Below are 54,457 nucleotides of genomic sequence, written 5' to 3'. Positions count from 1 at the left end.
TGCGCGGGGCGACGAATCGAGTGAAATGAAGGAGATCTGTCTGACACGTCTGTGAAGGCGGGTCTTTTTTCCTGTTGGCTATAGGTCTTTCACACTATTCAAATTCATTCATGCGGATGCGAAAATAAGTGTTGAAGTCCTATGGAGAGTTTTCAACGGGGTGGGTATATGACAAAAAAACAAATGAGTGCCGCAGGGGGTTGGAAAGACTCCTTGTGGGTGTTCTGGGCGTTTACGTTTGTGTTGAATTGGGTGGCTTTTTTCTACATAGGAGCACGGGCGAAGCGCGGGGTGTGGGGGTTTTTCGGCGTTTTGTACGCGGTGCCGACGGTGTTGCTGTTCGTGTTGGACAGCGGGTCGTCCGGTGATCTCTGGGGACGTCCGTGGACGTGGGATGTGCTGGCGGTGATGCTGTTGGGGCTGGTCAGCATCGTGCACGCGTTTTTGGTGCGGGCGGAGTATGTGCGTTTGCTCAGCGTGGAGCAGGAGAAGCGGACGCGGAAGTACCAGAGTTTGCAGAATCTCTTGGGGGAGGCAGAGCGGGAGGCGACGGCCGCTATGAAAGCGGAATCTTCCGAAACGAGTCAGGCACAGGAGCTGAACGGTTCGGGTGAAACCGGCGGGATGCAGTCGGCCCCGGCAAGTGCGGGAAGCATGACGGGGAGCGCAGGCGCGTCGAGCACGACAGGCGTGTCGGGCACAGCAAGCACGGCAAACACGTCGAGCATGGCAAGCCCTGCAAGCCCTGCAAGCCCGACAAGCCCGACAAGCCCGACAAGCCCGACAAGCCCGACAAGCCCGACAAGCCCGACAAGCCCGGCAACGCCTGCCGCCGACGCGACTCCGTTGCCGCCGCAGGCTCCCCCGGCGCCTCCTGCGCCGAAGACGACGTCGCAAAAAATCGACGCCTTCGTCCTCGACGATCCGGTCGAGGAAGCACGGCTGCCCTCGCGCGCCGGCAGCGCAAGCGCAATCCTCTTGTCGGAATTGATCAACCTCAACACCGCCGACGCGGACGAAATCTCCAGCGTTCCCGGCCTCACGCAATTGCACGCGATGACCGCCGTCTCGATCCGCGAGACACAGGGCCCCTACTCTACGCTGGAACAATTCGTCGACGCCATCGGCCTCAAAGAACACATGGCCGACCGCATTCGGCCCTACGTCACGCTGTAAACACGAATGCCGAGCACCCTCCCCTGACGGGCGAGGGTGTTTTTTTCCAACGGAGGCTCATGGTACAATAACACCAACAAAACCAAAAGCTTGGAGTGAACGCCCCATGTCGTCTCAACTGGTTTCTCTGCAATGGCTTTCCGATCATCTCCACGATTCGAACGTGCGCATCCTCGACTGCCGATTCGCGCTCGGGCAGTCGCATTCCGGCCGCGATGCGTATCTTCAAGACCACATTCCCGGCGCTTTCTACTGCGATCTCGAACAGGACCTCTCCGGCATCGTGGAAGCGCACGGCGGGCGTCACCCGCTTCCGGACCTTGACGAACTGGCGGCGAAACTCGGCGGCATCGGCATCGACGCCGACACCACCGTCGTCGTCTACGATGACCAAGGCGGCGCGATGGCGTCCCGCGCGTGGTTCCTGCTTCGCTACCTCGGCCATGACAAAACCTTCGTTCTCGACGGCACCTATTCGCACTGGAAAGCGGCGGGCCGTCCGATCACCGATGAAATCCCGACTCCGACGGCGAAATCTTTCACCCCGTCCATCCAAGACGAGCAAGTCTACCACATCGACGACGTGAAGAAACGCATCGGTCAACCCGGCGTCACGCTGATCGACTCCCGCGAAGAACGCCGCTATCTCGGCCTCGAAGAACCGATCGACCCGGTCGCGGGCCACATCCCGACGGCGATCCACTCGTTTTGGAAAGACAGCCTGACCGAATCGGGCACCTGGAAATCGGGAGACGAGCAACGCGAGCGCTTCTCCGACCTGAACCCGGACGACGAGATCATCGTCTACTGCGGCTCCGGCGTGACGGCGACGCCGAACATCTTGGCACTTCGCGAAGCCGGATTCCGCAACGTCAAACTGTACGCAGGAAGCTGGAGCGACTGGTGCTCCTACCCGGACAATCCGATCGCCAAAAACAAAGGCGAGTGACCCTCGATGGCGCACCCGCCGAAAATCCTCATCGTCGAAGGCAAAACCGACCGCACGCGCCTCTTGCAAGTGTTGACGGAGCCGGTGGAGTTCGTGCTGACGTACGGCACGATGAGCGATGACAAACTGGAAGAGTTGATTTGGCCCTTGGTCGACGAGGACGACGTCTACATCCTCGTCGACGCCGACGACTCCGGCAACAAACTGCGCTCTCTCTTAAAAAGGGAACTCCCCAACGCCCGCCACCTCTACACGCGCAAACTTTTCCGCGAAGTCGCCGCGACACCGCTTGAACACCTTGCGGAGATCTTGCACCGCGAACATTTCGAAGTACGCGTTGAGCTTCTGCCGGAAAATCGCCCGCCGGAAGGAAAGCAGACATAAAAGCGTCACGAAGCAACCCCACAACGGTTGCTTTTTTTCTGCTATCATAGAACTCGTATCGATTTTCACAAATCAACGTTCACACACACAAAGTGAGGGAAACCCGCATGGTCAAAAAATTCGTCAGCCTCGGCAGCATCATGATGCTGCTTTCCGTCGCCATCGGCGCGTTCGGCGCGCATGCTCTGAAACCGGTACTTACGGAGAACAACTTGCAATCCACCTACGAAACCGGCGTGCACTACCACATGATTCACGCCCTCGCGATCCTCTTCGTCGCTCTGTTCGCGGATAAATTCCCGAAATCGCCGAAGCTGTTGAACGCGGCGGGCTGGTTGTTTTTTGTCGGCATCTTGCTGTTTTCGTTCTCGCTCTACATCCTCGCCGTCACCAACCTCTCCATCCTCGGCGCGATTACTCCGCTGGGCGGCGTGTGCTTCCTCGTCGGCTGGGCGCTGCTCGCGCTGGCAGCGGCACGCAGCACCCGCTAAACCGAAACCCCTTCTGACAGCAGAAGGGGTTTTTTTATGCACTCCAACACATACTACCTCTACCAAAGCAAGGAGGTGGTTCCATGTATCGACGGTTTCGCAAAACGCGCAAAGCGATTGAGGACGCGGTTCTTGAAACCGAGCGCGACGAGCGACCCGAGCCTGCCGACGACAAGCACGAGCACGAAAGCCCGTTGGACGCACACAACCGTCAGTATGTGGAGCAACTTCACGAAGTTCCGGTCTATCGTGACTTGGAACGCAACCACCGTTTCTTGGAAGTGCTGTTTCAAGACTGCTCGGACATCGTGTTGCGCCCGTTTCAGATCGAAGGCTCGCGGGAGGCGCTCGCCGTTTTTGTGGACGGCTTGATCGACACGGCGGAAGTCAACCGCTCGCTCAAAGGCATGATGATCGACGAGGGCGAATCCGGCCTCGTCACGACGCTGGCGTTCGAATCGGTTCCCGCCTGTCAGATCGCCGATGTTGACAATTACGGCGATTTGCTGCTCTCCGTTCTCGGCGGGGACACGGGCGTTTTTATCGAAGGGAATGCAAAAGCGCTCCTGCTCGGTCTACGCGGCGGCAGCACCCGCTCCATCGCCGAACCGGAAACGGAAGCGGTCGTCCGCGGCCCGCGCGAAGGTTTCATTGAACACTTGCGCACGAACACCGCGATGCTGCGCCGCAAACTGAAAACGCCCAACCTCAAAATGAAATCGATGGTCGTCGGCAGGCACACCAACACCAACGTCGTGGTCGCGTTCCTCGAAGGCATCGTCGACCCCGCCACCGTCGAGGAAGTGATCGGGCGCATCCAAAAAATCCAAATCGACGGGGTGTTGGAGTCCGGCTACATCGAAGAGCTGATCCAGGACAGCACCTACTCCCCGTTTCCGCAAGTGCAATACTCCGAACGCCCGGACACCGTGGCGGCGTCGCTGCTGGAAGGGCGGGTCGCCATCTTCGTCGACGGCACGCCGTTTGTGCTGATCGCGCCGACGACGTTCTGGCAGCTGTTGCAAGCGAACGAAGACTACTACGAACGCTTCCAGATGGCAACGCTGATCCGTTGGCTGCGCTATGTGTTTTTGATTCTGGCGATGCTGATGCCCTCGCTCTACATCGCCATCTCCACGTTTCACCAAAGCATGTTGCCGACGACGCTTCTGCTCTCCGTCGCCGCCGCCCGCGAGACGATTCCGTTTCCGGCGGTCGTCGAAGCGTTCATCATGGAAGTCGCGTTCGAAGCCCTGCGCGAAGCCGGCGTGCGCCTGCCGAAGACGGTCGGCCAAGCCGTCTCGATTCTCGGCGCGCTCGTTGTCGGACAAGCGGCGGTGCAAGCGGGCATCGTGTCGGCGCCGATGGTCATCATCGTCTCGATCACGGGGATCGCGTCGTTCACCATCCCGCGTTACAACGCGGCGATCACGTTTCGGATGCTGCGCTTTCCGCTGATGATCCTCGCCTCGATCTTCGGCATGTACGGCATCCTGATCGGCGTGATGTTCATCCTCGGGCACATGGCGAACCTGCGCTCGTTCGGCATCCCGTACCTCTCGCCGACCGGCCCGCTCTCCGCCAACGATTTGCGCGACGTGATCATCCGCGCGCCGTGGACGGAGATGTCCAAGCGCCCGTCCTTCCTCGACATCCAAGACGCCCGCCGCGCGGGCGAAGCGATGGTCAAGGACGTCGACCGGGGCAAAGGGCAGAAGGGACAGGACATCCCGCATCCCAGCGAAGAGGAGGAACCGGACACATGAGCCGCAAGTTTCTGTCGCTGTTTTGGGTCATGCTGTTGCTCTCCACGCTGTTTGTCTCCGGTTGCTGGGACCGCACGGAAGTCAACGACATCGCCATCGTCCTCTCCACCGCGTACGATTTGGAGGACGACGGCCAATACCGCGTCACGGTTCAGATGGCACTGCCGGGGCAGATGGGCGGTGCCACCGGGGGCGGCGGCGGCACGAGCGGACAGAAAAGTTACTACGTCGATTCCGAGACGGGCAAAACCGTCCGCGAAGCCAACAACAAGCAGCAAGCCCGCCTCTCGCGGCAGCTGTTTTTTGCCCACCGGCGCGTGCTGATCGTCGGAGAGGAACTGGCGAAACAGGGCATCCGCGACCTGTTTGACGTCGTCGCGCGCGTTCCGGAGAACCGGCTGACGTCCAACATCGTGATCGCCAAGGGCAAAGGCTATGATCTGCTCAACGCCCAGCCGCAGTTTGAACGGTTTTCGGCGGAAGCGATGCGCGAAATCCTCCAATCCGACAACATGATTGAAGTCAACATGAAAGATGTCGCGCAAGAGCTCAGCCAAACGGGCACCGACCCGTTGATTCCGATGATGAAGCCGGTCAAAACCACCAAAGGCGAGCAAACATCCACCGAGACGCAGTTTATCGGCTACGCGCAATTTCACGACGACAAACTCACCGGAACGCTCCAAAACGAAGCCTCCAAAAGTATCCACTGGGTGCGCCAAAAGTTCAGACCCTTCTCCGATTCCTACGAATTGCCCGAACTCGGCAAAGTCGCGGTGAACTTCTACAAGGGCAAATCGGAAGTGACGCCCGTGCTCGGGTCCGACCACCTCACGTTCAACGTGAGGATCAACGCCAATTGTTACGTCGTCGAAGCGGAAAAAGGCGTGGATTTCGGCATGTCCGAAAACGTCCGGAAACTCGAAGGCGCCATAGATCAAAAACTGCGCGAGGGCGTGGAAGAGGCGATCCGTGAGACGCAAGCCAACCGCTCCGACGCCGGACAACTCGGGCTGCTCCTGTCCCGGCGGTTTCCGCGCCAATGGCAAGAGAAATACCGGGAGCACTGGTACGAGGAGTTGGACAAAGCCGTGTTTCACGTTTCCGTCAACACGGAAGTGGCACGCGTCGGATTGATTTCGGAGAATCTGGCGAAGAAGGAGAACGAGTAGCCATGCAGATGAGTTACGTTGTCGTGTTTCTGATCGGCTTTTTGGCGACGCTGTGGATGGACCGCAAAGAGCTCAAGCGCGCGAAAAGAGGGGAAAAAGCGATCTACTGGACGATGGTGGTCTGCACGATCAGCGGCTTCCTCTGCTCCTATGCCAACGTCCACGTCCCGATGCCGACGGAGGTCATCGTCTACAAGTTCGCTCCGTGGTTCCACCAATTCACCAAAGCGTGAGGAGGTCTTGGTCCGATGTCGGAACACAAACAGATGCATATCCTCAACCAGCGTCAAATGTCGTGGATGATGGCCACCGTCCTCATCTCCGGCGGTCTGGTCTCGCTTCCGAAGATTTTGCTCGAAATCGGAAAGCAGGACTCGTGGTTTTCCCAAGCGCTCGGGGTCGGCTATGCGATTTTTATGGCCTACTTTTACGCGCTGTGCGCCAAGAAATTTCCGGGAAAACACCTCTTTGACATCGTCTTTCTCCTCTGCGGTCGTTGGTTTGGCGGGTTCCTCAACGCCTTGCACCTGTTTTACCTCTGGATGGTTTTGATCCGGGACACCCGGTCGTTCGCCGACTTCATGAACTCAACCCTGCTCTTAAAAACACCGGAGGAGATCACGTTCTTGCTGTTCATCTTGGTGTTGATGTACTACAGCAAGAGCAGCGTCGAAGTGATCGCCCGCGTCAACGATTTGATGTTTCCGCTGTTTGTGGTCGTCCTGTTCGTGTTGCCGTTGTTGTTGACGAACGAATTTTCGTTTGAGCGGCTGGAACCGGTCTTGGGCAGCGGGTTTGCGCAGGTGATCGAAAGCAACATCCTCCCGCTGGGCTGGTTTGGCGACATGATCGTGGCGGGGGCGTTTTTGCATACGCTCTCCGTGTCTCGACAGATTCGTTCCGCTCTGACGTTTGCCGTCTCCCTGTCCGGCGTAGGCTTGTCGCTGCTGTTGTTCATGTGCATCTGCGTGCTGGGCTCCACGGTCGCAGGGCGGATGATGTACCCGAACTTCACACTGGTGGAGCAAATCCACATCACCGACTACTTGGACCGCTTGGAACTGGTGATGTTCAGCGTGTGGCTGCCGTCCTTTTTGCTGAAAGTCTCGTTTCTCTACACCGCGTTTATCATCGGGCTGAATTCGTTCACGAAGCGCACCAAACAGAACTTGTACAGCCGCCAACTGGGCTGGTTTCTGGTGGTGACGACGGCGATGGCGTTTCACAGCGTGGTGGAAGTATTTGATTTCGGCAATTTCGGCTCGCTGTTCACACTCGGGTTCATCCAATTCCCCTTCACGATGTTCCTCTTCGTCCTGCTCTTGCGCAGCAAGCACGACGAAGGCGAGCGCAAAACCGATGAAGAGATCCGGCAAAAAGAACGCGAGCGCCGGGACGACCCGAACACGAAGTGGATCGACCGCATGACCGGCAGGACCTGGTTTGTCATCACGCTTTCCTGCCTCGGGTGCAGTTTTGTCTTCATCATCGTCGGAGCCGCGCTTGGCCGGGACAACGCCTGGATCGGGGCGACTTGCGGCATTCTCTACAGCGTTTCGATGCTCATGATGATGGTCGCCTCGTATCTGGAGATGCGCCAAGTGCGCCTCACGTCTCTCAAGCCGGAATTGAAGCAAAAACAAGAACAAAAGCTCGCCTAAAAAACAAAAATCCCGCCTCCGGCGGAAACTCCGCGGGGCGGGACGCGTTATCGATGAGAAAAGGCTTGCAACACTTCTCCGCTCTGGGCGTCCACGAGCACATGGACCAAGCGGGGGCTACCCGGCGCGGGCGGATCGGTGCGGGTGAAGAGGACGAGGTAGCACGGTGTCCGCTCCAGATGACGGGCGTTCTTGGCGGAGATGACGGTCGGGCCGCTGATCAGATGGTATTCCACCTGCACGTCCCAATTCCCGGCAAGCATGCCTCCATACGCCGCTTTGGCACGTTCCAGGGCGTCGTTCTGCACAATCTGAGGGTCATGATCGGGTACATCCAAAGTGATTCCGTCTGCGGCAAGCGCTTGTCGATCCAATCGGGTGTGCAGACCGGCTTCGGCGGGAGTCATCGCTGCTCCGCTGAACCAAGCCAAGCCGCCCAAGAGGAGTCCAACAGCTGTCACGGCGATGTATTTCTTTTTCATGAGTGTTCTCCCTGTCGATTGAAGGTTACGAGACCTAGACTAAGTATACGATAAAAAATGTAGTTTGTAACGAATCTCAAAAAAGACCCGCTTCTCAAGGGGAAGCGGGTCTTTGTATCCATCAGGCTTACAGGTTGTCACACTTTGAATTTGGCGATCATCGACTGCAACTCCACAGCCAAATGCGACAGTTGTTCCGTGGAACTCGCCACTTCTTCAATCGAAGCCAACTGCTCTTGGGACGCGGCGACGACCATCTGCGAGTTCTGTGCGGACTGGTTGGCGATGTCGGCCATATAGTCGACCGAAGAGGAGATCTCTTCCGATCCCGCCGACATCTCTTCGACGGACGCGGAGACTTCTTCGATTTGCATCGCGACTTCCTGCGTCATGCTCAAGATGCGTGCGAACGACTCGCCGGCTTGGCTCACCGCTTGCATGCCCTTCTCGACTTCCTCGGTGCCGGCCTGCATCGCGACAACCGCTTGATCGGTGTTGTGCTGCATCTGCTCGATGATGCTGTGAATGGAAGTGGCCGCCTCGCGCGATTGCTCCGCCAATTGACGAACTTCATCGGCGACGACGGAGAAGCCCTTGCCGTGCTCTCCGGCGCGCGCCGCTTCAATCGCGGCGTTGAGCGCCAAGAGGTTGACTTGGTTGGCGATTTCCGTGATCACTTCCACAACTTGTCCGACTTCTTGCGAACGCTCCGTCAATTCCTGCACCAGCACCGCGGACGTGCCGACCGTCTGCTTGATCGACGTCATCTGCTCCACCGCGTTGTGTACGGCGGCCGTGCCCGATTCCGATTCGCGGGTCGCCACGGCGGACGATTCGGTGGCGAGGTTGGCCGATTCGGCGACGCGTTGGAGACCTTCGCTCATCTGGCGCATCGTCAGATTGGTTTCTTCCGCCCCGCGCATCTGCACTTCCGCGCCTTGGGACATGTCTTGAATGGCGTTCGTGATTTCCTGAGTGGAAATCGACGTCTGGTTCGTGGTCGCCGTCAACTGTTCCGCACTCGACGCAAGCGTGACCGACGTTTCTTGGAGCGTGAGCACGACGTGCTTGAAGCCGCTCATCATCTCGTTGAAATCGGTGGTCAGCAGGCCGATCTCGTCCTTGGAACGGTACGTGCCCTGCACGGTGAGGTCGCCCTCGCGCGCCTTCGCCATCAACGCCTGCAAGCTGTGAATCGGTTTGGTCACGCTGCGGGCAATCATGAAGCCGATGACGGCCAGCAACACCAAAGCGGTCACCAGAAGAGCGAGGCTGTAGCGGGACGAGGCCGCTGCGTCGTCGGAGCTTTTCTGATGCAAATCTTCTGCTGATTTCACATTTAATGCTTTAAGAGCTTCCAAAGTGGAGTTCAAAGATTCGCGCTGCGGACGAAGCTGTTCCAGGAAGAACTGATACGCCCCCTTGTCGCCCGCTTGGATTTTTTGCAGATAGAGATTTCGATTGGCACGGAAGGCGGTCACTTGCGAATCGTACGTGGTCAGCAACTTAGCTTCTTCCGGTAGTAACTGGCTTGCTTTGTATTGCTGTAGCAATTGATCGTTTGATTTGGACAAGTTTTGAATGGTTTCTATCAACTTGTCGGCTTGAGCGGAGTCCGTTTGGAAGTTCAACTCCACCAAGTAGGTATCGGAAGCCCGGCTGTTCAACAAAATTTGGTCAGTCATCTGAATCGGTATCAAGCGATCATCATACATCTCTTGTGAATCGGCGGACATCTGATTGGTATAAACAGCGTTGACCACCCCCGTCCCCGCCAAAAACAGCAGTGCGATTCCGATTAACACCCATAGTTTGCTTACCAACTTCAGGTTACGCAAAAACATACGTGCAATCCTCCCGAAAATTCTTAGACATACATCCATTATATACGATACGTGGCGTATTTAATAGACAGATACTGGGCATTCCAACTAGGTAAAAAGTACTGTTAACGAGGTTCGCCGCTTTGAGTTACATCAATTAACTTTACGTTTTCAGAAAAAAGGAGCGCCCTAAGGAGCGCTCCTGTCTTTGTTGCGGGCCAGAGACTTCAAGGAGAGGAGGACAATCGCATACACCGCAGTCGCCGCCACCGTGGCAAACAGCCAATGATCGGTGCCAAGAAACAAATAAAGCAGCAAATGAGCCAAGGCGATCACGGCAATCCAAAGCAACAGGTTCATGCGGTTGACGAACGCAACCAAACCGTCCATAAGCTCTAACACCTCCCTGTCCTCAGTATCGGCAAAAATGGGCGTGCTCATCCGTGGCAAGAAGGAAGCGCCGTCCATAAGATGGTAGGGATTTAAGGGAGCAGAGGAGGGTGAACACCATGCCGAAAAAAGGCAGAAATACGTCCAAGGGCACGCAAAAATCTGCAGGCGCACAAGGCAACCAGCAAACGCCCCCGAGTCTCGCAGACCAACTGAAAGACCGTCTGAAAAACGTCAACAAAGGCGGCCTGCTCGGAATGCTGGGCCAGGTGCAGAAAACGACCCCGGATACGTGGAAAGACCCGGAAGCGGTCAAAGAGATGGCGAAGAAATTCGCTGAACAACTCAAGATTCCGGTCAGCGAAGACCGTCTCAACCAATTTAAGGGTCTATGATGTATACTAAGTCAAATTTTCAGGTGAACATCGAGTTCGAATTGGTGAGGGTCTTTCCATTCGGGTTTTCTAGTGTAGGTGATCTTGTCGATAATCCCTTTTAGCATTTGATTTCTTGATTCTGGATTTGAAATTTCTCCGTACTCTGCAAGTACGTTAGCAATTTCTGGTATTGTGGTTCGCATTTTATCGGCTCGCTCGTCCAACACTGACAATTGGATTTTAACGTTTCCAATGTCTTGCTGTAATTTCTCGATGCGTTTTGCGAGTTCGTCATTCCGCTCTAGGTATTGTTCAATAGAGTAGACATTTTTTTCTAATAAATCATGCACTCTACTTATTTGATTTTTTGTTTCAGAAATATCCTTTTCATAATTCTTAATCGTTTGTAGGAGTAGCGCTCTTTCAACTTCACTTGTATCTTTCGATTCTTCCAGAGATACCTCAATCTCCAATAGGATTAACCTAAGTGAGTTCAGTAATTTTCCCTCGACCAATTGGAATTGTGCCTGCTTATTTTTACAGCCTCTGGTAGTGCAAATCAGAAAGGCTTCGTATTTCGGGTTGGGTTGCCTACGCATTTTAAATCCGCATTCTGAGCAGAAAATAAGACCGGCAAGAGGATTAGTTAGGCGTTTGTCTTTCGGAACTGGCAATGGCCTAGAAGCCCCTACCTCGTTGGCTCTCTCAAAAAGCTCACGAGTTACTAATGGCTCGTGGGCATTCTCTTTTATCGTCCATTTGTCGCGATCAAGAGTAGGTATTTGTTGGTATCCTCCGTATGGACTTTTGACGATTCTGGTTTTCCCCCAAATAACAGTCCCTAAGTACACCTCGTTTTTCAAAATGCGCGCAATAGCAGAACGTGGCCAAATTTTTTTACCAGATGGGGTCTTAACGCCCATGTCTGTTAACCGGCCTGCGATAGCCTTATGGCCCAATCTATCGTCCGCTGTCCAGTTGAAGATCATGCGCACGATTTTAGCGGTATCAGGGTCAGGCCGCAGTTTCAGATCGCTACCTCGCTCATAACCATATGGTGGTTTTTTCGCTATGTGCTTCCCGTCGTTTACACTATCCTTTCGACCGTTTTGTAACCTCCGATTTATTCGCTTAAATTCCTTTCGCGAGAAGAAGGTTTCGTTTTCCATCGCTTCTTCGTCATATTCATCTTGCGAGTCATAGACTTTACGGGGCGTAATGATCAATACGCCGGATTCTTTAAATGTATCTTCGATTATCCCTTGATCGATCTTATTCCCGCGACCAAGTCGGTCGATGTCCATAATCAAAACACCGTCAATATGGTTGCCGTTATAAGTCTTGTCAGCGACCGCATGGAGAACCTTTTGCATTTCTGGGCGATCTACAATCCTATCGCCGCTGAGAAGTTCCTCGAATATGTGGAGTATTTTGATCTTATGATGCTTTGCGAATTCAAGTAACACCCGCCGGTGTTTAGCAAGAGTCTCTCCTTCGCCACGGGCTTCCGCTTCTTGGTCCGCACGTGATTTCCGAAGATAGATGATGACATTCAATCCTGTTAGTAGTTTCATGTCTGCTCGCCTGCTCCTTTTAGTGAACTATGATGTATATTCTACCACAAATTATTGAGGTCGAGAAATTGTTAGGATATTCACATATGATTTCAGTTCGCTGTCGATCTGTTTTAGGAGGTGTCAGAATCTTTCTGATATAAAATTCCGACAAATTTTAAGTGGATACGCAAAGAGGAGGGTGGTACAATATGCACAAGAGTATATTGGAGCTGAGACTAGGGGATGGGGGAAAATCAATGAGGCAAGGACTTAAGAAGTTGATGTTGACCGTATCTATTATTTCTGCCGTAGGAGCGTTCGCTATCACAACAATGGCTTGGGGACCGAATGCAAACATGCATGCAACTAAAAAATTCATCGGGAACATTGTTGACCCAGATCCAAAATCTCTTATTTACGCCGGGGCAATGGTTGATCTTGACCCCCAAAAATACACCGTAGTCGCAGCTATCGTCGATCCTGATCCGAAGTTAGCGGCGGCACATGCGTTCTAAAAAATAACGCCCTTAGCTAATCGGCTAAGGGTGTTATTTTTTATTAAGAATATGGTTAACTTCCATGTACCTATTCATAAATCTTACGGCATATTCACTCTGATTTTCTTGGTAGAGCAGAGAAATAACTTCGGATAGCCCTGAGTTGAAACCGATGAGATCTCCGTTCGCGTATTCAACTTCCGCGAGGTAGTATTTCGCGTAAGCTAAACGTTGTACGTGAACGCCTTCCATTTGGATAATAGTGTTGCAGAAAGCAGAAACTTCAATGTGCCTGCCGAGAGCTAACAGGGTCCTCGATATCAATATTAACGTGTCGGCTTGATCATTTATAGGCGATTTTTTTTCCACTTGCTCATCTAATGTTTCCATTGCTAAAGCCAAGGCTTTTTCGTGATCCCCCATTTTCATATGAACGAGGGCTATGTTGTATGTTGTTCTCAATATGTCAATATTGCTGTTAGCTTCCTTGTACAATGCCTCAGCTTTATAAAATTCTTTGAGTGCGTCAGTATAGGCATGACTACCAATTAACGCCATCCCTGTAACCCTGTGTCGTTCAGCTTGCATTTGCATCCAATCAGCACTCGGAACGAATTCCTTTTGAACGTCTAACATAGCTAGGTATTCTTTGGAAATATGGTGCTTACCAATCGAAGACGCGCATTTTGCGATCTGGACATATATTTTGGCGAGAAAAGCATTTTGATAGGGTACTTCTCGTAAACGATTGATCACGATTTTGAACTGCCCTAGAGCTTCATCGTAATCGTTTTTATCATATTTGATCATCGCACTTTCGTATACTGACTTGCACCAAGACAGTGTGTCCCCGTTCCTTGCGAAGATCTCTTCGGCTATTACAACGCAAGGAACAGCTTTCGAGAATTTCCGGAGTGATCGGTACAATTCCGCTTTGAAAAGATTCAAATCGCCCGCGGTTCGGGGGGAACGGTCGTTTTCATCAAGTTGTATGTTTTCTGCGATATTTAACAGATCCTCCGCACACATTGTTTTTCTTTTCATATCAGCAGCGAGTCGAGCAACTTTTACTTCGTTGCTAGCTTCGTCATTAGTGCTGGCTACCGTGTATCCGAGCGCTATGCACAATTTCTGCATCGTTTTATCAGAAACAGACGAGATCTTTCCGTTCTCATACTGGCTTATGTACCCCTTCGAAACACCGGATTCTTCGACCAGAACATCCAAACTTTTTCCGAGTTCCTTGCGACGTTTTCGTAATTCTTCACCTGTCAAATACACAATTATCACACCCTTACCAAAAGTAGTCAGTAACTGAATTATACGATGGTTTTAAGAAACAGTAAATAGAATCGCGGAATACTACAAACCATCTGATTCACATTATAGACCACAATAATATCGAGGTCAATAATATTGAGAGAAATAATCCATTGTGCTAGAATTATGAAGAGGTGATGTTTGTGCCAAGACCGAAAGTTGTGTGTAAGTTGGATGTCATTATGAGTGAACGAGGTTTGACAAACCGCAAACTCAGCGATGCGACAGGGATCACAGAATCCGCAATCTCCAATATGCGGAACAATAAGAACAAACAAGTGCAATTCTCCACTGTAGAGGCTTTATGTGATTTTTTGGAAGTTGACTTTGGGGACTTATTCACGGTAAGAAAACGAGAAGAGTAAGGCCGTCTCTATATGAGGCGGTCTTTTTTTTTTATGCCTTTTTCTCAAAGTTTCATAACAGTAAACAAAACAAAACGGTGCAAAACGATTTTGCTAGGGAATAAGATTACATCAACGCACCGACAGTTTCACAGTTCGTTAAGTGGAAAGGAGGGTGAGGTGGTGAAGAACAGAAAACTTGTCGCACTTCGAGGGGCGAAGACGTTACTTGAAGTGGCAACTGACTTGGAAATTTCGGTTAGTGCATTATCGCAGTATGAAAACGGGAAACGCTTCCCGATTCCAGAAATCGCGATGAGAATCGCGGATTACTTCGACATAACGGTCGATGAACTTTTTTATGGCGACAGTTTCACACGATGTAAAAAAGAAAGTGAACATGCTCAAACGCATACCATTCGACAGGGGGTTGATGCGGTATGAGCGACAGCGTAACTCTGAATCTTGGTGGAACGAAAGTGACTTTACATTCAAAAACTGGAGTGCTGCGTATGTCACCAGATGAACGTAAGGAGCACTTTCGAAAACTCCAAGAGGACGGCGATCCAGTAATTTGCCAACTAGCAACAACGATGACAAAGATTATCACAAAAAAATTATCTTCGAAAGAGTGACGCTGAATGAAAATCGACGGTAACAAGCTCAAGCACTTCCGGAAACAAGCGGGCCTGACGCAAACCGAGTTGGCCGACGGTCTCTGCTCCCGCACGCTGCTCTCGCAGATCGAGAACTGCAAGAACGACGGCGCGGGCAAGTCGGGTTTGATCGAAGACTTTGCCAAGCGCTTGGGAATTTCGGTGCAAGACCTCGAACAAAAAGAGCTGGCCCGCGCTGATCGGGGCCAGCTCGTAAACGAAAAACGCCCGCCCGACTTTGCAGAGTCGGCGAGCGAGTCCGGGTTGCCTGTCGTTGCAGCGGCAGGACAACACAAAGAATCCGTTGTCAAAACACGTACTGAAAGTGTAACACGAATCTCCTCAATCGGCAAGCCGATGGAAGCGGAGTCTCGCGCTTGGGCGATTGCCGAGTACCAGGCGCAATGCGCCGAATGCGGGAAGTCCGGCACAGCGTTCGGGCGCAAGGTGTGCGCGACGCTCTGCGAAGCCTACCAAGTCTTGCAGGAACTCCTCGTCGCCGACATGCGCAGTAAGTCCGCCGCGCCGGGCGCTTCCATCGTGATCGGCGGAAATCACCGCCTCGCAGGTAAAGTGGTCATGCTGGGCGAGCGGAAGGGCAACTACTACAAGATCGCCGCTGGCGGTGATGCTCAACTGAAAATCTTCCCGAGCCGCGGCCACATCGCCCGAGTGCTCTCCGGAGCGCACGGCCCGACGAGCGTTGACGCCGCTCTGGCGCTTGACGCCGCTCTGGCGCTTGACGCCGCTCGGGCGCTTGGGGGAGGTGGTGGCCCGCCGAAGCTCTCGCGGTGCAAGGCTGGTTAATCAGATGAGAGGAGGGACGGACATTGAAAAAGTGGACGAAGGTTGCGCTGATCGCGGTGCTGTCGATCCTGTTCACCGGTTGCGCGTCGTGCAGTCGAGCGGCGAAGGATTGGAGTTCAGAGATGAGCGGGGGATTGAAACGTAGCGTGGAGGTTTACACCTACGACGGCAAACTGCTCAAGACCTACAAAGGTAACATCGACTTTGACGCCAACACCGATGGCGGCAAGGTGAAGTTTGACCTCGACGGCAAGCGCGTGATCCTTTACAACGCCGTGGTCATCACGGAGGAGGAATAGCCGCATGAAGACCAAGTGCGTCACCTGTCGGTGTGAGTTCGAAGCGGACTACCCCTACGATGAGATTTGCAACTCTTGCATGGACTTCGCAATCACCCAAGGGTTGAGTTTCGGCGAAAAAGGCGGGATGACCTACGATGAATTCACCGTCCGCCTCACATTGGCACTACTCCGCCTGGGGCGAGAGAAACGAACTGGAGGTGATTCCGATGCTGACGCATAAACAGCGCGCCGCATTCTCCGCCGATTGGCGGTCCGTGATCGACGACGCGGAGAGCCTTGGGCATCGTGCGCGATTGATATCCTTTCCGAGCATGCCGTCTTTACACGATGTGCTCCGGTTCGACACCGACGAGAATGCCATCACGGCTGTTTGCTTCCGTGGTAAGTGGAGACTTTGGCTTAACTCCGAGAAGACACTTCGACACCACGAAACCCCTTACGATGCCGAGGCAATCGCCATCATCCGCGGCTGGCTGAACGAGATCGAAGGATATCGGGAGGTTGCCGCATGAGCACCTTTGACGCACTCGCTGGTGGAGCGCTCGTTGCAGTCTTGCTGTTCCTCCAGCACATGATCAAAACCAATCGGATCAAAGACCGTGTGCCGTTGAAGTCGGACAAAGAGTTCAAAACACAAAAAGAGCAGCCGCAATAGACGGCTGCCAAAAGAAGTATCCACCAAACAGTATACCTCGAAAGTTGAAAGGAGTCATTGACCCATGCCCGTAGAGATCAAAATCACCGGCGGAGATGCCGCCGAGGCAGTCCGCGAGCTGGCCGCATTGTCCACCGCTATGAACGGACAAGCCGTTGCCGCCCCGACCGCAACACCGCAAGACGAAAAGCCGCCGCGCACCCGCAATACCGGCAAGCCGAAACCCGATCAGCAACCGCCCGCTGATCCGACGCCGACCGAAACACCGAAGTCTGATCCGCCGCCGAATGAAGATCCGAAATCTTCCGGCAACGAATCTGGCGGCGATCAGGGCGATGAGGAGAAAATTCCGACCGTCGTAGAGTTGAGGGCGTTGGCAGTATCGAAGGACAAAGCCAAAGTGAAAGCACTCCTTGATGAATTCGAGTGCCCGTCCCTTTCCAACATTCCGGAAGGGAAGCGCGCGAACTTCAAAACCCGCTTGGAGGCTCTGTAATGACTACCACTCAACCCGCACACGCTGAACGCGCACATGCTCTGCTGGGGGCCTCATCTGCCCCCCGGTGGATCAACTGCCCGCCGAGTGCCCGCTTGACGGAGCACCACGAAGAGTCGCGTAGCGAGTACGCCGAGGAGGGCACGGCGGCGCACGAGCTGTCGGAGTTGTACTTGCGCCAGCGCATCACCCTTTGCGACTCCGAGGCACGCGCCGATTTGAACGCCAGCATTAAAGCCTTTCAACTTGGCAACCGTTTCTACGGACCCGAAATGGAAAACGCCGTGCAGGAGTACGTCGCGGTCGTCGAGGAGCGGTTCTTGGAAGCGAAGGCGCGTTCTGCTGATGCCATTGTGCAACTCGAAGAGCGGCTTGACTACTCCGAGTGGGTGCCGGAGGGCTTCGGCACCGGCGACGTGGTGATCATCGCCGACGGCGTGCTGGAGATCATCGACCTGAAGTACGGCAAGGGCGTGCCCGTCTCCGCCGTCGGCAATTATCAGATGAAGCTCTACGGCCTTGGAGCTTGGTCAGCGTTCAACTGGCTCTACGACATCCGCGAAATCCGCATGACGATCGTGCAGCCACGCCTCGACAGCGTGAGCACAGACGTGATCGGCATTGACGAGCTCCTAGCGTGGGCCGACACAGTCGTCAAGCCCGCCGCCGAGGAGGCGTGGGCAGGCAAAGGTACTTACAAGGCAGGCGAGCACTGCCGATGGTGTAAAGCCAAAGGCAACTGCCGGGCACGTGCTGATGCGAACATGGAGGCGCTGGCCTACGAGTTCAAAGAACCCGCGTTGCTCGACCTCGAAGAGATCGGTTCCATTCTGTTCGTCGCTGAGCAACTGTCGGCGTGGGCAAAGGACGTCGCGGAGTTTGCGCACGATCAGGCCGTGAAAGGTCAAAAAATTCCGCAATGGAAGCTGGTCGAAGGCCGGAGTAACCGCAAGATCACCAACAAAGAAGTTGCGGTTGCACGCTTTGAATCCGCCGAGATCGAGCCCGAGAAGTATCTGAAAACAGAGTTGTGCGGCATTGGCGACCTCGAAAAGAAAATTGGCAAGAAGGAAGTCGCCGAGCTGCTGGAGTTCTACGAAGGGCAAACGCTCGTCGCAAAGGATGATTGCCTCAACAACTTCACCAAGGGGCAGGAAGTCGAAGTTTGCGAAGTGATGGGCGATCAAATCGTACTCGATGGTGTCGCGAGACTCGACCGCAAAACCGTCCGCGCCAACTTCGAAGGGGTCGGCCTGATCCAGAAGCCGCCGGGCAAGCCAGTTCTCGTACCCGAGACGGACAAGCGACCGGAGCTGAACAGCGTGGAGGGTGATTTTGCCGGAGAGGAGTTTGACGTATGAGTGACCACCAACGTTTGACCGCCGAGGAACTGGCAGCAATGCGCGGCCGTTTGAGCCGAGCAACGCTGGGGCCGTGGGTTTACGACGAATACGGCAACGTGAACGGCCCCGATACGGGGTATGGAGAGTTGCGCGTCGCCACGCTGCAAAAGTGCGCACGGCACGAGAATCTGGCAAACGGCATCTTCATCTCGACCGCTCGCACCGACATGCCGCGTTTGCTCGACGAAGTGGATGCGCTGATCGCGGCATACAACGAGCAGGCGGAGAAGATCGCACGCTACGAGGCACTATTCGAAGAGATCGAAGCCGTAGACAACGATGACTACGAGGACGATTACCACGAAATGAAGGCGATCGCCTCCAGCGCAAGGCAAGGGGGCTAATTCATGGGGGAAATGGCTGATTATTACGTCGACCAAATGACTTCCGGAAGATGGTCCTCCGGCAGTTACAAAAACAGAGCAAAGGGGAACAACCAAATGGCACTCGACAACAACAGCACGAAAGTAATCACCGGCAAGGTACGTCTCTCGTACTGCCACATCTTCGAACCGCAGCTGAACGACGCGGGCGAGTTGAAGTACACCACGGCAATCTTGATCCCGAAGGAAGACAAGGAAACGGTGCGCAAAATTCAAGCCGCCGTCAACGCGGCAGCTGAGGCGGGCAAGGGTCTGTGGGGTGGCAAGATTCCGTCGAACCTGAAAAAGCCGCTCCGCGACGGCGACGAAGAGCGACCGGACGATGAGGCATATGCGGGGCACTACTTCCTGAACGCAACCTCGAAGAACAAGCCCGGTATCGCAAAACCGATGGGGCGCGATGCGCAAGGCAAACCGAAATTCCAAGAGATCACCGACAGCACCGAAGTGTACAGTGGTTGCTTCGCCAAAGTGTCGATCAACTTCTACCCGTTCAACGCGAAGGGGAACCGCGGCGTTGCGGCTGGCCTGAACAACATCGTCAAAGTGCAAGACGGCGATCCGCTGGCTGGTCGTGCAAGCGTAGCGACTGACTTTGCCGACGAGAACTTCGATGACGACGATGACTACGGCGACGACGACGGTTTTCTGGACTAATCAATCTGCAAGGGGATTCGGAGACGGGTCCCCTTTCCTATAGCAATTTCAGCCAAAAAGAGGCTGGTGAAGCGATTTGACACACGAAAAGGAGCAACACGGCATGTTCTGGTTCTTCTTTTTCCAACTGGAAGAGCCGAGCGACCTTGACAGCGGTTCGGTAGGGTGGGACCCAATTCTCGCTCTGAAACTCAAAGCGAGGGTTTTGAGCGCACGACGAGCCCCTAGAGATGAAGTTCCCGTCTGCATAGGGCACAAGGGCAACGCCGAATTTCACGCGTTGCACCAAGACGTTCCGTTTTGGTTGGTCGGTTACTTCCTGCACTTCAAATGGCCAGACCACGACGAATACCTGACGTTGCTTCAATTTGAAGACGGCGTCTACCAAATCGCACTCGTGAACCTGTGCTACGGCGACACCGATTACCTAGATGCCTTTTACAGTGGGTTCTTTACCTCAAACCTCGAAAGCAGGTTCACCTTCATCGACGATGGCGCGTGGTACAGGTATCAGCAACTGCCAAAGCGATAAATGAAAGGAAGTGTGCACGATGAAATTTTACGAGCTGGTGAAGGTTGATCCGCGTGCAACAGGTGTCAACCGCGTGTATCACGCAACGGTTCTGCTCGTTTGGATCGATATCTGGTTCGAAAAGAACACTGGCAAGTTGCCGCCGAGGCCGTTTCCTCCGGCAAAACAGAAACAGGAGGTTGTGACGGCATGAAAATCTATCTGGCTTCCTCTTGGAAGAACGCTGAGAAAGTAAAGAACATCACCGGCATCTTGCGCAATTTCGGGCATGAAGTTGACGCGTTCTGCGATTCCAGCACGGGGCGGTTCGTGTTCAACTTCGGCCAGTTGCCGGACGTGACTTCGCACAACGCCATGACGATCTTGGCGGAGGAGTCGGTGCAACGCGCCTTCGCCGAGGACAAGAAGTGGATCGATTGGGCGGATTGCGTGCTCCTCGTGCGCCCCGCTGGGAAGTCCGCACACCTTGAGGCGGGCTATGCGAAAGGAGCGGGCAAGCTCCTGATCATCTACGAAGAGCAGTTCGAAAACGGGGATTTCGACGTGATGTACGGTTTCGCTGATTTGGTGACAGACAACTTCGCCTGGGTGGTTCGGATGCTTGAGGAGCATGACGCGATGCGCGAAAGGACGGACAACTGATGGCAAAGTCCGACCTTTTCACCGTCCCGAAAGAGGGGCTGGCCGCTGTTCGCCAGCAGATCAAGGGCTACAACGACGTGCTGAAAGAACGCGAAGCGCAGGAGAAGCGTGACCGCAGCGAGCTCGCCCGTTTGACTCGAAAGATTGACCAGCTCGAAGCCATCGAGCGCCGTCTGAACGCGAAGAAGAAACGCACCGCCAAGGACGAGGAGCAACTTGCAAAAGTCAAACTCGAAGTAGCTCCCTTGCAAGACGAATGGAAAGATCTGCACCAGCGCGTATCCAAGCTGACGAGCACGAAGCAGTTGGAAATCATCACTCCGGTGTGGGTCCCCGTCGGGAACGTGAAAGTCCTCATGAAGTGGGAGATCATCGCGCCGCTGAACAAGCTGTTGCGCAACTTCCGCGTGATGCTGGTGACGAACAGCACGCAGTCGCATCTTGAGGTTCGCTACTTCCATAAGAAGACGCGCGGGGGTACGACAAACTACGAACTCAAAGGGACGTACTGGCTGAACGCGCTGACGGGTACGGTTTACGACAGATTCGGCTTTGGCGCTCATGCGCCGACGTGCTCCATCCCCGAGTGGGTGGACACCCGTGTGAACTGAGGAGGGACCGAGGATGACCGACGTACTCCGTATCGACCTTGAAACCTTCTCCTCCGTCGACCTGAAAAAGTCCGGCGTGTACCGCTACGTCGAGTCGCCGGACTTCGAGATCCTGCTGTTCGGCTACGCCTACGGCGACGACCCGGTGCAGGTGATCGACCTGACGGCGTTCGAGGAGTTACCGGAGCGGGTGGCGCACGACCTGACCGATCCGCACGTAATCAAAAAAGCGTGGAACGCTGCGTTCGAGCGGACGGCCATCGCCAAACACTTCGGCATCAAGTGCGACCCACTCCAGTGGCGATGCACGATGGTGCACGCGCAGTACCTTGGACTTCCGGCCAGTCTGGACCAAGCGGGCAAAGTGCTGGGCGTGTCGATCCAGAAGGACGCAAAGGGCAAGAACCTGATCAAGTACTTCTCCGTCCCTTGCAAGCCGACGAAGACGAATGGCGGGCGCACCCGCAACCATCCGCACCACGACCCTGAAAAGTGGTCAGAGTACATCTCCTACAACCGGCAGGACGTGGAAGCGGAGCGGGAGGTAGACCGCAAGTTGAGCCGGTTCCCCGTCCCCGACGGGGAGTGGCGGCTGTGGGCGCTCGACCAGCGGATCAACGACCGCGGCGTCCAGCTCGACCCCGTGCTGGTCGAACAGGCGATTGCCTGCGATGCGCAGTACGAGGCGCGACTGTTGGAAGAAGCCAAGGAGTTGACCGGGCTGGACAACCCAAACAGTTTGCCACAGCTCAAAGCGTGGCTGGCGGAGCGAGGGCTGGAGACACCGGACGGACTCAGCAAAGACTTCATGCCAGCGTTGCTAGACGCCGCGCCGGACGAAGAGACGCGCCGGGCGTTGGAACTCCGCCAGGAAATGGGCAAGACCTCCGTTGACAAGTACAACGCAATGGCGCGCACCATCTGCGCCGACGAACGGGCTCACGGCCTGCTCCAATTCTATGGTGCCAACCGAACGGGCCGATGGGCCGGACGGCTCATCCAAGTTCAGAACCTTCCACAAAACAAGATCGAGGACTTGGCACTCGCGCGGGAGATCCTGCGCAGCGGAGACTTCGAACTGCTGGAAATGCTGTTCGGCGCGCCGCCGTTCGTGCTCTCGCAACTGATCCGCACGGCGTTTATCCCTGCCGAGGGCTCCAAGTTCTTCGTGGCCGACTTCTCCGCCATCGAGGCACGCGTCATCGCTTGGTTGGCGGATGAGAATTGGGTGCTGGACGTCTTCCGGAGCCACGGCAAGATTTACGAAGCGACGGCGGCCAACATGTTCGGCGTTCCGTTCGAGACGATCACCAAGGGTCACGCGAACTACCGGTTCCGCGCTTCGGGGAAGGTGGCGACGCTCGCCTGTGGTTTCCAGGGTGGGCCGAACGCCATCGCTGCGATGGACTCCAAGAAGGAGATCGACCCTGACGAATACCCCGCGCTGGTCAAGCAGTGGCGTGCGGCAAATCCAAACATTGTCCAACTGTGGTACGCCGCCGAGCGGGCGGCAGTGACGGCGGTGAAGGAGAAGCGCACGGTGAAGTTGGCGCACGGCGTTCAGTATCGCCCCGAAGCGGGAATGCTGTTCGCCGATCTCCCTTCGGGGCGAAGCCTCTGTTATGTGAAACCGCGCATCAAGCGTGACGCGCAGTTCGACAAGGACGCCCTAGAGTTTGAAGGGCAAGACCAGCAAACGAAAAAGTGGACGACGCACCGAACCTACGGCGGCCGGTTGGTGGAGAACTTGGTGCAGGCGATCGCGCGAGATTGTCTCGCCGAGAACATGCTGCGGCTGGACGACGAAGGCTACCAGATCGCCATGCACATCCACGACGAAGTTGTTTCAGAGGAGCCGACGTGGACGGCCCGCCACTATGCTCATGTCGTCCAGATCATGAGCCGTCCCATTAAATGGGCGCCGGGTCTGCCGCTGACGGCAGCAGGCTACGATTGCGATTTCTACCAAAAAGACTAAGGAGGCATCACCCATGCAAACAGAAGCGATTGCAAAGCTCCGGGCCGAGATGGAAGCGGCCAGAGATAACGAGTATATCCAGTACATCGGGGAAGTGCTGGTCGGCTTCATCGACCAGAACCCCGACACGGCGGAGAAGTTCATCGCCGAAGACAAGACGATCGCCAATAACTTGGCGGCGATGCGAGACGAGGCGAAGAAAAAGCAAAAGAACGGCATGGCGATGCTCTCCCCCGTCGAGGGGATGCGGATCGTGCTGAAATACTTCGGCGTGGAGTCCGCACCGACGGTGCCCAACCCGTTGGCGGAGTTGTCGGCGGCCACGCCGAAGACCGAGGCGGCACCCGCCACCACACCGGAGACGCCGAAGCCGGTCACGAGCACGCCGCAGAAGACGGCGCGCTTCAGTGCCTCTCTCGACGATTTGCTGTAGGAGGGGGCTAGCGCATGTCAAATCATGAGGAGTTTTTCGCTCATTTCCCTACGAATTTCGGGCATGAGCTTGAAGATTTCGTGACCAATACCGTACTGCTCCACTCCCGCTATCTGGTCGTGCGGCGTGTAAAGAAAGATCAATACGGCTATTGCACCCACTGTCGCAAAGAATACCCGGTGTCCTTTGGGCGGAGCCTGCTCAAGCACAATGAGGATTGGCAGTGTCAGAACTGCAAATCTCTCGTCATCGTGAAGAGTTTGAACCGTGGCCGCAAGTATCTTTTCGACATCGGGTATGTGGTTTGGTACGAGAAATCGAAGGTCAACCCGAACGCGATCGTTGCGCGTGGCATTCGGGTCTCTCGTGACTATCGGAGCAACGTGTACGACGTTAATACAACGTACAAGACAGTCTCCCTGTATTTGTTTGAGCCCTCTGAGAATGGGGTAAAGGGTAGGAGCAAGCAACTTCGTTTGAGTGAGAGGGAGAATAGATGGGATGAAGCAGCAAACATTCAATCGGAACTCAGCACGCGAATGAACGGGTTGCAACACGTTTATTTAGGAATGGAGAGCGTGTACGAAGCCGTCAAAGGTACACCTTTTCAGTACAGCATGTGGAAAGTTTATCTGGATGAATCTTGGGATCTTGTTCGGTTCTTCGATCTTGCTGCGAAGTACCCGTGCGTTGAATACCTGACCAAGCTCGGGTATCGCAGTTTCGTTGATGCGAAGCTGACCGGTGGCTACACCTACAATTCAATCAACTGGAACGAGAAGTCGATTGACAGAGTGCTGCGACTTTCAAAAGCAGAGCTCAAGAGGTTCCGTGCCGAGGGGGTCAGACTGACCCCCCAGTTCCTCCGCAGTTACCAGATGTGCAGGAAACACGGAGTGTCGGCGACGTTCGAGCAGGTAGAGAAAATGCAGGACTTGATTGACCCTCACAACTCTGATGAGCTGAAACTTCTTCTGCGTTACTCACCGTACGCAAAGGTCGGCAAATACCTCATCAAGCAGATGGAGAAGCGTAAACAGTACCGCTACTTTAACTGGGTTATGCGTGACTGGCGAGACTACATCAATGAATGCTTGGAGTTGGGACTTGACCTGAGGGACGAGCAGATCTTGTACCCTCGTGATCTCCACGCTGCGCACCAAAGAACCTCCACGCAAGTGAAGGTGAAACGCGATGAGGCGCAGCAAGCGTTGTTTGCAAAGCGATTTGATGAGCTGAAAAAATTCATTTTCCGGAGAAAGGGCCTCATTTTGAGGCCAGTCCAAAACGTTGACGAGTTGATCAACGAAGGGGAGACACTCCGTCACTGTGTCGGTGGATACAGCGCGCGGTACGCAAAAGGTGAGACTGACCTGTTCGTCGTCCGCAAGGTAAACGCGCCTGACACTCCGTTTTACACGATGGAGGTGTGCGGGGGGAGGTTGTCGCAGTGCCGGGGCCACTCCAACCGCGACATGACAGAGGAAGTAAAGGATTTCGTCGACGCCTTCGTGGCAGAGAAATTGTTCAAGAAATCGAAAAAGCGCGGTCGGAAGACCGATGACAAACTGGGGGTTGCAGTATGAGTGAATTGCAAGTAGTGCGCACGCCGGAAATGATCGCGTTCGAGATCCGCACCATCGACCAACAGACGCGCGAGATCATGTTGCGTAACGCAATCGAGATCGGCATGCGGCTGATTGAAGCCAAGGAGCTCGTCGCGCACGGCGAGTGGGGCGACTGGTTGGGGGCAAACGTGAGCTACAGCCAGTCCTCCGCCAACAACTTCATGCGCGTCGCTAAAGAGTACGGCGATGCGAATTCGCAAGCGTTTGCGAATTTGAACTACACCCAAGCGGTTGCACTGCTGGGCGTGCCCGCCGAGGAGCGAGAAGACTTCATCCGCGACAACGACGCGGAGAACAAATCCGCACGCGAGCTGGCCGAAGCGATCAAAGCAAGAAAGCAGGCTGAGAAGGAAGCGGCTGACGCCGAGAAGCGCGCCAAGGAAGCTGAAGCGAAAGCCGAGAAAGAGCGTCAAGCTCGCATCGAGTTGGAACAGCAACTTGGGCAAAGTCGCGATCTCGCCGAAGAACTCCGGCAGACGAAAGAGGCGCTGGAGAAAGCGAAGGCAACCGGAAGCGACGAGCAGGTACAGCGGCTGACCTTGGCGCTTGAGAGCGTGGAAGGCGACCTGACCGATTCTCAAAACCGCATCAAAGAACTTGAAGAGGAATTGAAGGCGAAGCCGATCGAAGCCGGGGCGGCAGTCGAGGTGATTCCGCCCGCGATCTTGGAAGAGTTGGAGGCGTTGCGCGCGAAAGCCGCCGATCAAAACGGCGCGCCGCCGAGCAACGAGTCCTTGGTGAAGTTCAAGCTGATCATCGGCAATCTGAGCAACGGCTTCAACGACCTGTTGGGCACGCTTGATGAGTTCGAAGAGGGCGAAGAGCGGGAGAAGTACAAGGGGGCAATCGGGCGACTGCTCCAGCGGATGCTGGAGAGTATTCAGTAGGCCGGCATGTGGTTCTTCTTGTTCGAAGACGAAGCCCCGCAACCGCGCACGACGCGCAAGCGGGCGGCGAAGACGGGACTGACCGACGAGTCCCTTTGCGAAGGGTTTGACACGCGCTTGCGTGACCGGCTCGAAGACGCGATCCGTGATCGGCGCGAAACCGTGTTGGACCGCTACAAGCCGATTGACCTTGAGAAAGCCCGGATCGTCGCCTACAAACTGAAATCTTCTACCTACACGTTCGGCGACAAATACGAGGTCATGTTGAGGCTCCGCACGCTTCACGGGAACCCGCGTGAGTGGTGGTCATGGTGCACGTTGTCGCTCCACGCGGCGCGCGGTTCGGATGTTGTAGGGCCGTGGCCGATGACCATCAAGGACGAGCGCTGGATTCCTCAGTTTCATTGGGAGTCGGTCGAGGAGATCGCCGCTTACCGCAATCGCCCGGGCGGCGACATCGATCGGCAAGCAAAATGGGAGCAGAAGCAAAGTTCCGCACGAAAACGAATGGAGGGTTAACGATGGAAAAGATTCAACCGACGTACTGCACGCCGGAGCGGCTGCAGGGGATGGTCGAACAGCACGAGCGGGGGTGGCTCCCGGCTGTACTCGATGTGCGCGCCGCGCAAGATGGCGACATGGCTGACGCCGCTGGCGCTGTACTGGATACGGTACACCAGCAGCGCGGCGAGCTCTTGGGCATGGTCGCGTGGCAGAACGAGAACCGCGAAATCAAGGGTGCTCTCGACATCTACTATTCCGGATCGGTCGACGCCCGCAAAGCGATGTACCTGATCAGCGACATCATGCGTAACGACAAGGTGAAGAAGCCGGAGCCGCTGGTACACATCTGGACGGACTGGGCGATCTACCAACGCCAGAGCGGGCATGAAGAGGCGTTGGGGCGTATTGCCGCGTGCATCGGCTATCCGGTGCCGACGGAGTAGCATGGACTACTTCTCCCTCCAAGCCGCGCGCCGAGAGAAAGTTTTCTTCAAGCGCCTGAGCGCCGGGGCGGTGTACCAGACGGGCACCGGTCGGTTGAACAAGATCGAGTCGCACGACGCCGAGGCGGTGTACATCAGCACCGCCCGCAGCGTTCGGCCGATCCGCATCGCCCGTGAGAAGTTGCGTGCCGCTCTCCGTCATATGTACGCCCGTCGTACTGCGACGCGCAAGGAGATGGAGCGGCACCACGCGTACAGCTCCGCGCTCCTTGGGCTTGTCGGCACCGTGCTCGTCGGGCTGACGAAAATCCAGCGCACGGTTCGGGGATTGCTACGAATCACGATGATTGGCACGCGCTTCTTTTTCTCCGGATGCGAGCACGACCCGAAAGCCTTGCGGCTTGTCCGGCAGAACGGCGGCAAGATGCTCCTCATGTCCTACTTCTGGCTCCGGGACAAAGTAAATTGGCTCTCCTCCATCGAGGCGGCGGGGTTCCAGCCGGAGGACGTCGTGATCGATTCCGGCGCGCCGAGCATCTACAAAGCCGAGCTGAAGAAGAAGCCGGTGCGCTCGATCCGCGTCGAGGAGTATGCCGACTGGTTGGAGCTGTACGGTAGCCGCCTCTTCGGCTGGATGAATCTCGACGTGATCGGCGACGATGCCGCCACGCGCAAGAACTACGAATACCTGTGCGGCCGAGGGCTCCGCCCGATTCCGGTCGTCAACATCCAGTCCTCGCTTGACGAGTTCGAAAGGTACATCGAAGAGGATCACGACATTATCGCGATCGGCGGGGCGGCGTTCCTCCTGCAACGGTCGCAAAAACGGAAAGTCGGCGAGCTCCTTCGCCGGATCATCTCCCGCTGGCCCGATCAGGTTTGGCACCTCTTGGGCTGTGCGCACGTCGGGCTCCTGCGTGAGTCCGGCATCACGTTCGCCGACAGCGCCGCACCCGTTACGATTGGGTGGCGCGGGCGGGTCATCACCAAGACCGGGCAGAAGGATCGGCCTGAGATGGAGAAGGACGACCGCACCGCCGCCAGCGTGCGCGAATTGGCCAAGTTGGAACACTATGGCTTGGGGAATGCGCAGAGAAGGAGGTTGCAATTTGAAAATTGTTGAGTTGGATTGGGCTGTTGAAAATATCGAAAAGCTGACACCGGAAGAGCGCCAGTTGCTTGACGAGCTCGACGTGGTGAGCCAAAAGAAGTCCGGTGAGTTGAAGTTGAGTGCCAACAACATGTTGAAACTGCTCGCGCACTGCGGAAGCCTGTACGAAAAATACCGTTGATCGAGATGTACCCGCAAAACCTCAGTTATGAAAGGGTGGAACTCCAATGCACGACATCGAACTTGATATCTCTTTCGGCAAGCACCGTGCCGACACCGCATGGAAGCCGGAATATTTAACGTGGGACGAGTTCGTTGACCGGCTGCGGAAGGTTCGCCGAACGTCCGAAACCATCGCCGAGTACGACAAAATGCACAACATCGCCCGCCATAAAGCCAAGGACGGCCCGGCCTTCGTCGGCGGGTTAGTCCGGGGCGGCCGCCGCAAGAAGGAGAACGTCGACACGCGTAGTCTCATCACGCTGGACGCCGATCACATCACCGACGACGGGTTCCTGTTCGCCTGCGAACTCGTCCTTGGCGGCACGGCCTACGCCGTCTACTCCACGCACAGCCATCGCCCGCACGCGCCGAAGTACCGCCTCGTCGTTCCCGCCGATCGCACGATGACGCCGGACGAATACGCCGCCGTCGCACGCAAGATCGCCGAGCAGATCGGCATGTTGTACTTCGACAGCACGACGTTCCACGTACACCGCCTGATGTACCTGCCGTCCTGCTCGAAGGACGCGGAGCCGTTCCTTGAAGTCGTTGACGGCGACCCGCTGTTCGTCGACGGCGTGCTGGCGGAGTATGACGACTGGCGCGACGTCATGCAGTGGCCCCGGCATCCGGATGCCAAGATCGAGCGCACGGCGGCGCATCGGATGGAAGATCCGAGAGTCAAACAGGGTGTGATCGGGGCGTTCTGCCGCCTCTTCTCCATCTCCGAGGCGATCGAGACCTTCCTGCCCGACACCTACGAGGCGGTGGACGACACGCTGACGCGGTACACGTTCGTCGGCGCGAGCTCCTATGGCGGTCTGGTCGTGTACGATGACGACACGTTCGCCTACTCGCACCACGAGAGCGATCCCTGCTCCGGCAGAGAGGTCAACGCGTTCGATCTCGTTCGACTCCACAAGTTCGGCGCGCTGGACGACCGCGCCAGCGAGAAGACGAACATCACGAAATTGCCGAGCTACACGGCCATGATGGCGTTTGCCGCGAATAACGGTCGGGTGAAGCGTGAAATGCTGTCTCAGTTGTCGGATGATTTTGCCGAAGCAGAGGCGGAGAGCGACGAAGAGGGTCCACAGACCGATTGGGTCGAGGAGCTGAAGACGTCCGAGAAAACCGGGCTCCCACTGCCGACGGCGAAGAACGCCGAGTTGATCCTGAGCAACGGGGCGTTCTCTGGCGTTCTGGCGTATGACGCGTTTGGCAATACGGAGGTCATCCGCAAGGCGTTGCCGTGGCGGCCTCGTGAGCGTCCGCACGAGGACTATGAGCCGTGGCTCGCGGCGGACGACAAACGGCTGTTGCATTGGTTCGGAAAGAACTACGAGATCAAAGCGGCCAGCACGATTCAGAACGCGTTTACCGAAGTGGCGCACGCGAATCGCTTCCATCCGATTATCGAATTTCTGGAGGCACAGGAATGGGATGGGCGAGAGCGAGTGGAGCGGCTGTTCATTGACTACCTGGGCGCGGAAGACTCCGCCTACGTGCGGGAAGTCACCCGCAAAATGTTTGTGGCTGCCGTCAAGCGGCTGTATGAGCCGGGCTGCAAGTTCGACTACATGCTGGTGTTGGTGGGTCCGCAAGGTGCCAACAAAAGCACGATCATTCAAATGTTGGCGCAGCGGTGGTTCTCCGACTCGCTGAAAACCTTCGACAGCAAAGAGGCGGGCGAACACCTGCAATCAGCATGGATCTTCGAGTTTGGCGAGCTTGCGGGGATGAGCAAGACGGAAGTCGATGAGATCAAGCAGTTCATCACCAAGCGATCGGACAAGTACCGCGTTGCCTACGACCGCGTGATCACAGACTTCCCGAGGAAGTGTGTCTTCTTCGGCACGACGAACAACTGGAATTTCCTGAAGGACCCCACCGGGAACCGCCGCTTCTGGCCGGTGACGGTCGACCCGGCGAAACGCACGAAATCCGTTTTTGAGCACCTGACCACCTATGAGATCGGCCAATTCTGGGCGGAGGTCTTGGAGATGTACCGTGCCGGTGAGGAGTTGATGTTGTCGCCGGAGATCGACCGCGAGGCAAGCCTTGTGCAGGGCCTGCACATGGAAGACGACCCGCGTGTGGGGCTCATTCAGGAGTGGTTGGAAACGCCTGTACAACCCGACGAGTGGGCTGATGAGCCTGAACCTTATCTGCGTGACCGAGTGTGTGCGGCTCAAATTTGGGCTGAGTGCCTACACAACAAAACCGGGGCGATTCGAGCTTGGGAGGCACGTGAAATTCTCGACCTCATGCGACGCATACCGGGGTGGAAGGAGCGACCCGGCAAAGCCCGCATGGGAGAGTATGGCATCCAAAGGGTGTTTGAAAGAGTCAAATGATGTTGCCGCGAGGTATGGCAACGCACGGCAACAGACGGCAACGACGGCAACAAAAGCCGGTATCACCCGTTGCCAATGTTGCCGTGAAGTTGCCGTAAAACGGAAGTGATCGGCAACGTCAAAAAGCCAGTAGTACCAAGGCTTCAAACGCAGTTGTTGCCAATGTTGCCGTAAATCTTCTATTAAGAAGTATTTGTAAAGAGCATAGGAAGAGGAAAAAGGGTGATTATATGCTGTCCTATGCTAAACGCATTTTAGGCGGTACGCGCGTGGCGCGCCTGTGTGCGCGTAACACGGCAACGGGAGGTCTGTCAAGTGGTTTGTTGACGGATTGCAGGGTCGGGCGATTGCCGTTGGTGCGAGCGACGAAACGAAAGCCGCCTGTGCACGCGTAACACATAAACCGAAAACAACTCAAACTCAAGATTTGATTTACAACGGAGGCGATGGAGCTTGAGAGAGTCAGCATTGGAGCGCCGCTTGGTGCGGGAAGTCGAAAAGATCGGCGGCGAGTGTTTGAAATGGACGAGTCCCGGCAACCGAGGTGTGCCTGACCGCATCGTCATCGTGCCGTCCGGCCGCGTTTACTTCGTCGAGATGAAAGCTCCCGGCAAGCCGCTGGAGCCGCTACAGGAGCGGTGGGCGAAGCGCCTGAAAGCATTAGGTCAAAAATGGTACAAGATCGATTCTGAAATTGGAATCAAGCGATTCATCGAGGAGGTGATGGCGGCATGACGGTCTTCGTCCCGCACAAGTATCAGGAGTACGCAATTGAACGGATCATCGACACGGAGTTTATTGCGTTGCTTTTGGAGATGGGCTTGGGCAAAACGGTGTCTACGTTAACCGCGATTGACAAATTGCTAAACGACTATTTCGAGATCGAGAAGGTGTTGGTTGTCGCGCCGCTTCGAGTGGCCGACGACACCTGGGCGCGGGAGGTCGAGAAGTGGGATCACCTCCGGCACCTGCGCATTTCGAAAGTGCTGGGGAGCGCCGATCAGCGTCGTAAGGCGCTGGCAGCGGAAGCCGACATCTACGTCATCAACCGCGAAAACGTCGAGTGGTTGGTTGGCGAGATCGGTCCGACAAATTGGCCGTTTGACACGGTCGTCATTGACGAGTTGTCGTCGTTCAAGAATCATCAGTCCAAGCGGTTCAAAGCCTTGCGGCGCGTCCGTCCGAAGATGAAACGCGTGATCGGCTTGACCGGAACTCCGGCACCAAACGGCCTGATCGATCTATGGTCCCAGATCTACTTGTTGGACCAAGGGGAGCGTTTGGGCAAGACGATCGGAGGATACCGCGATCGGTACTTCGTTCCGGGGCAACGGAGCGGACACACCGTGTACGAGTGGAAGCAGAAGAAGGAATCCGAGGAACGGATTTACGAGGCAATTGGCGACATTGCCGTCAGCATGAAAGCCGAGGATTGGCTTGACCTTCCCGAACGAATTGACCGAACCGTTCCAATCCGTCTTTCGGATAAGGCGTGGGCGTTGTACAAAAAGCTGGAGCGTGACTTGCTTCTCCCTTATGCCGACGCCGACGTTGTCGCCAGCACCGCCGCCGTGCTGTCCAACAAACTCCTGCAGATGGCATCCGGTGCAGTGTACGACGAGGATCGCGGCGTCAAGGAGATCCACGACGCCAAGCTGGACGCTTTGGATGACATCATCGAGGCGGCGCAAGGCAAGCCGGTGATGGTGTTCTATAACTTCCAGCACTCCTTGAATCGGATTCAGCAACGCTTCCCGTACGCGAAGACCCTGCGGAAAGGGAAAGACGGCGTGGAGGACATCCGGGCGTGGAACAACGACGAAACGCCGCTTCTTCTCTTGCATCCTAAAAGCGCCGGCCACGGCCTGAACCTGCAGGAGTCGAGTTGTCAGACCGTCGTGTGGTACGACCAGATTTGGAGCTTAGAGGAAGACCAACAGGCGAATGCCCGCGTCTACCGGCAAGGACAGACGCGCAGCGTCATCATTCTGCGGTTGGTTGCTGAGGGGACGATGGACGAAGAGGTTGTGAAGGCGATCGAGGAGAAAGCCGCAGGCCAAGAGGAAATGAAGCAAGCGTTGAAAGCACGGATCGAGCGCGTGCGCGACGATGCGTGATGCAAAATCCCAATCGTTGTGAATTTGACCGAAAGCGGGTGAGGGGACGTGAGCAAGAGCCAGCATGACTTACTGCTGCAGTACAAGAAGACCCGACGGGATCTCAGGGCGAAACACGACCGCACCGAGAGCAAAGAGGATCAGGCTCTGCTGTCGCAGATGATTGGCGATGTGGAATTCGTGATCGAGTGGTTGAGCACGGGGCGGCAACCGGAGAGCCGCCGGGGCATCGACCGCCGGTCGGTGTACGAGCTGACCAAGGTTTGGGACCCCGAGTGGTTCAAAGAGTTCGTCGCGCCGGTCGCTGCAACATCCGAGTACGAGCTGAGCCTGAGTGATGAGTTCAGTCTGGATGACGCCATGACCGGACTGAGTGAACGCGAGCGTCAGTGCTACGTGCTGCATGTAGGGTTTGACTATTCCATGTTGCAAGTAGCGCAGGAACTTAACATAAAAAAAGCGAGCGTCCAAAATCACCTCAAAGAAGCCGCAAAGAAGATAAAAAATAATAGGACTAGAGACATGTTTTCGATTGTAGTCTAGGTATTTAGTACCTTTTTGTGGCAGGATCAATAGGGTGAAAAACTCAAAATAGTTAACCATAACGTCAAACGCGCATCCAACAACATATGAGAATGCGCGTTTTTTGTTTCGTTTTGTTTACCGTAAAAGGGGGTCATACGGTTGCCCACATATAGTGAGAGGGTCTTTTCGGGAAACGCCAACCAACACTGCCTATCACGATGCCGACCAACGTCAGCGCCGTCCGGCCACGCCGCGTTTCCCATCCGACCCGCTTTAGTTATTTTGAATCTGATTGAATCAGTTGATATTTTGTATCTGTTGTTTACTATCAGGGGTCGTAGGTACTTCCGGCGAGGGTGAACGTATGCGGGTGCGCGCGACCCCAAAAACCGCCTAGATTCAAATTCAAAAACTCACTTCCGTTTCCGTTTTAAGCAGAGCGTGGGAAAGCCGCGAAGTCAGGTGCACCAATACTTTCTGCAACCTGTATGGGGTGCCAGAAACGGAAAATAGCATGTATTTTTACTTCCGGATTGAGAGAGGGGGTGGAATGGGTGGGAAACAGCATTGACGACTTGGTTTCTACGAGCGAATTAGCCCGTGTTTTCGGTAAAAGCACACGTTGGGTCAATGATTTGACCCATGACGAGGTCTTAGAGAAAGTGAAACACGGCACATATCGCCTCCCTGATAGCGTGCAACGCTACATTGAACACCTCAAAAAGCAGTATGAGGAGGGCGGCGGCATTGATTATGCCTTCGAAAAGGCCGCTCATGAACGAGTGAAACGCAAGAAGGCAGAGATCGAGCTGGCAGCGATGGAAGGGCAAATGCACAGTAGCGCGGATGTGGAAACCGTCATGAATGACATGGTTGGTAATTTTAGAGCAAAAATGCTGGCGTTGCCATCCATATTAGCCCCTCAACTCGTAGGAATCACTGAAATTCCGGTTGTTTTTGACATGTTGAGCCGAGAAATTCACGACGCACTCACTGAATTGTCCGAGTACGACCCTCAAACGTTCCTTGCAATCAGTGAGGACTACGTGGAGGTCGACGACGATGAAAGTAGCGGCTAAAACTCTAAAACTCTTCCGTGCGGCCGCGAATTTAGTAGCTCCTCCTCCTCCACTCACCGTTTCGGAATGGGCGGACGAACATAGACGTCTTTCTCCGGAATCCTCGGCGGCACCGGGGCGCTGGAGAACGGATCGCGCTCCGTTTCAACGCGAAATCATGGACTCCGTCAATGATCCGGAGAGTGAAACTGTCATCGTGATGAGCTCGGCGCAGGTCGGCAAGACGGAATTGATTCTGAATACGATCGGATACTTCATGGACCATGACCCTTCGCCGATCATGTTGATCCAGCCGACTTTGGAAATGGCAGAGACGTTCTCGAAGGATCGCCTTGCCCCTATGCTTCGCGATACTCCTAAGCTCAGAAGCAAGGTGAAAGGGGCGAAGGGGAAGGACAGCGGCAACACGTTGCTCCACAAAAACTTTGCTGGCGGCCAAATTACAATGGCCGGGGCAAACTCGCCTGCGTCGCTTGCCAGCCGCCCTATTCGGGTTGTCCTTCTTGACGAAGTGGATAGATACCCTGCGTCAGCTGGTACAGAGGGGGACCCTGTTTCTCTCGTTTCCAAACGAACTACAACGTTCTGGAACAGAAAGAGAATCATGGTGTCAACACCAACGATTGCGGGAGCGTCCCGAATTGAAGACGAGTATTTGAGCAGCACTATGGAGGAATGGTGTTTGCCGTGTCCGTCTTGCGGCGAATATCAACCACTGGAATGGTCACGCGTCCATTTGGAGGACGCGAAGATGGCGTGTGAGTGCTGTGGGTTCCATTTTTCTGAGTTTGAATGGAAAAACGGAGTCCAAAAAGGGAAATGGATCGCGCAGCAAGAGTCAACGAAGCGCGGGTTCCATTTGAACGAACTTGCCAGCCCGTGGAAACGTTGGACTCAGATCATCGCTGAGTACAACGAGGCAAAAGACGATGACGAAATGCTTAAGACGTGGTGGAATACCGCGCTTGGCTTGCCGTGGGATGAAATGGAGCAGCATGCAGACGAAGAAGACCGCATTGAAATTACGGAAAAGGGATTGTGCGATAGACAAGAGGACTACAGGGCGGTTGTACCTGACGACGTTCGTGTTTTAACTGCTGGCGTTGACGTGCAGGGGAACCGGTTGGAAGTTGAAGTTGTGGGGTGGGGACGCGGAAAGGAATCATGGGGGATTGAGTACCGGCAGATTGTCGGTGATCCGGCGAAACCCGAGGTGTGGGCGAAGCTCGATGAGTACCTCGATCGCATTTGGCGTAGAGCTGATGGCATGGGGTTGCGTGTGGCATCCACCACGGTTGACTCAGGTGGCCACCACACGACGGAGGTCTATCGCTACTGCGTCGAACGGGAGTACCGGAACGTCTGGGCGATCAAAGGTAAAGGCGGGTATGGCGTGCCGGTTGTCGGCCGCGTGTCCGAAACACCACGTGAGAAGGCGCATTTGTTTATCATCGGGGTCGACGATCTCAAGGGTAAACTCATGACTCGCTTGAAAGCGCAGGTGCCAGGGCCAGGGTACTGTCATTTCCCATCCGACCCGGAACGCGGGTACGACGAGACGTATTTCAAAGGCCTGCTGTCCGAGAAAAAAGTTATTCGTCGCCATCGGGGTGTGAAGCGGATCAAGTGGGTGAAGAAGTCAAACGTCCGAAACGAGCCGCTTGACTTGCGGAACTATGCGACCGCTGCTCTCGAAATTCTCAACCCAAACTTGGAAGCACCGGCGAGATTGATCGGCGACTACAAAGGGAGCGGAAGCCAAGCAAAACCCGCTAAGAAAAAACGCCGCGGCGGTACGTTGAATCGCGGAATTTCCGTGTAAGGAGGTGAAAAGGAACATGGCATTTACGCTGGAACAGGCACAAAAACACTTGGAAACGTGGATGGCCGCCGAATTGGCGGTTGCAACGGGTCAAAGCTACACGATCGGCACACGTTCCCTGACGAGAGCGAATCTGAAAGACATTCGTGACTCCATCACGTATTGGCGCGGCGAAGTGGACCGCCTCAGCGGCACGACACGCCGCCCGCGTGTGCGTAGAATCGTTCCGCTCGGATGATGAACGTTGTTGACCGCATGATTGCTGCGTTCTCCCCGAAAACAGCCCTGAAACGGTCGGTTGCTCGCAAACAACTGGAAATCTTGAACTCAGGCTATGGAAATCACGGGGCAAGCCGCTTGAAAAAGTCGCTCCAAGGGTGGAATTTCGCCGGTGGGAGTCCGTTGGAGGACATCGTTTTCAACCTCGATGTGCTCCGGCAACGCTCTCGTGATCTTTATATGGGCGGCGCTTCGCTCTCGACGGGCGGGTTGAAGACGATCAGAACGAACGTCGTCGGCACTGGATTACGCCTCAAGCCTGCTTTTGACGCTGAATTTTTGGGCTTGGACGACCAACAAGCCGCCAATTTAAAGCGAACGATCGAGCGCGAATGGGAAATGTGGGCCGAAACTCCGGACTGCGACGCCATGCGGATGGACAACTTCTACCAGCTCCAACAGTTAGCCTTCCTCTCTATGCTCATGTCGGGCGACGTCTTCGCTTTGTTGCCGATGAAACCAAGGAAGAACAGCGCATATGATCTCCGGATACGTCTCATCGAGGCTGACCGCTGTTTGAACCCGAACAGCCTCAGTGATGCTGACGTGATTTTCGGAAGTGTTGACGGCAAAGACATCAAAGGCGGCGTCGAAGTCGACGAAGACGGCGAAGTCGTGGCGTACTGGTTCCTGAATCAGCATCCACTCTCCTATGTCTCGAATTTCAAGCGCGAGTGGAAACGTGTAGAGGTGCGCGGTCAAGAATCCGGACGCGTGAACGTGCTGCACCTAATGGAAAAGGAGCGACCGGAGCAACGACGAGGCATTCCAATCCTCGCGCCGGTCATCGAATCATTCAAACAGCTCGGACGGTATACCGAGGCTGAGTTGATGGCGGCGGTGATCTCCGGCATGTACACCGTTTTCGTGGAGTATGAAGGGGCTGCCTCCGATTCGCGACTGCTTGGATCAGATGGCGGGTTTGACACCGGCGACGATGACGAAGATGAAGCGCCGGAATACGCATTGGGCAACGGCGCGATCGTCGGGTTGGAGCCAGGACAGAAGATCTCGACCGCAAACCCCGGACGACCAAACGCACAGTTTGACCCGTTCGTCACCGCGATTCTGCGCCAGATCGGTTCCGCTCTTGAAGTGCCGTATGAATTGCTGGTGAAAAACTTCAACGCTTCGTACTCAGCAAGCCGAGCGGCCATGCTGGAAGCGTGGAAAATGTTCCGCATGCGTCGCGCTTGGATGACGGCCGACTTCTGCCAACCGATTTACGAAGAGTGGTTTGCGGAAGGCGTGGCAAAAGGCAGGATTCCTGCTCCGGGCTTCTTTAGAGATCCCGTCATACGCAAGGCTTACACCAAAGCGGTTTGGCATGGTCCGTCCCAAGGTCAAATTGACCCCTTGAAGGAAGGGCAGGCTTCAAAACTCTTGGTCGAGGAAGGTTTCTCGACACGCGAGGCGGAGACGGCCAAACTCAACGGCGGCGACTACGAGATGAACGTGCGCCAGTTGTCGCGAGAACAAAAACTGCGCCAAGAAGGAGGTATCGAAATTGGGCAACCAGCACCAGAACAACAGCAACAACCAGAAGCCCCCGCACTTCTGGAAGATGGCGATCTCGCCGAGGAACAGTAGCGCTGCTGAAATTTTGCTTTACGGTCCGATCAGCGAATCTACGTGGTGGGGCGACGAGATCACCCCGCAACAGTTTGCCGATGACTTGGCGGCGCTTGGTCCGGTGAGCGAAATCACCGTGCGGATCAACAGCGGCGGCGGCGATGTTTTTGCGGGCATGTCGATTAACGCGATGCTGAAACGCCATGCTGCAACCGTTACGGTATACATCGACGGTTTGGCGGCTTCCATCGCCTCGATTATCGCGATGGCAGGCGACAAGGTAGTTATGCCACGCGGTTCGATGATGATGGTTCACAATCCGTGGTCGAGCCTTTGGGGAGGTGATGCGAACGATTTTAGAACTGCCGCCGATGTACTGGATAAAATCCGGGACTCGATGATTGAGGTGTACGCTGCACGAACCGGCCTGACGTCCGAAGAACTCAAGTCCATCATGGACGCCGAGACGTGGATGACGGCGACTGAAGCGGTTGAAAAAGGGTTTGCAGATGAGGTAGAAGATGCCATTCCGGTATCCGCGTCAGCGCGGGGGCGGATGGCATTTTTTAATGGGGTCGAACATGATCTCACTCGTTTTATGAACGCCCCGAATCTTCCTGAGCACGTACCGCCGCCAGCGCCGACACCTGCACCAGTACCGAAAAACGAAGGAGTGAAACCCATGAGTCTGACGTTGGAAGAATTGAAAAATAAGTACCCGGACGTGTACTCGGCCGCCGTTTCCGAGGGTGCGACTACTGAACGCGCCCGCATGAAGGCGATCGACGAACTCGCGATGCCCGGTAACGAAGAAATCCTCGCCAAAGCGAAGTATGAAACCGGCATCTCGGCTGCTGAAACGGCTGTCGCGTTGATCAAGGCCGACAAAGAGCGTCAAGCGCAGTATCAAAACGCACTGGTCAACGACGCCCAAGCCTCCGGCGTGAACGATCTCACGCCCGCGGCCGCACCGGTTACGCATGGTGCAGGGGCACAAGCTCAACAAATTCAACAGGTCGGCGCGGATATCGCGAAAATCGCCGCTGGCTTGCGGAGGGGGAGATAATCCATGCCGAAACAACTGATGACCACTCTCGGCTCCTTGGAGTTGGACAACCTGTTTGCCGGAAGTACCGCCGACGTTGTGGTCGGAACGGTCACGCTGAAAGAGGGCAAAGTGTACAAGCACGGAACCGTGCTGGGGTACATCGACGCGGAGCACAAAGCTGATATCGTCGACTCCACCAAATCGGACGGGACTGAACGTCCGTACGGCATCTTGGCTGACACCAAGGACGCTACTTCCGGTGATGTGATTGCTGAGATCTATTTCACTGGCGAGTTCAACAAAGCCGCTCTGACCTTTGGCGGCACCGATACCGCAGAGACTCATCAACGCGTCTTGCGTGAAATCGGTATTTTTCTGAGCACGAACCAAAAAGCGTAAGGGGGAGCAAACGATGCCCGAAATTGATATCTACGATCCGCGGATCATGCACGCGGCAATTCTCCAGATTCCGCCGGCAAACACCTTCCTGAAGAACCTGTTTTTCTCCACGACAGAAACGTTCTTCACCGAGCACGTTGACATCGACTACTACAAGGGCGGGCGGAAGATGGCTCCGTTTGTCTCGGATCGTAAACCCGGCAAAGTCATGGACCGCCGCGGCTTCACCACCAAGACGTTCACGCCGCCGCAAATCAAGCCGAACCGCATCTTGACTCCGAAAGACCTGCAAAAACGTTCGATGGGAGAAAATATTTACTCCCCGAAGAGCCCCGAAGAGCGGGCAAAGGAATTTTTGGCCAAGGACTTGATCGAGATGGACGATGCAATCACGCGCCGCGAAGAGTGGTTGATTTCTCAAATCATGTTCAATGGCCAAGTCCATATGATTGGTGAAGACGTTGATCAGATTCTTGATTTTAACTTCACCAACAGTGTTGAACTTTCTGGAACTGATCTCTGGACATCTCCGGACAGTGACCCGTTGGAAGACCTGAAAAACTGGCGGCTTTCGTTGGTCCAGAAGTCCGGATTCAACCCCACCCACGTCATCATGGCGTCCGATGTGGTGAGTACCTTCGTCCGACACCCCGTCGTTAAAGATTTGTTGCACAACCGCCGTATGGAACTCGGGCAAATCAAAACCGAACTCCTCCCGAACGGGGTAACATTCGTGGGGACGCTCAACGAAATCGGTTGCGACATTTACAGCTATGACGAGTGGTATGTTGATGACGACACCGATCCGGATCACCCGACTGAAAAGTCGATGGTTCCGCCTGGTCATGTGCTGATGGCATCCACTCGCGCAAGATCCACGCTCTTGTACGGTGCTGCCACCCTCATGAATGAGGCGACGAAACAGTTTTACACCGTCGAAGGCACCCGCATCCCCGATACGTGGGTAGAAAAGAACCCGGCTTCCCGCACGCTGGCATTGTACAGTCGCCCGCTGCCGGTGCCGCATGACATCGACTCTTGGTATGTCGCCAAGGTCATCTAATGTCGTTCAAGGATTTCCTTCAAAGTGACCTCCAAAACGTATTCCTCAACCCTGACGAGTTCGGAGAAACGCACAAAATCGACGGTGCGGAGGTCATCTGCATCGTCGACAGCGATTCTCTCAGCTCACAACCGGTGCATGAGGGCGTGTACCTCGCTGTGGTCAGGCTGTTTGTTGAAAAACGGCTGCTCAAAGAAAAGGTGCCCAAAAAGTACGCCATAGGCTCACGGCTCAACCTTGACGGCCAAATGTACTACGTCTCGAATCTCGCAAACAACGTCGGTATGCTGGAGTTCACCTTGGAGGCGAACGAGTCATGATCGATCTCGATGCAAAAGAGACGTTGAAGGAAGCTGAGAGAAGCGTCAAGCAGATCCAGAAAGCTGTTCCGCGTGCCTTGTCGGCCGCGATCAACCGAACGACAACCGGCTTGAGGACGGAGGCCGTCAAGAAGGTTCGCGAAACCTACGACATCAAGGCGAGCGACGTCCGCCCAACCTTCCGTCTCGGGCGGGCGACACCCTCCAACCTCGAAGCGGACATCCAATCGAAAGGCCGAGCGATACCGTTGATCCGGTTCAATACCAAACCCAAGGCGCCACCTGCCAACGGCAAGAGGCGCCTTGTTACTTCATCTGTTAAGAAGAGCGGCGGGAAGAAGTTGCTACATGCGTTCGTCGCGCGCGTCGGCGGTCACATTGGCGTGTTGGAGCGCGTCGGCAAGTCGCGTCTTCCGCTAAAAGAGTTGTTTGGTCCGTCCGTGCCGGTCATGCTAAACGAACCCGGCATCACGGATCACCTGAACAAAGAAGCGGATCGGCGCATGACGGAGCGTTTTGATCACGAGCTGAACCGACTTTTGGGAGGTGGAACGCGTTGACGGCGTTTATGTTGATGACGGCTATTCGGAGCTTTTTGAATAATGTCGTCAAAGATACTAGCTTTGAAACGACCGAGGGGACGAACAAACCCCCACAAGTTCTTGACGGGTGGCTGCCACCGAAAGGTGAGGGGGACGGTCCAGACTATCCGTTCATTCTCGTGCGTCCGATCGAAGGAGAGGACATCTGTGGTGTTTCGGCATCCGCGCAGGTGAAGTTGTTATTCGGCACCTATTCGAATGACGCCAACGGGTTCCTTGACGTCATCAACCTGATGGAGCGCGTGAGAATCGCACTCCTGACTGCTGGAATCATCGACGGAAGTTTCCGTTTGGATTCGTACAAGTGGAAACTTTTTGAAGAGCAGCCCGCACCCGAATTCGTCGGCGAGGCTGTTTCTTTTTGGACCCTACCCACCATTGTGCAGGAGGTAAATTTGGATGACTAAACACGGTGTTTTTGCGAGCGAGTCGGCGACCTCGTCGATCCCGACGGCAGTCGCTGCCGCTGGCGTGCCGGTTGTATTCGGCACCTCGGCCATTCACCTCTCCCAAAGTCTCAATATCCCAGTGGGCGTGCCGTTGCTCTGTCAAAGCTACGAGGAGGCAGTTGCATCCTTCGGGTACAGCGACGATTGGCGTTCTTACACACTGGGCGAGTTCATGCACGCGTATTTCAAACTCTACGAAAAAGGCCCGGCTGTCTTCGTGAACGTGCTTGATCCGGCCAAGCACAAAACCCACGTCCCGAACACGGCACTCATGGTGCAGGCGGGCAAGGCTACGGTTCAAGACGCGGGGATCATGGCCGACTCCGTCGAGATTGACGACGGTGCGGACGTGCTCACCTCCGGCACCGACTACACGCTTTCGTTTGACGCCAGCGGCAACCTGCTCGTCGCCTTCGGTCAGGGTGTTGCGACCGACTCCTTGACGATCACCTATGACAAGCTCAACCCGGCGGGCGTAACGGGCGCGGATATCGTCGCTGCGCTTGAGTTGGTGGAAGAGGTTTACCCGCGCTTCCGTCTCCTGCCGAGCCTGCTCCTTGCGCCCGGCTGGTCGGAACTTCCGGAAGTGGGTACGAAGATGGCTGAAAAAGCATCGAACATCAACGGCCACTTTAAGGCTCTTGCTGTAACGGACGTGCCCACGAGCACTGTGAAGAACTTCGTCGACGTGCAGAGCTGGAAAGAAACGTACCTCCAAACTTCGCCGCACCAGTACCCCATGTGGCCGCTCGTTACGAAAACAGGAAAGACCTATCATCTGTCCACCCACGCCGCCGCCGCGATCGCGATGACGGATGAAACGTCCCAAGGCGTCCCTTACGTCTCCCCGTCGAACAAGGTCTTGAAGGTCGACGGCGCGGTGCTCAAGGACGGCACGACCGTGTTCCTTGGTCCCAACCAAGCGCAAACCATCAACTCCGTTGGCGTCGCCACGGCACTCAACTTCGTTGGCGGTTGGAAGTTGTGGGGGAACCGCACCGCCGCATACCCGACGCCCGGCGGCGAGCCCAAAGACGTGTTTGTTTCGGTTCGTCGTATGTTCGACTGGATCAGCAACACGATCACACTCAAGTATTGGGAGAAGCTCGACGGCCCGATCACAAAACGCTTGGTTGAATCCATCACCGACGATAATCAACTTTGGTTGAACGGACTGACGGCAATCGGAGCGTTGCTCGGCGGCCGGATCGAGTTCAACGCATCGGAGAATCCGCCGGAAAATCTCTTGGACGGCAAGATGGTGTTCCGCGTGCGCGCAACTCCGCCGTCGCCGGCCGAGGAAATTAACTTCGTCATCGAGTACGACGCACAGTATCTCAGCGCGATCTCAGGAGGTGCGACCGCGTGAAGCAAATCGACGAAAAACTGATCAACTATTCGGTGTACCGCGACGGGACCGAATGGCTCGGTACGGCTGACGTGCAACTTCCTGCCATCGAGGCGCTGACTGAAACCGTGAAGGGCGCGGGGATTGCCGGTGAAGTGGATACCCCTACGCTCGGGCACTTCGGGGCTATGTCCGTAACGTTGAACTGGCGGACCATGAACGCCTCTAACCTTCGACTTTCACAACAAAAAACTCATGCCTTGGACTTTCGTGGAGCCGTGCAAAATTATAACTCCGCAACCGGTCAATTCACGTCTGTCGGCGTGAAAGTGAGTGTTCGCGCCATGCCGAAGAAGACTGATCCCGGAAAGTTGGAAGCGGCGGCGGCTATGGGGTCGTCCAACGAATTGGAAGTCACCTACCTCAAAATCATGGTCGACGGCAAAAAGCTGGTCGAAATCGACAAATTCAATTTCATCGCGGAGTTCGACGGCGTGGACGCGCTGGCGGCCGTTCGCGAACAACTCGGAATGTAATGCAGGGAAGGGGCCAAACAAACATGACAGAAAACAAAAACATTTTCAAACTCTCCAAGTCGGTGAATTTTGATGGTAAAGAGTACACCGAACTCACTCTCGCATTCGGCGAGTTGACAGGCAGCGACATCCTTGCTGCAGAGGCGCAGTATCTTGGCACCGGTGGTCAACCGACTGTTCTGGAAACGTCCAAGCGGTTTCAGGCGATCACCGCAGCAAAAGTGGCGAAGGTGCCGGTTGAACTCATCTATCAACTCTCGGCAAAAGACTTCTCCAAAATCACGATGCAGGTGCAGAATTTTTTGCTCGCGTAGGGCTCGACCGCAACGGGGGGCAGTTGCTTAGACAAGCGGCTGCTTCCTTGGCGATCGGGGTAAAAACTCCAGTTCCGTACTGGTTGAGCATGACGTTGCTGGAGTTGATGCGATGGATCAGCGACATCAACGCGATGGAGCGGAGGTGAGCGTTTGGCGAAAGTGTATGAAATAGCGTTTAAACTCGGTGCACAGCTCGAATCGACGTTCTCCTCCTCGCTCACGCAGGCTATGGGGTCTTTTCAGCAAATCCAGCAGCAGTTAAAACACCTGCAGAACACCAAAGGGAACCCCAACTCATTGAAACCGCTCCGGGATCAATTAAAAGACCTGCTTTCCCAGCTTGGTTCTGCGTCTAATATGACAAAAACCCTCGGAGGAGCATTGAAGGAATTGGGTCCAGTGCTCGCGGGGGCAGGGGCGGTAATTGGCATCACCGTCGGTTTGCACGAGGCCGTTGGAGCAGCCAATGACTTTCAGAAAACGTTGAATCACATAGTAGCGGCGACTGGTGCCTCCAGTGAGGAAATGAAGTCCTTGCAGGAGATCACGACTGACCTTTACAACACCAACGTCGGTGACAGTTGGGAAACTCTGTCGGATGCTCTGATTAAAACCCGCAATATCACAAAATTGACGGGGTCTGACCTCGAAAACGCCACAAATAACGCTCTTGCTCTCAAAGATGTTTTTGAGTTTGATGTCACCGAATCGGTCAAAACGACCGACACGATGATGAAAAACTTCGGCATGACGAGCGAAGAGGCGTTCAACCTCGTTGCGCAAGGTGCACAAAACGGGTTGGATAAATCCGGAGAACTCCTTGACTCGGCGAACGAATACAGTCCATATTTTAAGGCGCTCGGCTTCACGGCGAACGAGATGTTTGATACCTTCTCGGCTGGCCTCGAAGCGGGCGCTTTTAATTTGGACAAAGTAGGCGACGCAGTCAAAGAATTCAACATACGGGCGAAAGACGGATCGACAGGCACAGCGCAAGCCTTCCAAGCGCTCGGGATGGACGTCAACGAAATGTCGCACACGCTCGCGCAAGGCGGGCCGACGGCAAAAGCGGCGTTTAACCAAGTTGTGCAGGCTATCTCCTCGATCGAAGACCCCGTCCAACGGAATCAAATCGGCGTTCAACTCATGGGCACGCAGTTCGAGGATTTGGAGGCAACCGTTGTTTCTGCAATGGGCGAGGCCCGCTCTCAATTCGACATGACGAAAGACACGATGGGGAGCATTCGAGAAGTGCGTTTCGGAACCATCGGGGATGCCTTCACAGGAATTGGGCGGCAGATCGAAACCGGAGTCATAATCCCGATCGTTCAAAAGTTGCTCCCTAGCTTCGATTGGATATCGGAAAAATTGGGTGCGGCGATCCCGTACATTCAGCAGTTCGGAAGCGGCTTCTTGGATGCGTTGGAACCTGTTATCGGCATGTTCCAGACTGTTGGGCATTGGATCGGGGATATCTTCCAAAGTGATATTGTTCAATCCTATTTCGCATTTCTCGGGCAAAATTTCCAATCGCTTGGGGATTTCGCGGGGATTGTCTTTGGCGGATTGATGGCTGGATTCGAGAATTTGAAGCCCGCGATTGAAGGAGTGGGAAGTTTTCTGTCCGCCTACATCCTCCCGGTGCTCGGCTCTATCGTTTCTTTCGTGCGTGACGAACTTTCACCGCATGTGCAGGCTGCGTTCAACGCAATCGCTCCCGTTGTGGCGTCAGTGTTTGGGAAAATCGGAGAGGCAATGGCCGCGATTTGGCCGATCATTCAGCCCATTTTAGCGGCTCTAATGACCGCTTTCCAAACCATTTTTCCGGTCATCAAGGAAATTGTCGTGACGGCATTCGACGCGATCGGCGGCGTCATCAAGGGCGTTCTTGAAATTTTCGGTGGCGTCATCGACTTCATCACCGGCATTTTCACAGGCGATTGGGAGAAGGCTTGGACGGGGGTAAAAGAAATTTTTGGCGGGGTTTTTGACACCTTAGGTTCCGTTCTGTCGTTCCCGATCAATCTTGGCATCGATCTGATAAACCTTGCAATCAGAGGTCTAAACAAAATTCAAATCGACGTGCCGGATTGGGTCCCGGTTGTGGGTGGCAAGCACTTCGGGTTCAGCATTCCGGAGATCCCGAAGATCGGCGGGTATGCCGAAGGCGGAGTTGTCACGAGTCCCGAAATAGCTTGGGTTGGTGAGGGTGGCGACACCGAGGTTATCGTACCTATTAACAATTCGCAGCGTTCCCGCGACCTCTGGCAGACTGCCGGCAACATGTTGGGGATGGATACCAGCAGCGGGCAAGGCGGGGGCTTTGGCGGCATCACGGTCCAGAGCTCCCCGACGATTGTCGTACAGGGCGGCGGGCCCGACACCCAAGCGCAGGTTCAACGTGCACTCAGCAACAACAACGACGACCTGATCTCGAAATTGAAACAAATCCGGCTACAGGAGGCGAGGTTGAGTTTTGGCTAAGGCGTACACTAGCATCCAAGGCGACACTTGGGACTCGATCTCGTACAAGCTGTACGGGACCGAAAAACACATGACGGTGCTCATGGAGGCGAACCCCTCGATCATGAGCACCGTTATTTTTGGCGCGGGAGTCGCGATCACCGCCCCTGACGTGGGCCAGCAGACGACAACCAACTTGCCGCCGTGGAAGAGAGGGTGAGGCGATGGAGGCGCGGCACGTCGAACTCGATCTAACCTATGAGGGCGTCAATATCTCTCAGGAACTCGCAGGATACCTTCTCGATTTTTCGTACCAAGACAACGCAGACAAAGCCGACGACCTGCAAATCAGTTTGCAGGATGCTTCCGGCGTATGGCACGGGAACTGGCTCCCGCGTAAGGGCGACAAAATCGAGGCGGCGGTCAAAGTTATCAATTGGGGAGATGACGAATCTACCGAAACGCTTCCGTGCGGCACGTTCGAAGTTGACACCGTGGGATTCAGCGGACCGCCTGACGTCGTGCAACTCAAGGCGGTTTCCATCCCAATCGGCGGGGCGCGCTGGGAATCTCGTTCACAGGGATGGGAGAACATTCGGTTGTCTGCCATCGCCAAGGACATTGCTGACCGCGCAGGTCTGAGCCTATGGCTTGACATCGTTGACGATCCTCTCTACGACCGACAGGACCAGACGGAACAATCGGACCTTGCTTTTCTCCAGTCACTCGCGACAAAGGAGGGGATTACGACCGTCGTAACGATGACTCAATTGTGTTTGATCGACGAGGAAAGGTACGAAATGGAGTTCCCAATTGCGACTATCGAAAAGGGGAAAAATAACGTCCTTTCATACTCGTTCGACAGCTCAACGGTAGACTGCGGATACAGCGCATGTGAAGTCACGTACCTTGATCCTCAGAAAAAAGTCACGTATCACGGGTATTTCAAACCTTCTTGGGCACCGGAAAACGGTCCAGTGTTGAAAATCAACGACCGCGTGGGCTCCGATGAGGAGGCGCAGCGGCGCGCGAAAACGGCCTTGCGCGAGAAAAACAAATCCGGCACACAGGGAAAGTTTACGCTCATGGGGGACATCAACCTGTTGCAGAGCTTCACAGTTGATGTGGTGGGTTGGGGAGACTTTGACGGGAGGTACATCATAGACAGCGCCACGCACAAGATCGGAAGCGGCGGTTACACGGTCGATCTCTCCATAAGAAAGGTGTTGTACACATGGTAATCACAAATCTGTTGCGCGCAGGTATCGTGTCGGCCGTCATTCCCGAGCGGTGCGCGGTGGTGGTGGCATTCAACGACAAAGACAATCTTGTCTCCCGTGAGTTGCCGGTGCTGGTCCCGAAGACGCTCCGCGCGAAATATTTCAGGTTGCCGGACGTCGACGAGAGCGTGCTTTGCGCGTTCCTCGGCAACGGTATCGAGACGGGATTCTGCCTCGGTGCATTTTATACGGCCGTCGACCTGCCGCCCACCGATTCGATGGATGTGCAGGGCGTATGGTTCGATGACGGCAGTTTTTGCGTGTACGAGGTGGCGTCAGGAATGATGACCGTTTTCGCCAAAGGGGACATCGTCCTGCGATCCGAAAGCGGCTCCGTGGTAGTCCAAGGGGACCTCCGCGTCACCGGGCAAATTTACGGAGCTGGATACGCATGATCGGGGCATTAGGTGACGTCGTTTTCGTCGCCTCGGCGGACACGATCCGGACCTTTGAGGACTTCAAACGTTCATCCTCCGGACGATGGGCGGCGCACGCCGTGCTTGGCAAAAAGCCTGTTTCACAGTTTATCGGTCCGGATCTCGACAAAGTGACGTTCAAGATCAGGTTCGACGTGATGTACGGGATGAACCCGCGCGCCGAGCTGAATCGCCTTTTGGAAATGCAGCGGTCCGGCGTGGCGGTGCCGTTGGTCATCGGCGGAAAGGCGCTCGGTGTAAACTTGTGGGTGGTAACTGACTTGGATCAGGATTGGAACACCATTGACAACAAAGGGAACCTATTGAAAGCCAACGCGAATATAACGCTGCAGGAGTACGCATAGGAGGTGGTTTTGTGTATGAGGTGATCGGCGGCCAACCGTTGCCGGTGAAGTTCGGGGCGGTGGGCATCGAGGAAATCAAGCAGAACGTCTATACCGCGCTCACCACCGCGCAAGGGTCCGTTCCGCTCGATCGCGGCTTCGGGCTGAACATGGAGAACCTTGACGATCCTCTTCCGCTCGCGAAGGCGCGCCTTACTACGCAGGTGGTGGCGGTGGTACAGAAGCAGGAACCGCGTGTCATCGTTGAATCTGTGACATTCGCAGGCGACGACGCCGCCGGTCAGTTGGTTCCTGTTGTTAAATTCAGGCTCAGAGATGGGGTGATAGTGTGAGTGGAATTCAGTTCGTCGAGGCAGACCCCGACAAAACGACGACAAGCATCATCACCATGTATGAGTCCATCACAGGGAAAAAGCTGTTTCCGGCAGATCCGGAGCGGCTTTTTTTGTTGACTATCTCGCAGATCATCGTCCAGCAGCGCGCATTGATCAACGCGACGGCGAAAGAGAACCTGCTGAGGTATGCAACCGGCGACGTGCTGGATGGCATCGGGGAAACCGTCTGGACGCCCCGCTTGGAGGCGGCTCCTGCTACCGTAACGGTGCGCTGGTGGCTCTCCGCTCCCCGCGCCGAGGTTGTGTTGATCGAGAAGGGGAAGAGGGTCAGTCCGGGCGGCGGTCTCTATTTTGCGGTTGCAGCGACGACCGAAGTTCAGACGGGGGATTTGTACGCGGACGTCGTTTGCGAGTGCATGCAGGCGGGCACGATCGGGAACGGCTTTGTGCCCGGTCAAATCAATCAAATCGTTGACCCGATTGTTTGGCTCTCCCGCGTTGAAAACATCACGGTCAGTGCCGGTGGTACTGATCGAGAAAGTGACGATCGCTACAGATCGCGGATTCGAACCGCGCCTGAGCGGTTCTCCGTCGCGGGACCGTCCGGCGCATACGAGTACATCGTGAAGGCGGTGGACGAGCGAATTGTTGACGTGCTGGTCTACTCTCCAGCCGCTGGTGTTGTTGAGGTTCGACCGCTGCTTGAGGACGGCGTGCCCGGAGACGACGTCTTGAGCGCCGTGGCGACCGCGCTGAATGACCGGTCTGTACGGCCGCTGACCGACAACGTCCGGGTGCTGGCTCCGGAAAAATCCGCCTACAGTATCGACCTCACGTACTGGATTAACGAGGAGGACGCAACCGACGCAACCGCGATCCAAGCAGCGGTGCAAAAAGCCGTCGACGACTTCCAAGTTTGGCAACGTTCAAAGCTCGGGCGGGACATCAACCAATCCGAGCTGTACCGACGCGTGCTGAACGCGGGGGCGAAGCGGGCGGAAATCAGGTCTCCGGTGTTCGCGCAACAGGCACAGACGCAGATCGCCGTCGCCTCGTCGGTACATGTTGCGTTCGGGGGCCTTGAGGATGCTTGATCTAAAAACCGTCCACCTTCTCGACTTGGTTCCGCCGAACATCCGCGATGACCCGACCGTAGCGGCGGCGGCCGAAGCGATCAACGGTGAGCTGCAAGCCGTCAACAGCCTAATTCCGCTTGTCTCCCTCATGAAAACCCTCGACGCGCAGGCGGAAGACGTGGTCGACGAACTCGCATGGCAGTTCCACGTCGACTTCTACGATCCATCCCTGAGCATCGAGCAAAAACGCGCGCTCGTCAAAAATTCAATCAGTTGGCACCGGCGCAAAGGGACACCAGCGGCGGTGGAAGAGTTGATAGCCACTTTGTTTGGAGAGGGCAGGGTAGAGGAGTGGTTCGAGTACGACGGTGAGCCGTACACGTTCCGCGTCATCACCAACAACCCCGCCGTCACAGAGGAAAAGGCGTTGGAGTTTGCGCGCGCGGTAAATTCGGTCAAAAACACGCGCTCCCGACTTGATAAAGTCATCGTGGGTGACAGCAAGAGGATGCCGCTGTACATCGGATTCGCGGTACACATCGGCGAGAAATTGACCATAAGGCAGGTGTAAGCAAGCATGAGTTCCTTCGGTGGAATCAACCTCACCAACCGGGGCAGGGCGTTGCAGTTGAAGGCGCAGGCAGGGACACAAATCAAATACACGAGGATCAGCGTGGGTGACGGTCAACTTGGTGGACGTTCCCCTCTCGATCTCAACGCACTGATCAGCGAAAAGAAGTCCCTTGCAATCAACAAATGCAAATTGCAGTTGGACGGAACGGCCGTAGTCGGTGCCGTGCTCTCAAACCAAGACGTCCAAGCAGGGTTTTACTGGCGTGAGGTCGGCGTGTATGCGCTCGATCCGGATGCCGGCGAAATCCTTTTTTGTTATGCGAACGGTGGGACGACCGCCGAATACATCCCGGCGACGGGTGGTCCTGAGGTAGTCGAGAAACAAATTGACATCGTTACCATCGTTGGGAACGCGACCAACGTCACCGCCGTTCTGGACAAGTCCCTGCTTTTCGCGTCCGCGCAGGACTTGCAGGCGCACGTAGGCGACAAAAGTAATCCGCATGGCGTGACGGCAGCGCAGGTGTGCGCGATCCCGGAAGCGATGCGCGGGGAGCCCGGCGGCGTCGCTGCACTCGACGAGGACGGCCTTCTTATTCCGGATCAGTTCCCGCCGCCGTCGGCATACGGAGCGTTGCCCGCTGGCGTTTGGAACCAATCTGTCCGGATTGATCCTGCGTACGAAATGAGTTCCGACACGCGTAGCGTGAGCGTTACAAACGGGACGAACGGGTTGATTTCCGGTGTGACGGTTACGGACCCGACAAGCAACAACGCCACGGTTGCGGCCAATTCCCTCGCCTATGGCTCAAACGGGTTGGTGAGCAAGGTCACTACCACAGTTGGTGCGCACAAGAAAACCGTGACGATCAATTACGGATCGAATGGGTTGTTCTCCGGATTGACCAAAACCTTTGTGTAAAGGAGCGTGGAAGTATGGCAGATGGGGACGTAATTGTATGCGGAGGCGGGCAAGTTGTTACGCTTGGCTCTGACTACGGCGGCACACCGCAATTCCGACCGCAAAAAATCGACTCAAGCGGGCGGCAGTACGTTGCGATTGATCTCGACAACACCACGGGCACCGCCGCAACGGGTGTGAACATGCTGGCCGGAGGCAGCGGGAAATTCGGCTGGATCTCCAGCATCTACTCGGCGGTGCTCTCGATCGGCACAACGCTGTCGAACGTCTNTTCGGCTGGATCTCCAGCATCTACTCGGCGGTGCTCTCGATCGGCACAACGCTGTCGAACGTCTATTCTGCGTTGACCAACGGCACGCAAAAAACGCAGATCACGTCCACGCCGTCGCCGCAGGCGATGACCGCGACGCCGACAGCAGGGCGGGTTAACATCAACGCGGGCGCTGCCGCTGTGCCTCTCAGGGCTGGCGGTACGGACTTGGCGAACCGAAAGATGCTGTTGATTCGGAATGTTTCCTTGCTCGGAGGTGCTGTTCTGTATGTGGGTGGCGCGGGAGTGACCGATGCGACCGGCTGGCCGATCAATCCCGGTGAGCAGTTCGTCATCGATCAAAATCCGTCGAACACAGCGACCTTGTACGGGTACTCGACAAGCGCTTGTACGGTGGCCATCATGGAGGTGGCATAATGTCTGCTCATGTGACAAATGTGACTCAACCGCGCGGCTACCGCCAGCCAACGTACACCACATCTTCCACAAGCTACGTCCCAGCAATCGCCGTGACCGGATCCGGCAGACTCTCTTGGGTGTCACTTCAATGCTCGACACTTTCCAACATTCGTCTAACGATAGACGGAGTGGTTCTTGGAACCGCGGCGACGAAGTCAACGACTGCGACTTGTTACCTGCAGGCTGACATGAGCGCCGCATTTACAACTTTTTGTTTTTTGGACATGCAGTTCAAGCAATCACTGCTTGTTGAGATCAGTGTAAACGCAGGCGGAACGGCCACCGCCAATATCGGGTACGAAATATAGGAGGTGGAGAAAGTGGATGGAATCGTTTTTCTCGGGCCTGATCTAAAGCCGCTGGCGCAGGAAGAAGGCGGGATGCCTTTCCGCGTGATCGTTACAGGAAGCGCGATCGGATATGAACCGGTATCCCCGCCGCCNCCGCCGCCCCCTCCGTCACTAGGCGACATTAAATCCGCGCGCGTCTCCGAATTGAACGCCGCCTGTAACGCCGCAATCCTCGCGGGTTTTTCCTCCTCGGCGTTGGGTGAAACGCACACTTACGATTTTGACATGGAGGCGCAAGCCAACCTCACGGGTATGCTGGCGGTCATGAACGCCGACGATTCGATGAACGGAACCGTCTGGAAGACCACCGACGCCGGGCCGTTGCCGCACAACCGACAACAGTTCATCGCGCTCTGCCGCGACGGGCTCAATCACAAAAACGACCTCATCGCCCGGTACTGGACGCTAAAAGCACAGGTCGAGTTAGCGGAAACGGAAGAGGAGGTGAACGCGATCGTATGGGAGACGCCGACAACTACCTAATTGCAGGAGACATCCTGCTCGTTCGCGGCAAGGAGATGCACCGCAAGCGTCGGGAGTGGTTGCGCTGGCTGATCTCCGCCGCGATCTCCTCGTTGACCGGCAGCGAGTACACGCACGCTGCCATGTACGTGGGAAACGGCGCAATCATCGACGTGGACGTTGGCCGCCGCGTCGCGATGCGCCCGATATCGGAGCTGGACTGCTTCGACGCTTTCCGCGTGGTAGGAGCCACAAACGCAGATCGCCTTGGGGCGGTCTCTTTTTGTTGGCGGCAGATCGACAAGAGGTACGACTATCTTGCCGTCGCCGCGATCGCGTATGAACGCCTCACCGGGCGGGTATGGCCGTTGGCGCGTGAAGATCCGCATCGTTGGTTTTGCTCCGAAATGGACGACAGCGCGTGGAAACTTTCATCGGAGCCGGGGCGGGTGACTCCGGGCGACCTCGCAACAAATCCAAAAGTACAACGGGTCCACCAGTCCACCGACGAGCTGGTGGCTTTGTTTTAGAAACGGAGGGGTAAGGGATGGAACAAACCGTGTTGAGCTTCTTTCAGACGCAGGGGCCGTGGGCTCTCCTATTCGTCTTGCTTTTCCTATGGGTGCTCCGCGAGAACCAAAAGCGAGAGGCCCGCCTGATCGACGTGATCGATCGGCTGAGCGACAAGTACGACGAAATGGCTGTCGACCTGCGCGACATCAAGGATTCTCTAAAAAAAACCGCCTAGTGTAAACTGGGCGGTTCGTATTTTGATCAAGTTATTCAAATGAGAGAGAGGTTTTGAAAATGTCCAAACTCATCTGCATTGACCCTGGCCACGGCGGGGATGATCCGGGCGCGTGCGCGTCCGGTGCCCGCGAGAAAGACATTACCTTGCACATCGGCCTCCAGCT

General features: G+C 55.5%; 72 protein-coding genes (1 of these 72 cut by a window edge). 67 read left to right on the top strand and 5 right to left on the bottom strand.

Annotated elements, in window-relative coordinates:
* The 9 genes from EL26_RS01900 to EL26_RS01860 all read left to right on the top strand — a co-directional run.
* Positions 1 to 29, top strand: the end of a protein-coding gene (locus EL26_RS01900; protein ID WP_038083917.1) for a hypothetical protein. Its footprint begins 418 nt before the window's first position; 29 of the gene's 447 nt are visible here — the last part of the coding sequence; the start codon falls outside the window, past its left edge; the stop codon is at positions 27 to 29.
* Between the two features lie 139 nt (positions 30 to 168).
* Positions 169 to 1,176 (top strand): ComEA family DNA-binding protein, encoded by a 1,008-nt coding sequence (locus EL26_RS24835; RefSeq protein WP_038083915.1) that lies wholly within the window; start codon positions 169 to 171, stop codon positions 1,174 to 1,176.
* Positions 1,177 to 1,282: 106 nt separating this feature from the next.
* Positions 1,283 to 2,125 (top strand): sulfurtransferase, encoded by an 843-nt coding sequence (locus EL26_RS01890; RefSeq protein WP_038083914.1) that lies wholly within the window; start codon positions 1,283 to 1,285, stop codon positions 2,123 to 2,125.
* Positions 2,126 to 2,131: 6 nt separating this feature from the next.
* Positions 2,132 to 2,509, top strand: coding sequence for a toprim domain-containing protein (locus tag EL26_RS01885; protein ID WP_038083911.1), 378 nt, complete (start codon positions 2,132 to 2,134; stop codon positions 2,507 to 2,509).
* A gap of 107 nt (positions 2,510 to 2,616) precedes the next feature.
* On the top strand, positions 2,617 to 3,000 hold the full coding sequence (locus EL26_RS01880; protein WP_038083908.1) for a DUF423 domain-containing protein: 384 nt from the start codon (positions 2,617 to 2,619) through the stop codon (positions 2,998 to 3,000).
* Between the two features lie 83 nt (positions 3,001 to 3,083).
* Positions 3,084 to 4,766 carry a spore germination protein gene (locus EL26_RS01875; RefSeq protein WP_081856898.1) on the top strand — a complete coding sequence of 561 codons (1,683 nt, stop codon included), beginning with the start codon at positions 3,084 to 3,086 and terminating at the stop codon, positions 4,764 to 4,766.
* Positions 4,763 to 5,938, top strand: coding sequence for a Ger(x)C family spore germination protein (locus EL26_RS01870; protein ID WP_038083906.1), 1,176 nt, complete (start codon positions 4,763 to 4,765; stop codon positions 5,936 to 5,938). Before EL26_RS01875 ends, EL26_RS01870 begins: the two co-directional genes overlap by 4 nt.
* Before the next feature lie 2 nt (positions 5,939 to 5,940).
* Positions 5,941 to 6,171 carry a hypothetical protein gene (locus tag EL26_RS01865; protein ID WP_038083905.1) on the top strand — a complete coding sequence of 77 codons (231 nt, stop codon included), beginning with the start codon at positions 5,941 to 5,943 and terminating at the stop codon, positions 6,169 to 6,171.
* 15 nt (positions 6,172 to 6,186) lie between these two features.
* The gene (locus tag EL26_RS01860) at positions 6,187 to 7,599 is read left to right on the top strand and encodes a GerAB/ArcD/ProY family transporter (protein ID WP_038083902.1); all 1,413 of its coding nucleotides are present in this window, start codon (positions 6,187 to 6,189) and stop codon (positions 7,597 to 7,599) included.
* A 47-nt stretch (positions 7,600 to 7,646) separates the two neighbouring features.
* Here the strand turns inward: EL26_RS01860 and EL26_RS01855 are convergent, their stop codons facing one another.
* From EL26_RS01855 to EL26_RS01845, 3 genes are all read right to left on the bottom strand, one after another.
* Positions 7,647 to 8,081 carry a PepSY domain-containing protein gene (locus tag EL26_RS01855; RefSeq protein WP_038083900.1) on the bottom strand — a complete coding sequence of 145 codons (435 nt, stop codon included), beginning with the start codon at positions 8,079 to 8,081 and terminating at the stop codon, positions 7,647 to 7,649.
* A gap of 137 nt (positions 8,082 to 8,218) precedes the next feature.
* Positions 8,219 to 9,925 carry a methyl-accepting chemotaxis protein gene (locus tag EL26_RS01850; RefSeq protein ID WP_038083898.1) on the bottom strand — a complete coding sequence of 569 codons (1,707 nt, stop codon included), beginning with the start codon at positions 9,923 to 9,925 and terminating at the stop codon, positions 8,219 to 8,221.
* 168 nt (positions 9,926 to 10,093) lie between these two features.
* Positions 10,094 to 10,294 (bottom strand): hypothetical protein, encoded by a 201-nt coding sequence (locus EL26_RS01845; protein ID WP_038083896.1) that lies wholly within the window; start codon positions 10,292 to 10,294, stop codon positions 10,094 to 10,096.
* A 119-nt stretch (positions 10,295 to 10,413) separates the two neighbouring features.
* Here EL26_RS01845 and EL26_RS01840 point away from each other — a divergent pair, with 119 nt between their 5' ends.
* Positions 10,414 to 10,689: a hypothetical protein gene (locus EL26_RS01840; RefSeq protein ID WP_038083895.1), complete on the top strand. Its 276-nt coding sequence runs from the start codon at positions 10,414 to 10,416 to the stop codon at positions 10,687 to 10,689.
* Positions 10,690 to 10,700: 11 nt separating this feature from the next.
* Here the strand turns inward: EL26_RS01840 and EL26_RS01835 are convergent, their stop codons facing one another.
* The gene (locus tag EL26_RS01835) at positions 10,701 to 12,245 is read right to left on the bottom strand and encodes a recombinase family protein (protein ID WP_038083893.1); all 1,545 of its coding nucleotides are present in this window, start codon (positions 12,243 to 12,245) and stop codon (positions 10,701 to 10,703) included.
* Positions 12,246 to 12,484: 239 nt separating this feature from the next.
* Between EL26_RS01835 and EL26_RS01830 the strand changes: the two genes are divergently transcribed.
* On the top strand, positions 12,485 to 12,742 hold the full coding sequence (locus tag EL26_RS01830; RefSeq protein ID WP_152559143.1) for a hypothetical protein: 258 nt from the start codon (positions 12,485 to 12,487) through the stop codon (positions 12,740 to 12,742).
* Positions 12,743 to 12,775: 33 nt separating this feature from the next.
* On the opposite strand, the gene EL26_RS01825 is transcribed toward EL26_RS01830, so the two are convergent.
* Positions 12,776 to 14,005 carry a helix-turn-helix domain-containing protein gene (locus tag EL26_RS01825; RefSeq protein ID WP_038083888.1) on the bottom strand — a complete coding sequence of 410 codons (1,230 nt, stop codon included), beginning with the start codon at positions 14,003 to 14,005 and terminating at the stop codon, positions 12,776 to 12,778.
* Positions 14,006 to 14,181: 176 nt separating this feature from the next.
* On the opposite strand from EL26_RS01825, the gene EL26_RS26615 reads away from it, so the two are divergent.
* The 56 genes from EL26_RS26615 to EL26_RS24310 form a co-directional block, all read left to right on the top strand.
* Positions 14,182 to 14,409 (top strand): helix-turn-helix domain-containing protein, encoded by a 228-nt coding sequence (locus EL26_RS26615; RefSeq protein WP_038083886.1) that lies wholly within the window; start codon positions 14,182 to 14,184, stop codon positions 14,407 to 14,409.
* 162 nt (positions 14,410 to 14,571) lie between these two features.
* Positions 14,572 to 14,832 (top strand): helix-turn-helix domain-containing protein, encoded by a 261-nt coding sequence (locus EL26_RS24315; RefSeq protein WP_238546034.1) that lies wholly within the window; start codon positions 14,572 to 14,574, stop codon positions 14,830 to 14,832.
* Complete coding sequence (locus EL26_RS01810) at positions 14,829 to 15,023, top strand: hypothetical protein (protein ID WP_038083885.1); 195 nt, start codon at positions 14,829 to 14,831, stop codon at positions 15,021 to 15,023. Before EL26_RS24315 ends, EL26_RS01810 begins: the two co-directional genes overlap by 4 nt.
* A 6-nt stretch (positions 15,024 to 15,029) precedes the next feature.
* On the top strand, positions 15,030 to 15,851 hold the full coding sequence (locus EL26_RS01805) for a helix-turn-helix transcriptional regulator (RefSeq protein WP_038083883.1): 822 nt from the start codon (positions 15,030 to 15,032) through the stop codon (positions 15,849 to 15,851).
* Positions 15,852 to 15,874: 23 nt separating this feature from the next.
* Positions 15,875 to 16,150, top strand: a complete 276-nt coding sequence (locus tag EL26_RS01800; protein WP_038083880.1) for a hypothetical protein — start codon at positions 15,875 to 15,877, stop codon at positions 16,148 to 16,150.
* Positions 16,151 to 16,154: 4 nt separating this feature from the next.
* Positions 16,155 to 16,373 (top strand): hypothetical protein, encoded by a 219-nt coding sequence (locus EL26_RS01795; protein ID WP_038083878.1) that lies wholly within the window; start codon positions 16,155 to 16,157, stop codon positions 16,371 to 16,373.
* On the top strand, positions 16,360 to 16,665 hold the full coding sequence (locus EL26_RS01790; RefSeq protein WP_038083876.1) for a hypothetical protein: 306 nt from the start codon (positions 16,360 to 16,362) through the stop codon (positions 16,663 to 16,665). The genes EL26_RS01795 and EL26_RS01790 overlap by 14 nt, the downstream gene beginning before the upstream one ends.
* Positions 16,662 to 16,808: a hypothetical protein gene (locus EL26_RS25250; protein WP_161780641.1), complete on the top strand. Its 147-nt coding sequence runs from the start codon at positions 16,662 to 16,664 to the stop codon at positions 16,806 to 16,808. The genes EL26_RS01790 and EL26_RS25250 overlap by 4 nt, the downstream gene beginning before the upstream one ends.
* 64 nt (positions 16,809 to 16,872) lie before the next feature.
* On the top strand, positions 16,873 to 17,304 hold the full coding sequence (locus EL26_RS01785) for a hypothetical protein (RefSeq protein ID WP_038083874.1): 432 nt from the start codon (positions 16,873 to 16,875) through the stop codon (positions 17,302 to 17,304).
* Complete coding sequence (locus tag EL26_RS01780) at positions 17,304 to 18,665, top strand: DUF2800 domain-containing protein (RefSeq protein WP_038083872.1); 1,362 nt, start codon at positions 17,304 to 17,306, stop codon at positions 18,663 to 18,665. The genes EL26_RS01785 and EL26_RS01780 overlap by 1 nt, the downstream gene beginning before the upstream one ends.
* On the top strand, positions 18,662 to 19,051 hold the full coding sequence (locus EL26_RS01775) for a hypothetical protein (protein WP_038083870.1): 390 nt from the start codon (positions 18,662 to 18,664) through the stop codon (positions 19,049 to 19,051). Before EL26_RS01780 ends, EL26_RS01775 begins: the two co-directional genes overlap by 4 nt.
* A 96-nt stretch (positions 19,052 to 19,147) precedes the next feature.
* Positions 19,148 to 19,747: a DUF2815 family protein gene (locus EL26_RS01770; RefSeq protein WP_038084228.1), complete on the top strand. Its 600-nt coding sequence runs from the start codon at positions 19,148 to 19,150 to the stop codon at positions 19,745 to 19,747.
* Positions 19,748 to 19,850: 103 nt separating this feature from the next.
* Entirely contained in the window at positions 19,851 to 20,279 is a 429-nt protein-coding gene (locus tag EL26_RS01765; protein ID WP_038083868.1) for a hypothetical protein, read from the top strand.
* Positions 20,280 to 20,298: 19 nt separating this feature from the next.
* A complete protein-coding gene (locus tag EL26_RS25245) occupies positions 20,299 to 20,472 on the top strand; it encodes a hypothetical protein (protein WP_161780640.1) in 174 nt (57 codons plus the stop codon).
* Positions 20,469 to 20,921 carry a hypothetical protein gene (locus EL26_RS01760; RefSeq protein ID WP_052035874.1) on the top strand — a complete coding sequence of 151 codons (453 nt, stop codon included), beginning with the start codon at positions 20,469 to 20,471 and terminating at the stop codon, positions 20,919 to 20,921. The genes EL26_RS25245 and EL26_RS01760 overlap by 4 nt, the downstream gene beginning before the upstream one ends.
* On the top strand, positions 20,921 to 21,532 hold the full coding sequence (locus EL26_RS01755; RefSeq protein ID WP_038083865.1) for a hypothetical protein: 612 nt from the start codon (positions 20,921 to 20,923) through the stop codon (positions 21,530 to 21,532). The genes EL26_RS01760 and EL26_RS01755 overlap by 1 nt, the downstream gene beginning before the upstream one ends.
* A gap of 13 nt (positions 21,533 to 21,545) precedes the next feature.
* Positions 21,546 to 23,510: a DNA polymerase gene (locus tag EL26_RS01750; RefSeq protein WP_038083862.1), complete on the top strand. Its 1,965-nt coding sequence runs from the start codon at positions 21,546 to 21,548 to the stop codon at positions 23,508 to 23,510.
* Between the two features lie 13 nt (positions 23,511 to 23,523).
* A complete protein-coding gene (locus EL26_RS23290; RefSeq protein ID WP_052035873.1) occupies positions 23,524 to 23,943 on the top strand; it encodes a hypothetical protein in 420 nt (139 codons plus the stop codon).
* A gap of 14 nt (positions 23,944 to 23,957) precedes the next feature.
* Entirely contained in the window at positions 23,958 to 25,529 is a 1,572-nt protein-coding gene (locus EL26_RS01740) for a PcfJ domain-containing protein (RefSeq protein WP_052035872.1), read from the top strand.
* The gene (locus tag EL26_RS01735) at positions 25,526 to 26,458 is read left to right on the top strand and encodes a DUF3102 domain-containing protein (protein WP_038083860.1); all 933 of its coding nucleotides are present in this window, start codon (positions 25,526 to 25,528) and stop codon (positions 26,456 to 26,458) included. The genes EL26_RS01740 and EL26_RS01735 overlap by 4 nt, the downstream gene beginning before the upstream one ends.
* A 6-nt stretch (positions 26,459 to 26,464) precedes the next feature.
* The gene (locus tag EL26_RS01730; protein WP_038083857.1) at positions 26,465 to 26,977 is read left to right on the top strand and encodes a hypothetical protein; all 513 of its coding nucleotides are present in this window, start codon (positions 26,465 to 26,467) and stop codon (positions 26,975 to 26,977) included.
* Positions 26,978 to 26,979: 2 nt separating this feature from the next.
* A complete protein-coding gene (locus EL26_RS01725) occupies positions 26,980 to 27,405 on the top strand; it encodes a hypothetical protein (RefSeq protein ID WP_038083855.1) in 426 nt (141 codons plus the stop codon).
* 1 nt (position 27,406) lies between these two features.
* Positions 27,407 to 28,528: a hypothetical protein gene (locus EL26_RS01720; RefSeq protein WP_038083853.1), complete on the top strand. Its 1,122-nt coding sequence runs from the start codon at positions 27,407 to 27,409 to the stop codon at positions 28,526 to 28,528.
* Positions 28,515 to 28,697, top strand: a complete 183-nt coding sequence (locus EL26_RS01715) for a hypothetical protein (RefSeq protein ID WP_038083850.1) — start codon at positions 28,515 to 28,517, stop codon at positions 28,695 to 28,697. The genes EL26_RS01720 and EL26_RS01715 overlap by 14 nt, the downstream gene beginning before the upstream one ends.
* Before the next feature lie 46 nt (positions 28,698 to 28,743).
* Positions 28,744 to 31,095, top strand: a complete 2,352-nt coding sequence (locus EL26_RS01710) for a virulence-associated E family protein (RefSeq protein ID WP_038083848.1) — start codon at positions 28,744 to 28,746, stop codon at positions 31,093 to 31,095.
* A gap of 453 nt (positions 31,096 to 31,548) precedes the next feature.
* Positions 31,549 to 31,830 carry a VRR-NUC domain-containing protein gene (locus EL26_RS01705; protein ID WP_038083845.1) on the top strand — a complete coding sequence of 94 codons (282 nt, stop codon included), beginning with the start codon at positions 31,549 to 31,551 and terminating at the stop codon, positions 31,828 to 31,830.
* Positions 31,827 to 33,212, top strand: coding sequence for an SNF2-related protein (locus EL26_RS01700; RefSeq protein ID WP_038083842.1), 1,386 nt, complete (start codon positions 31,827 to 31,829; stop codon positions 33,210 to 33,212). Before EL26_RS01705 ends, EL26_RS01700 begins: the two co-directional genes overlap by 4 nt.
* A gap of 48 nt (positions 33,213 to 33,260) precedes the next feature.
* Positions 33,261 to 33,755, top strand: coding sequence for a sigma factor-like helix-turn-helix DNA-binding protein (locus EL26_RS01695; RefSeq protein ID WP_052035871.1), 495 nt, complete (start codon positions 33,261 to 33,263; stop codon positions 33,753 to 33,755).
* A gap of 536 nt (positions 33,756 to 34,291) precedes the next feature.
* Entirely contained in the window at positions 34,292 to 34,816 is a 525-nt protein-coding gene (locus EL26_RS01690; protein ID WP_038083840.1) for a type IV toxin-antitoxin system AbiEi family antitoxin domain-containing protein, read from the top strand.
* Positions 34,800 to 36,638 carry a phage terminase large subunit family protein gene (locus tag EL26_RS01685; protein WP_038083838.1) on the top strand — a complete coding sequence of 613 codons (1,839 nt, stop codon included), beginning with the start codon at positions 34,800 to 34,802 and terminating at the stop codon, positions 36,636 to 36,638. Before EL26_RS01690 ends, EL26_RS01685 begins: the two co-directional genes overlap by 17 nt.
* A 16-nt stretch (positions 36,639 to 36,654) precedes the next feature.
* Positions 36,655 to 36,876 carry a DUF6148 family protein gene (locus EL26_RS01680; RefSeq protein ID WP_038083837.1) on the top strand — a complete coding sequence of 74 codons (222 nt, stop codon included), beginning with the start codon at positions 36,655 to 36,657 and terminating at the stop codon, positions 36,874 to 36,876.
* The gene (locus EL26_RS01675; protein WP_238546033.1) at positions 36,873 to 38,507 is read left to right on the top strand and encodes a phage portal protein; all 1,635 of its coding nucleotides are present in this window, start codon (positions 36,873 to 36,875) and stop codon (positions 38,505 to 38,507) included. The genes EL26_RS01680 and EL26_RS01675 overlap by 4 nt, the downstream gene beginning before the upstream one ends.
* Positions 38,425 to 39,555: a head maturation protease, ClpP-related gene (locus tag EL26_RS01670; protein ID WP_052035870.1), complete on the top strand. Its 1,131-nt coding sequence runs from the start codon at positions 38,425 to 38,427 to the stop codon at positions 39,553 to 39,555. The genes EL26_RS01675 and EL26_RS01670 overlap by 83 nt, the downstream gene beginning before the upstream one ends.
* A 3-nt stretch (positions 39,556 to 39,558) precedes the next feature.
* Positions 39,559 to 39,936, top strand: coding sequence for a head decoration protein (locus EL26_RS01665; protein WP_038083835.1), 378 nt, complete (start codon positions 39,559 to 39,561; stop codon positions 39,934 to 39,936).
* A gap of 13 nt (positions 39,937 to 39,949) precedes the next feature.
* Positions 39,950 to 40,999, top strand: a complete 1,050-nt coding sequence (locus tag EL26_RS01660) for a major capsid protein (RefSeq protein ID WP_038083833.1) — start codon at positions 39,950 to 39,952, stop codon at positions 40,997 to 40,999.
* Positions 40,999 to 41,319, top strand: a complete 321-nt coding sequence (locus EL26_RS01655) for a hypothetical protein (protein ID WP_038083830.1) — start codon at positions 40,999 to 41,001, stop codon at positions 41,317 to 41,319. The genes EL26_RS01660 and EL26_RS01655 overlap by 1 nt, the downstream gene beginning before the upstream one ends.
* Positions 41,316 to 41,879, top strand: a complete 564-nt coding sequence (locus EL26_RS01650) for a phage tail protein (protein ID WP_038083827.1) — start codon at positions 41,316 to 41,318, stop codon at positions 41,877 to 41,879. Before EL26_RS01655 ends, EL26_RS01650 begins: the two co-directional genes overlap by 4 nt.
* A complete protein-coding gene (locus EL26_RS01645) occupies positions 41,876 to 42,328 on the top strand; it encodes a hypothetical protein (protein ID WP_052035869.1) in 453 nt (150 codons plus the stop codon). Before EL26_RS01650 ends, EL26_RS01645 begins: the two co-directional genes overlap by 4 nt.
* Positions 42,321 to 43,739: a phage tail sheath family protein gene (locus EL26_RS01640; protein WP_038083826.1), complete on the top strand. Its 1,419-nt coding sequence runs from the start codon at positions 42,321 to 42,323 to the stop codon at positions 43,737 to 43,739. Before EL26_RS01645 ends, EL26_RS01640 begins: the two co-directional genes overlap by 8 nt.
* Entirely contained in the window at positions 43,736 to 44,254 is a 519-nt protein-coding gene (locus EL26_RS01635) for a phage major tail tube protein (RefSeq protein ID WP_038083825.1), read from the top strand. Before EL26_RS01640 ends, EL26_RS01635 begins: the two co-directional genes overlap by 4 nt.
* A gap of 23 nt (positions 44,255 to 44,277) precedes the next feature.
* On the top strand, positions 44,278 to 44,568 hold the full coding sequence (locus EL26_RS01630; RefSeq protein ID WP_038083823.1) for a phage tail assembly protein: 291 nt from the start codon (positions 44,278 to 44,280) through the stop codon (positions 44,566 to 44,568).
* Positions 44,569 to 44,591: 23 nt separating this feature from the next.
* Positions 44,592 to 44,717 (top strand): hypothetical protein, encoded by a 126-nt coding sequence (locus EL26_RS26385; RefSeq protein ID WP_274518861.1) that lies wholly within the window; start codon positions 44,592 to 44,594, stop codon positions 44,715 to 44,717.
* A gap of 13 nt (positions 44,718 to 44,730) precedes the next feature.
* Entirely contained in the window at positions 44,731 to 47,055 is a 2,325-nt protein-coding gene (locus EL26_RS23285) for a phage tail tape measure protein (RefSeq protein WP_238546038.1), read from the top strand.
* Positions 47,048 to 47,254, top strand: coding sequence for a tail protein X (locus tag EL26_RS01620; RefSeq protein WP_038083821.1), 207 nt, complete (start codon positions 47,048 to 47,050; stop codon positions 47,252 to 47,254). The genes EL26_RS23285 and EL26_RS01620 overlap by 8 nt, the downstream gene beginning before the upstream one ends.
* A 4-nt stretch (positions 47,255 to 47,258) precedes the next feature.
* Positions 47,259 to 48,275, top strand: coding sequence for a phage late control D family protein (locus tag EL26_RS01615; protein WP_038083819.1), 1,017 nt, complete (start codon positions 47,259 to 47,261; stop codon positions 48,273 to 48,275).
* The gene (locus tag EL26_RS01610; protein WP_052035867.1) at positions 48,269 to 48,709 is read left to right on the top strand and encodes a phage baseplate assembly protein V; all 441 of its coding nucleotides are present in this window, start codon (positions 48,269 to 48,271) and stop codon (positions 48,707 to 48,709) included. The genes EL26_RS01615 and EL26_RS01610 overlap by 7 nt, the downstream gene beginning before the upstream one ends.
* Positions 48,706 to 49,095 (top strand): phage tail protein, encoded by a 390-nt coding sequence (locus EL26_RS01605; RefSeq protein WP_038083817.1) that lies wholly within the window; start codon positions 48,706 to 48,708, stop codon positions 49,093 to 49,095. The genes EL26_RS01610 and EL26_RS01605 overlap by 4 nt, the downstream gene beginning before the upstream one ends.
* Before the next feature lie 11 nt (positions 49,096 to 49,106).
* Positions 49,107 to 49,427: a GPW/gp25 family protein gene (locus EL26_RS01600; protein WP_052035866.1), complete on the top strand. Its 321-nt coding sequence runs from the start codon at positions 49,107 to 49,109 to the stop codon at positions 49,425 to 49,427.
* Positions 49,424 to 50,524, top strand: coding sequence for a baseplate assembly protein (locus EL26_RS01595; RefSeq protein ID WP_238546032.1), 1,101 nt, complete (start codon positions 49,424 to 49,426; stop codon positions 50,522 to 50,524). The genes EL26_RS01600 and EL26_RS01595 overlap by 4 nt, the downstream gene beginning before the upstream one ends.
* Positions 50,517 to 51,077 carry a phage tail protein I gene (locus EL26_RS01590; RefSeq protein ID WP_038083812.1) on the top strand — a complete coding sequence of 187 codons (561 nt, stop codon included), beginning with the start codon at positions 50,517 to 50,519 and terminating at the stop codon, positions 51,075 to 51,077. The genes EL26_RS01595 and EL26_RS01590 overlap by 8 nt, the downstream gene beginning before the upstream one ends.
* 6 nt (positions 51,078 to 51,083) lie before the next feature.
* Positions 51,084 to 52,001, top strand: coding sequence for a phage tail-collar fiber domain-containing protein (locus tag EL26_RS23280; protein ID WP_052035865.1), 918 nt, complete (start codon positions 51,084 to 51,086; stop codon positions 51,999 to 52,001).
* A gap of 451 nt (positions 52,002 to 52,452) precedes the next feature.
* A complete protein-coding gene (locus tag EL26_RS24825) occupies positions 52,453 to 52,689 on the top strand; it encodes a hypothetical protein (RefSeq protein ID WP_152559141.1) in 237 nt (78 codons plus the stop codon).
* A 422-nt stretch (positions 52,690 to 53,111) separates the two neighbouring features.
* Complete coding sequence (locus EL26_RS01570; protein ID WP_476688354.1) at positions 53,112 to 53,564, top strand: DUF4376 domain-containing protein; 453 nt, start codon at positions 53,112 to 53,114, stop codon at positions 53,562 to 53,564.
* Entirely contained in the window at positions 53,540 to 54,073 is a 534-nt protein-coding gene (locus tag EL26_RS01565; RefSeq protein ID WP_038083803.1) for a C40 family peptidase, read from the top strand. Before EL26_RS01570 ends, EL26_RS01565 begins: the two co-directional genes overlap by 25 nt.
* Before the next feature lie 17 nt (positions 54,074 to 54,090).
* Positions 54,091 to 54,291: a BhlA/UviB family holin-like peptide gene (locus EL26_RS01560; RefSeq protein ID WP_038083799.1), complete on the top strand. Its 201-nt coding sequence runs from the start codon at positions 54,091 to 54,093 to the stop codon at positions 54,289 to 54,291.
* A 59-nt stretch (positions 54,292 to 54,350) separates the two neighbouring features.
* Positions 54,351 to 54,457: N-acetylmuramoyl-L-alanine amidase (locus EL26_RS24310; RefSeq protein WP_161780639.1), on the top strand; the 107-nt coding region annotated here is incomplete at its 3' end.

The sequence above is a fragment of the Tumebacillus flagellatus genome, from assembly GCF_000714935.1.
GTDB classification, from domain to species: domain Bacteria; phylum Bacillota; class Bacilli; order Tumebacillales; family Tumebacillaceae; genus Tumebacillus; species Tumebacillus flagellatus.
The sequence above is the reverse complement of the archived record's forward strand: the minus strand, read 5'-3'. Positions and strand labels throughout refer to the sequence as shown.

Excerpts from the sequence above, each read along its gene's own strand:
- EL26_RS01790 (WP_038083876.1), top strand. The coding sequence starts at position 16,360 with ATGCTGACGCATAAACAGCGCGCCGCATTCTCCGCCGATTGGCGGTCC.
- EL26_RS01865 (WP_038083905.1), top strand. The coding sequence starts at position 5,941 with ATGCAGATGAGTTACGTTGTCGTGTTTCTGATCGGCTTTTTGGCGACG.
- EL26_RS01755 (WP_038083865.1), top strand. The coding sequence starts at position 20,921 with ATGGCAAAGTCCGACCTTTTCACCGTCCCGAAAGAGGGGCTGGCCGCT.
- EL26_RS01870 (WP_038083906.1), top strand. The coding sequence starts at position 4,763 with ATGAGCCGCAAGTTTCTGTCGCTGTTTTGGGTCATGCTGTTGCTCTCC.
- EL26_RS01615 (WP_038083819.1), top strand. The coding sequence starts at position 47,259 with ATGGAGGCGCGGCACGTCGAACTCGATCTAACCTATGAGGGCGTCAAT.
- EL26_RS01840 (WP_038083895.1), top strand. The coding sequence starts at position 10,414 with ATGCCGAAAAAAGGCAGAAATACGTCCAAGGGCACGCAAAAATCTGCA.
- EL26_RS01665 (WP_038083835.1), top strand. The coding sequence starts at position 39,559 with ATGCCGAAACAACTGATGACCACTCTCGGCTCCTTGGAGTTGGACAAC.
- EL26_RS01785 (WP_038083874.1), top strand. The coding sequence starts at position 16,873 with ATGCCCGTAGAGATCAAAATCACCGGCGGAGATGCCGCCGAGGCAGTC.
- EL26_RS01650 (WP_038083827.1), top strand. The coding sequence starts at position 41,316 with ATGATCGATCTCGATGCAAAAGAGACGTTGAAGGAAGCTGAGAGAAGC.
- EL26_RS01685 (WP_038083838.1), top strand. The coding sequence starts at position 34,800 with ATGAAAGTAGCGGCTAAAACTCTAAAACTCTTCCGTGCGGCCGCGAAT.
- EL26_RS01880 (WP_038083908.1), top strand. The coding sequence starts at position 2,617 with ATGGTCAAAAAATTCGTCAGCCTCGGCAGCATCATGATGCTGCTTTCC.
- EL26_RS01610 (WP_052035867.1), top strand. The coding sequence starts at position 48,269 with ATGGTAATCACAAATCTGTTGCGCGCAGGTATCGTGTCGGCCGTCATT.
- EL26_RS01680 (WP_038083837.1), top strand. The coding sequence starts at position 36,655 with ATGGCATTTACGCTGGAACAGGCACAAAAACACTTGGAAACGTGGATG.
- EL26_RS01890 (WP_038083914.1), top strand. The coding sequence starts at position 1,283 with ATGTCGTCTCAACTGGTTTCTCTGCAATGGCTTTCCGATCATCTCCAC.
- EL26_RS01605 (WP_038083817.1), top strand. The coding sequence starts at position 48,706 with ATGATCGGGGCATTAGGTGACGTCGTTTTCGTCGCCTCGGCGGACACG.
- EL26_RS01735 (WP_038083860.1), top strand. The coding sequence starts at position 25,526 with ATGAGTGAATTGCAAGTAGTGCGCACGCCGGAAATGATCGCGTTCGAG.
- EL26_RS01725 (WP_038083855.1), top strand. The coding sequence starts at position 26,980 with ATGGAAAAGATTCAACCGACGTACTGCACGCCGGAGCGGCTGCAGGGG.
- EL26_RS01700 (WP_038083842.1), top strand. The coding sequence starts at position 31,827 with ATGACGGTCTTCGTCCCGCACAAGTATCAGGAGTACGCAATTGAACGG.
- EL26_RS01565 (WP_038083803.1), top strand. The coding sequence starts at position 53,540 with ATGGGAGACGCCGACAACTACCTAATTGCAGGAGACATCCTGCTCGTT.
- EL26_RS01560 (WP_038083799.1), top strand. The coding sequence starts at position 54,091 with ATGGAACAAACCGTGTTGAGCTTCTTTCAGACGCAGGGGCCGTGGGCT.
- EL26_RS01590 (WP_038083812.1), top strand. The coding sequence starts at position 50,517 with ATGCTTGATCTAAAAACCGTCCACCTTCTCGACTTGGTTCCGCCGAAC.
- EL26_RS01780 (WP_038083872.1), top strand. The coding sequence starts at position 17,304 with ATGACTACCACTCAACCCGCACACGCTGAACGCGCACATGCTCTGCTG.
- EL26_RS23280 (WP_052035865.1), top strand. The coding sequence starts at position 51,084 with ATGAGTTCCTTCGGTGGAATCAACCTCACCAACCGGGGCAGGGCGTTG.
- EL26_RS01875 (WP_081856898.1), top strand. The coding sequence starts at position 3,084 with ATGTATCGACGGTTTCGCAAAACGCGCAAAGCGATTGAGGACGCGGTT.
- EL26_RS01710 (WP_038083848.1), top strand. The coding sequence starts at position 28,744 with ATGCACGACATCGAACTTGATATCTCTTTCGGCAAGCACCGTGCCGAC.
- EL26_RS01850 (WP_038083898.1), bottom strand. The coding sequence starts at position 9,925 with ATGTTTTTGCGTAACCTGAAGTTGGTAAGCAAACTATGGGTGTTAATC.
- EL26_RS01835 (WP_038083893.1), bottom strand. The coding sequence starts at position 12,245 with ATGAAACTACTAACAGGATTGAATGTCATCATCTATCTTCGGAAATCA.
- EL26_RS01720 (WP_038083853.1), top strand. The coding sequence starts at position 27,407 with ATGGACTACTTCTCCCTCCAAGCCGCGCGCCGAGAGAAAGTTTTCTTC.
- EL26_RS01740 (WP_052035872.1), top strand. The coding sequence starts at position 23,958 with ATGTCAAATCATGAGGAGTTTTTCGCTCATTTCCCTACGAATTTCGGG.
- EL26_RS01770 (WP_038084228.1), top strand. The coding sequence starts at position 19,148 with ATGGCACTCGACAACAACAGCACGAAAGTAATCACCGGCAAGGTACGT.
- EL26_RS01860 (WP_038083902.1), top strand. The coding sequence starts at position 6,187 with ATGTCGGAACACAAACAGATGCATATCCTCAACCAGCGTCAAATGTCG.
- EL26_RS01810 (WP_038083885.1), top strand. The coding sequence starts at position 14,829 with ATGAGCGACAGCGTAACTCTGAATCTTGGTGGAACGAAAGTGACTTTA.
- EL26_RS01765 (WP_038083868.1), top strand. The coding sequence starts at position 19,851 with ATGTTCTGGTTCTTCTTTTTCCAACTGGAAGAGCCGAGCGACCTTGAC.
- EL26_RS01805 (WP_038083883.1), top strand. The coding sequence starts at position 15,030 with ATGAAAATCGACGGTAACAAGCTCAAGCACTTCCGGAAACAAGCGGGC.
- EL26_RS01640 (WP_038083826.1), top strand. The coding sequence starts at position 42,321 with ATGACTAAACACGGTGTTTTTGCGAGCGAGTCGGCGACCTCGTCGATC.
- EL26_RS26615 (WP_038083886.1), top strand. The coding sequence starts at position 14,182 with ATGTTTGTGCCAAGACCGAAAGTTGTGTGTAAGTTGGATGTCATTATG.
- EL26_RS01795 (WP_038083878.1), top strand. The coding sequence starts at position 16,155 with ATGAAGACCAAGTGCGTCACCTGTCGGTGTGAGTTCGAAGCGGACTAC.
- EL26_RS01730 (WP_038083857.1), top strand. The coding sequence starts at position 26,465 with ATGTGGTTCTTCTTGTTCGAAGACGAAGCCCCGCAACCGCGCACGACG.
- EL26_RS01855 (WP_038083900.1), bottom strand. The coding sequence starts at position 8,081 with ATGAAAAAGAAATACATCGCCGTGACAGCTGTTGGACTCCTCTTGGGC.
- EL26_RS01630 (WP_038083823.1), top strand. The coding sequence starts at position 44,278 with ATGACAGAAAACAAAAACATTTTCAAACTCTCCAAGTCGGTGAATTTT.
- EL26_RS01750 (WP_038083862.1), top strand. The coding sequence starts at position 21,546 with ATGACCGACGTACTCCGTATCGACCTTGAAACCTTCTCCTCCGTCGAC.
- EL26_RS23290 (WP_052035873.1), top strand. The coding sequence starts at position 23,524 with ATGCAAACAGAAGCGATTGCAAAGCTCCGGGCCGAGATGGAAGCGGCC.
- EL26_RS01760 (WP_052035874.1), top strand. The coding sequence starts at position 20,469 with ATGAAAATCTATCTGGCTTCCTCTTGGAAGAACGCTGAGAAAGTAAAG.
- EL26_RS01660 (WP_038083833.1), top strand. The coding sequence starts at position 39,950 with ATGCCCGAAATTGATATCTACGATCCGCGGATCATGCACGCGGCAATT.
- EL26_RS25250 (WP_161780641.1), top strand. The coding sequence starts at position 16,662 with ATGAGCACCTTTGACGCACTCGCTGGTGGAGCGCTCGTTGCAGTCTTG.
- EL26_RS01775 (WP_038083870.1), top strand. The coding sequence starts at position 18,662 with ATGAGTGACCACCAACGTTTGACCGCCGAGGAACTGGCAGCAATGCGC.
- EL26_RS24835 (WP_038083915.1), top strand. The coding sequence starts at position 169 with ATGACAAAAAAACAAATGAGTGCCGCAGGGGGTTGGAAAGACTCCTTG.
- EL26_RS01675 (WP_238546033.1), top strand. The coding sequence starts at position 36,873 with ATGATGAACGTTGTTGACCGCATGATTGCTGCGTTCTCCCCGAAAACA.
- EL26_RS01845 (WP_038083896.1), bottom strand. The coding sequence starts at position 10,294 with ATGGACGGTTTGGTTGCGTTCGTCAACCGCATGAACCTGTTGCTTTGG.
- EL26_RS01885 (WP_038083911.1), top strand. The coding sequence starts at position 2,132 with ATGGCGCACCCGCCGAAAATCCTCATCGTCGAAGGCAAAACCGACCGC.
- EL26_RS01655 (WP_038083830.1), top strand. The coding sequence starts at position 40,999 with ATGTCGTTCAAGGATTTCCTTCAAAGTGACCTCCAAAACGTATTCCTC.
- EL26_RS01830 (WP_152559143.1), top strand. The coding sequence starts at position 12,485 with ATGAGGCAAGGACTTAAGAAGTTGATGTTGACCGTATCTATTATTTCT.
- EL26_RS25245 (WP_161780640.1), top strand. The coding sequence starts at position 20,299 with ATGAAATTTTACGAGCTGGTGAAGGTTGATCCGCGTGCAACAGGTGTC.